The organism is Pseudomonadota bacterium (genome assembly GCA_039193195.1).
Lineage (GTDB): Bacteria > Pseudomonadota > Gammaproteobacteria > Steroidobacterales > JBCBZW01 > JBCBZW01.
The window spans coordinates 1-57671 of the sequence record JBCCWS010000035.1; the positions used below are offsets into that span (position 1 = coordinate 1).

Genomic DNA, 57671 nt, shown 5'->3' on the forward strand with positions numbered 1-57671 from the left:
ATCCTCGACAAGGTTCGGGACAACCCGCGCCGGGTGGTGTTTGCCGAGGGCGAGGAGGACCGCATGATCCGGGCCGCCAACTCGTACGCCTCCGCCGGTCTGGGTTGCGCCTCCTCCCGTGGGACCTGCCACGCTCGTCCTCGCGCCGCGCTCAGGGACAACAACTCGCGTGCGAGTTCATCAACGAACTTCCAACTCAGGACACTAGAGTTTCCTAAGTCCTGCTGACGTCTGCCCCCCGACCCCCTGCTGACTCAGGCGTGCCTACGGTCCCAATCCCAGACTGGGGGTGCCCTGTCGCGTCGCCTTTGTGGCCTCAACGCATTGTCGGTGGCCGTTGCCTACGGTGATCACGCAATCCTGGGTCGTCTACGTGTAGTCGTAGGACTGGCGCTTTTCTCAGCGTTGTCTCGAGATATGCAAGCGGTTCTGTAGCCGCTCGTCCTTCCGTAGGGGAACTCGATTGACGGACTTGCGGCGGATTGCCACTCTCTTCCGCTAGCGAATAGTTATGTTTAGTTAATGGAATAATATGGCTTTTTTTTGATTTCACGCATGACCGGCTTTCGAAGGGGTGGTTTGATGAAGAGAAGAGTGTTCATTCTTTCGCTACTGCATTTGTTGGTGGTGACCTCAGTCTTCGGTGTGGCGCACGGCCAGCGTGGTGGCGGTCACGGTGATCAGAACCATTGATATCTTCAATTCTTTCCTACCGTCTTGCACCACAGTGCTGATTCCGGTCGTGACTAACTTCGGCAGCATCGATTCGTTTGAGTTCATTCTTCGGCCGGTTACCTTCTGTACTGGCACGCGCTCGCTTCTGGCGCAGAACCTCTGCCCTGACGCGTACGCTCTAGTGGATGCATTGGCTGGCGTGCAACGACGGTGCGGATTCAGCTTTGCAGCGAGCGCAGAACCAGGGTTTCTCGACACCGTGCTCGGGAATGTGCACCCTGATAAGGTCCGTGGCGCCATTACCGACATCAGGCGATCCGTCAGGCTTGGTCGCGCTGCTGCCGTGATAGCGACGACGGTCATCATTGCCGACGATCTTACGGTGATTGGTGTCGCCGATGACGTCGGTCTGATCGTCACGATAGGGGGATGGGGGCTCTCGACAGTAGCTGACGTAGCGCTTTCAGGTGCCTTGGCAGTTCTCGGTGAAGCCGAGGATGAGCAGATTCCTGATGTTGGGCCACCACCGTACACAGGAGAGGCATTCGAAACCATGGCCGGGGCATATGCGATCAACCCAGAGTGCGACCCGGTTTCCGACACCTTGGGCCACTAGTTAGCGAACGGTCGTACGCCTTCATCCTCACGGCTCGAGGATAATCTAAAGTTGACCGACTGTTGGTGTGATGGCGCCGAGGAGAATAACCTCCCAACGCAGGCGCACCACACTATGCCGAAGGGCGATGGCCAAGACCTCGTGCTGGCGGAGGAGTTGCGGGCGTGCGCGAGCAATCGACATGACATCGATGTCGATGATAGAGTCAACGGTACCTGCTTGCCGGACTCATCGACCACGGGGCAGGAGGGCAACTCGAGCGCGATTCCGCATCCTGGCAACAGCAGCTTGCTGCACGGCTCCGAAACCATGCAGCTGCTTCTGGATGCCTGCGATACGTTGTCAACGCCAGCGTTTCGCCAGTTTCTGCGCGATGTGGCGAGAGGGTACACTGAGGGAATACCTTTGGGGCCTTTCGTCTAGTTCCGGTTCCCCGTTACCACTCAGCGACGAGGCATCGACGTGGAAATTACTAGCGGCTTCGAGGACCTACCCAAATCACCACTCGGGTGGGATCCAGCTGCGCTGGTGGTAACGGTGGCGAACTTTTCGCTTGAGTGCCTGGAAGCGACCGCCCAGTACCTCACTGATGCGGTGGACTTAGTAGTAGAGGCGCATGCTGCCACTCCCACCCGGGCGTTCCCTATCCGGGTGCGTAGTGGCGGCGGTGAGCTGTCTGAGAGAATGTTCTGGCGTCTGCTGGGTGAGAGTTCTCGTCAGGCAGCCGGGCTCGTATCGCGGTACATCGCGCGAGTGTCAAAGGTTGAGCTTACGATCTACAGCTGGGACGACGCTGTTCTGGGTGTATGAATACCATGATGAGCTGGGAGACGGGCTGACGCCACGGCGTCACTTACCGGAGTCCACGCGGCGTCGGCTTGATTACTGCGCTTGCGTGGCCGACGCCCGCCTCCAGCGGCGCTCGACGTCCAGCCTGCTTACCACCGGGCTTCACGACTATGACATCGACGCGCGGGCGTGGGTGAAGCGGGGTGATTGGTAGGGTCTCTACGCAAGCGGGCGCACCGCGCGAGTGCAGGATCCTTTCCTAGCGTCGGGCCTCGTCACGCCACGCAAAGACGTGCGATTGCGCCTCCAGCGCCCCGGCGAGTTCGCCGAGTGTCGCATCCTCCCGATAGGATCGGTTGAGCACTTCCGTAATGCACTCGGCGGGAAGCGAGGGCATACGCACTCGCAACGCGCAGCTCAGTTCGGCCACGCGCACGAGGTCCAGGTCCAGATCGCTACGTAAATGCGTTTCCAAGGTCGGTCGGTCGTCTGCACTGACGCCGTGCCAGCGGTCGATAGCGGTGATCGCCGCGATGACAATCTCGATTTCACTCAACGTACTCATCAGACTCGCGCTCTCTACTGGCGCCCTGCGGATCGTAGTGTTCGTGCCCCGGGGACGGAGAATGGACAAGCGACTGATCGCACCGGGCCACTCCGGCTGAGACGTTGGTAGGTCATTTGGGATGAGTGAGCTCATGATGCTGTTGCACACGGTTGGATAGGGCGCTGCAGGGCGTCGCTCAGGCGCTTGCGCACGTAAACAACGGAGCAGCAACTCATAGGTGCTCTTTGCAGCGCCGATATCGCACGCGCCGGTGTCAGATCCGATCAATGGGCGCCGCCGCGACCTGCGCACAAAGGGCTGATCCCCTTTACGTGCCTGCTCGTGCTTACCTAGGGGCCGTACCGGTAGGCTAGGGGGTCGCCGGCGAGCGGGTCGCCCCGGGGGCCTCTTCTCAGCGTCTCACCGTTCCTGGATGGGCCAAAACGTACTCGGCGAGGGCACTATGGCCTGTACGTCGCGTGCCGAGCGTAGCAAATGGCTGATCTCATTCCACCAATCAACAGTTGGCTTCACCGGATGCAGGCCGGTGAGAGGCGTTTCGCCAAACGCCTGGTGGGCCGCTTGGTAGATAGGGTGACGCTCAGCGAGTAGCACGGGTGCCAGGGAGAAGCTCACGCGGGGGCTGGCGCAGGCCATCGCGTGATCCACGGCGTCGCAGGCTCTGGCAAGACGATGATCCTGGGGTATCGCTGCCGCCACCTTGCAAAGTTCCTGCGCAAACCTATCTTGGTGCTTTGCTACAACGTGGCGCTCGCTGCTCGCCTTCGCGCCCTCATCGATGAGCACGGCGTAAACGATCGGGTCAATATCTCCAGCATCCATCGCTGGGCAAACACTCCGCTCAGATCCTACAATTTCGCGCCCCGGCGCCGGTGGGAGATAACTTCGACGCAGCGATCGAGTTGCTTATCGAGCAGGTGAGCAAGGGGCGTATTCCCCGCGGCCAGTATGGCGCCATCCTCATCGACGAAGGACATGACTTCAACGCGATTGGCTTCGCCTAGTCGTCGACATGGTAGATCCCGACAGCAACTCCCTGCCGTTGCTTTGCGACGATACGCAATCCCTCTACAAGCGCACCGAAGGGCTCGGCTTCTCGCTCAAGGACGTCGGCATGGAGCGCTGCCCGCGGTACGCGTCTTTGACAGTTTCGAGGAGGAGGCCGCTTACATCGCTCGTATGTGGGGCAAGCTCCACGACGCACGAGGAACCCCTTGGGGCGACATGTGCGTGCACTACTGTCATGGGTGGATGGGGAAAGGGATCAGCGATGCGCTCACGCAAGCTGGCGTGCCTCACGAATGGCTCAAGGACTCTGCGAGCAAGCGCAAGCTGAGCGCGGGGGAACCGACGGTCAAGGTGCTGACCATGCACAGCAGCAAGGGGTTGGAGTTTCCCACTGTCGTGACGGCCGGGATCGGCGCGCTAGGGGGAGATGGAGCACGTCAACGGGAAGATGCTAAGTTGTTGTACGTGGCCATGACCAGAGCTACCGAGAACTTGCTGCTGACCAGCTCGAAAGCCTCGCCCTTTGCCGAGAAGTTGCAGCGAATGGCGGAGCTTCATCGGGAAGCGGTCGCTTAAGCTGACGTGTATCGACTCTTCGAGTCTGTCAGTGTGCCGCTATCCGTGTTGCGCCTTAGGCCCTTGCCCGATCGATGACTTGGATCGACACTTCTATTCTCCTCGCCTACCTGGTGATGCTGATTGCGCTGGGCATCTACGCGCTGCGCAAGCAAGAGACGGTGGAGGACTACTACCTGGCGGGGCGCCGTCTAGGGCCAGTCACCATCGCCTGTCTGTGGATGGCCTCTTGGGTGGGTGGGGCATCCATCGTCGGTTCGTCCTCGCGTGCTTTCGAACTCGGCATCACATCGGTGTGGTACATCGCCGCCATCGCCCTGGGTTGCCTGGTGTTCGGATTGACCATGGCGGCGCGCATTAAGCAGGAAAGCGACGAGCACGCTCACTTCACCTTCCCTGATTATCTCGAACACCGTTTTGATGCCAAGACACGCTTGGTCTCCACGATCGTGATGATGATCTCCTTCGTCGCCGTGTCAGCTGGGCAGTTGGTCGCAGCGGCGGCCATCCTGCAGGTGCTGTTGGGTTGGGAGTTCCATCTGGCGTTGATCGTGGCCGCCGCGGTGGTGGTGGGGTACACGGCAGTCGGCGGTTATCTCGCGGTGACCTACACCGACTGGATGCAGTTCACCTTGCTGCTCGTGGGTCTGGTGGTCGTGGGGATGCCCATCGCGATAGCGAAAACGGGCAGCTGGGCAGATCTGCGTGCAGCTCTCCCGGCCGCTCAGTTCGATCTCGGTGCTTCCGGATGGGGCAACATCGTCTCTCTCGTCGCCTCGATCGTGATGAGCTTCTACGTGAGTATGGACAGCTACACGCGGTGCTATGCCGCACGCGATCCGCAGGCAGCGCGCAACGGAGCGCTGTTGGCCGTGCTGTTCATCATCCCCATGGCCATCTCGGCCACTTGGCTCGGACTATCGGCAGCCGTCCTGTTCCCGGAGGCACAAGTCGCCGATGGGATCCTCACGGTCTTCGTGCTCGAGACCTTTCCCGTAGGGCTCAAGGGCTTGGTGCTGGTGGCCATCCTGGCCGCCATCATGTCGAGTGCCGACATCTGCATACTCTCCGCTTCCGCCAACTACTCGAAGGATCTCCATGCGCGGTTCATCAGCCCTGGTATGGAGGAGGGCGCCATTCTGCGCTTGGGGATAGGAGCCTCGGTGGTGATCGGCCTGTTGGCACTGCTGATGGCGTGGACACTGCAGGACATCATCGGCCTCCTACAGATTTCCTTCACTGTTTTGTCCGCGTCCTTGTTTATCCCCATCACCCTGGCCACCTTCCGCAAGCAGGTCAATCCGACAGCTACCTTCTGGAGCGTTTGCCTATCCTTGATAACGGTGATTGCGTGGCGAACAGCTCAGGGTTTTGGGGCTGCCGGCTGGTTCCAGATCGATCCCCTGTACCCGGGTTTGCTGATCTCTGGTGTAAGCCTTGCCCTGGTGTGCGCGCTGTCGGCAGATCAGCGGCCCACTGGCTCCGCACGAGGGCTCAGCGAGTTCCCGTGAGGCGCGACACCAGAGTGGAGTAGCGGATGATCGGTCGCCGCTGCACGGATACAAGCTCAAAGCCCCGTGCCACTAATGCGGCCTCTACCTCGGGCATGTGCAGCGCGCCCCAGGGAATGACGATGTGTGCGTAGTCCAGCAACGCGCTGTCGAGGGTCCTCAGCAGCTTCTCGTTCCGTAGCGTGAGGATGTCGTGTTCCAAGGTTGTCGGTGGTGCTTGCGAGAACAGCGCTAGCCAGTCTTCCAAGGTGCGGGTCTGCAGCGTCTCACCTACCTTGCTCAAGTAGGCGATCGTCGCCGCTGAGAACTCGCGCGCGTCTACATCAGCATGGCGAATGTGCGGCCAGGGTACGTCGTGTGAGGTGAACGGGGCGGTTGCCTCGCCGTCTGGCGCTGCGCGTTGTTGACCGGTCTCCTGCGCCGTTGATGCCACGCTATTCGCGAGTAATTCAGCGAGTGCCGGTTGCTGCGTGAGGCCGATCGACTGGGCTAAGCCCTGGTAGGACAGCCCAGCGCTGAGCACGGCGTCCACGTCGGTGACGCCCTCGGTGAGCACCACAGTGTCCCGATGGCTTAAGGCGGAGAACAGCGCTTCGTAGCTCGCCTGCTCGCCGAAGTGCACCATGCCGATCAGATCGACCGAGCTGTCTCCATCATGCGCTTGGAAGCGTCGCTGCTCCAGCATGACGGCGTGGCGTGAAAAGGTGATGTAACCTGCAGTCGCCTGAGTGATGCTTGAGAGGATTACAGACGGCGCCGCGAGCACCACCAGTACCACGCTGGCCACGGTGGCGAGCACCGCCAAGCCCGCTGCTCGCCAGAAGGTACTGCGCTTCTCGCCAAGGTCCGTCGGCTGTAGCCACCAGCGCCCCCCGCTGTGCCGACGCAGTCTCACGATCAGGGCAGCGGCCAGCAGTACCTGGGCCAAGGTTAGGGATTTGACCAGCACGTCCGGCGCTACCAGTAGCACCAGCGGCGGTGCCCCGAGCGTTGCCCAAGCGGTAAACGCGCCGATAGTGATGGCAATCGCGGCGGGTGCGCGCGGGCTGATGATCCAAACGATCAGCAGTAATTGGCCGGCGACGGTGGCGAGAAGCGCAGCCCAGTTTCGCGTACTCGCGAGCGTCGCGCACTGACTCGCGCAGGCGGTCAGCTCGTGGACGGCCGACAAGACGGCGTCGAGCGCGAACAGCCATACGGCAAGGTTGATTAGCAGAGTCACCAGGTGGGTGCAGCCAACGAGGGGGAGCCCGTTACGCTACACGAGTGACAGCTGACCTGCACTCGTGCCTGCGGCTGCACGGGGCTTCGCTGAAGTCAGCGCAAGCCCCGGTAAGCCTCGAGCACCGCTTGCTCGCTGATCACTACGGGATTGTTACCGAGGCGCATTAGGTTGATCTCCCTCGCCATGCGCTCCACTTGGCCATCGGAGATCGCAGGTGCGGGCAGTTTCGCCGGCATGCCGAGAGCACGGAGTAGGGCATGGAGCATCTCGGCGGCCTCGTTTGCGTCCCCACACCCGAGTAAGGACCAGAGTTTACGCAGGGTGATCTCCAGTTCCTCTTCCTCCAGTCCGCGCTGAAGCTGCCGTGACGTGCGGTCGGCGTTGATGCGCATGAAGTAGGGCAGGGTGAGCGCCGCGGCGTGGCCGTGAGCGAGGCCGGCGTGCACGGTCAGCGGGTAAGATAGCGCGTGCGCAGCGGTGGTGCGCGAAATGTCGATCGCGCGGCCCGCCAACCAGGCGCCGCGACTGAGAGGGGTGTAGGCCTGCTCAGTGCCCTGCTCCACGGCCTGCTGCAGGTGGGGCAGCAGTTCACGGATGGCCTCGGCAGCGTACTCGCGACTGGCGATCGTGCCGCCTACGGCCCAGTAGGACTCGATGGCCTGGCAGAGGGCGTCGAGGCCGGCGCAGGCCGCGAGTTGTGGCGGAGATGAGCACGCCAGGGACGGATCGACTAGGGCGGCATCGGGGAGCAGGCAGGGATGGTCGAGCGAGTGCTTGATGCCGTCTATGTACAGCGCCGCAAAGCGCGTGACCTCAGCGCCTGTGCCGGCAGTGGTGGGCACGGCGATCAGCGGCAAAGCGGCTCGCTGCGGCATGGTCCCGCTGAGCAGTGCCTCCCTTGGGGACTGGGGCAGCGTGCAAAGCGTGTTGATCGCCTTGGCCATGTCCAGGACGCTACCGCCGCCGATCGCCAGCAGAACATCCGCCTGCCCTTCCCGCAACCAGCTGATCCCTCGCTGCACGTCATCCACGGTGGGGTTGCGCTGAAATTGGCTGAAGTGCCTGACCGTCACATCGGCGCGCAGCATGTCCCTAAGGCGCGCCTTGGCGCCGCAGCCCTCGAAGGATGCTTGGCCGCGGACTAGCGCCACGTGGCGCGCTCCTCCCAGCAGCTCAGGCAGGCGATCGAAGGATCTGCGCCCGACGTGCGTTGGCAGTTCAGTCAGCACCGAGGGCACGCATCAGTTTGCACTTTTGCATCTGGGGCGAATGCGTAGGGCGCCCGAGATCCGCCCGCCATCCTCGGCCGATGCGCGCATCGATAAGACACGGACCTGGCCGGGCTTGGCCAGCGCTTACGGCGCGGGATAGGGTTTCGACGCTCTCCGTGCGTTGCGCATGGCGGTAGCCCAGCGCGGCAGCGACGCTCACCAGATCGATGTCCTGTGCCACCGTCGGCTGGCCACCCACCGAGTCGTGCACGCCGTTGTTCAATACCACGTGCACCAGGTTTGGCGGCGCCAAGCTCGCTAGCGTCGCCAAGCCCCCGAGGTGCATCAAGGCCGCGCCGTCGCCGTCCAGGCAAAGCACCTGCCGTCCGGGCTGGCGCACCGCGATCGCGAGGGCGATCTGCGAGGCATGGCCCATGCCGCCGACGCTGTAGAAGTCCCGTCCATGGTCCTGACCGTGGCGCGTGCGCAGCTCGAACAGTTCGCGACCCGCCATACCTGTGCTGGCCACCATGATCGTCTCGTCAGCGCTGGCCCCCAGCACCGCGTCGATCGCCGCCTCCCGTGTCGGCAGAGCGGATGTTGCCTTCGGTGGCGAATGTTTTTCAAAGGTGCCCGCAGGCACGATCATGGCCGCCGGGCCCTGTCGGTGCTGGGCGGTCTCAAGGAGCTGGGTGAACTGGGCGCGCCAGCGCTCACCGGGCGTATCCAGCACTCCGTGCGCCACGCAGCACGCTTCCAACAAGTGGCGAAGCACGCGCCCTTGCGGCAAGTGCTGCGGTTCGTCCGACCTCCCAGGCTCGCCGCGCCAGCCTATCAGCAGCAGCATGGGAATGCCGTATACCTCCGGCGATGCCAGGGAGAGCAGGGGGTTGATGGCGTTGCCGATGCCGGAGCTTTGCAGGTACACGAGGGGCACACGGGCGCTGGCTAGGTAGTCTCCAAGGGCGAGGCCAATGGCGCCGCCCTCGTTGGCGGCGATCACGTGTTCGCCGGGCGCCAAGGTGTCGAGCTGAGTGCAGAAGGTGGCCAGCACCGAGTCCGGCACGCCGGTGAAATACCCTACGCCCTGCTCGCGCAAGTGAGTGAGCACGGCATGCGGGTCGAGCGGCGGGCTCACGCGCCCGAGTCCTTTGGGCCATCGACGATGGCGAGCGCATCCTTGACAGTCATGCAGTGCTGCTCCGCCTCGTGGGCGCGCCCGTGGGTCAGAATAGACTGCGCTACCGTTTGCATGGCTGGGAAGGCCGCGCGCATCAAATGGTTGGCGTAAAGCACCACGTTGACGCCGGCCGCTTGGAGCTCATGTTCGTAGGCAGTGCCGTAGCTCGAGGGGGCCACCACCAAGGGCAAGCCCACCCCACGCTCCGCGTAGCGACGGCAGAAGGTCGCGATCTCAGAGAGATCCTTGCATACGCTGTGCATCATGATGCCGTCCGCACCGGCCGCTGCGAAGGCCTCGCAACGGGCGAGGGCGTCGTCCATTCCCTGGCCGAGCACCAAGCTCTCGATGCGGGCAATGAGCATAAAGTCGTCGCTGACCTGCGCTTGCTTGCCGGCGTGGATCTTGGCGCTAAAACCCTCGATCGTATCCTGCTGTTGCGCCACGGCGGTGCCGTATAGGGAGTTGCGCTTGAGGCCCACCTTGTCTTCGATCACCACCGCCGAGACGCCGTAGCGCTCGAGCGTACGCACGGTGTAGGCGAAGTGCTCCAGCTTGCCGCCCGTGTCCGCATCGTAGAGAAGCGGTTTGGTGGTGACCTCGAGCACTTCGTCCACGGTGCGCAGGCGCGCGCTCACGTCCACCGCTTCGATGTCCGGCTTTCCGCGTGCGGTTGAGTCCGTAAAGCTCGATAGCCACATGGCGTCGAACTCGCGCTGAACGCCGTCGTGCTCGACGCCAAGGGACTCCACCAGCAAGCCGGACATTCCGTTGTGTACTTCCATCGCCCTGCAGAGGGGCTTGGCGGCCAGCAGGCGCCGCAGGCGGGCGCGGCGCACATCGGGGGTGGTGCCGATGCTCTTGAGCTCCTGGTGGAAGCGCGTGGAGGAGATTCCTTCCGTGTACGGCACTTCGATAAGCTCCGCATTCCACTCGCGAAGCGTATCGATGACTTGCTGGCGGGTGGAGGCTTGCACCCCCGTGCGCCAGTCGTCGCCGTGGACCACAAGGTCGGGGCGCAGCTCGCGCAGGTTGGGGCCGTAGTCGAGGGTGCGCTGTGGGATTACGCGAGTGACGAAGTGCATGCTCTCGATCACGCGCAGGCGCTGGGCGTAGGTGAGGTAGGGCACGCGCTTGTACGAGGCGATGGCCTCATCCGTGAGCAGGCCCACGGTGACCTCACCAAGCTGGGCCGCCCGCTCCAACACGTTGATGTGCCCCGGGTGGATGATGTCCGCGCTCATGCCGACATAAACGGTCTTCATCGGTGTTCTGATCTCCCTTGTTGGCTAGGGCGCTCTGCAGAGGAAGTGGTGCTTGACCGCGGTGGCTGCCGACCCGAATGTCCGACGAGGTATGATGAGCGTGTCTACCCTCATTGATATCCCAGACCTTGTGTGCACGTCCACGTTGAACCGATAGCAGGCCACCATGGATGACCGCCCCCTAGCGCCTCGCGGGTTGCGCCAGAGCGAGAGTGGCAACGTGGTGTCACTGCACCGTCCGCGTTGCCAGCAGCTGTTCATGTTGTACGCGGGGCGCGCGGGCTTCCCAGGTGTGCCGCTCCTGCGCCTGCTGCGGGAGACCGCCTTGGGCGACCGCAACCTAACGCTGCTCAAAGACCCTCACGATCAAAGCTACCTCCACGGCATTGGTGAGGACGCCCCAGACTTCGAGTCTCTGATCGCTTGGCATCATCAACACCTGCGTGAGCGCCCCCACGTTAGCGAGGTCTACGGCATGGGCAACTCAGCCGGTGCCATGGGCGCGATGATGTTCGGCGCCGCCCTGTGTGCGCGCGAGGTGTGGGCCTTCTCGCCGCGCCCAGCGCGCTTCGACAACTTCGACGGCGCGTTGGAGCAGACCATCGAGCTGGTGTCACGCAGCTCACCTGACAGCGCCTACCACGTCCACTACTGCCCCGAAGACGAGGTCGACCGAGAGGTCGCTGAGCGGCTTGCCACCTGCTCCACTGTCACGCTGCACCCTTGGGCCATGGAGGCAAACCACCATCGCCTGATCAACCACCTGATCGATCGAGGCGAGTTGCGCAAACTCTTCCCCGCTTTCTCCGGCTATTAGCGCGTCACCGGTGCGCCAGGGAGGCGTGTGGTCGCTGGGGCCGCTGGCGTGGGGTGCGCGTGTGCGAACCTGGCGAGCACGGCGTCGACCAAAATCGCTAGCGATTGATCAGGCTCCTGAGCCTGCGTGTCCAACACCAACTCCGGCCGGGTCTCACCTGCCCAAGGTTCGTAGGGGTGGGTCACGCCGATGAAGCAGTCGTACTCGCCGCGTGCCGCCCGTGCGTAGTGCCCTTTGCGATCGCGCGCAGCGCAGACCTGCGCCGGGCAATCGAGGTAGACCTCCATGAAGGGCACCAGGTGTTGCCGCGCAAAGGAGCGCATGTCTCGCGTGTGAGAGATGGTAGCCACCACGGCGAGGCGGCGGTCGGCGGTTACGCGGGCAGCCTCATCGACGAGGTGTCTGAGCACCGATTCACGATCTGTCAGCGAGTGGCCGTATCGATCGTCGAGGCGTGCGCGCATATACTCCCCATCGATGAGCAGGGGATCGGCTGCCTGTATTCGGAGTAGACGTTCGCAGAGCCCGCTCGCCAGCGTGCTCTTGCCCGAAGCCGAGAGTCCGCTGATCCACACGGTGCCTACGCCAATACCGCTCATCGCGCTCTCCTTCGCACCAGGCTGCTGCTCGATGCTCGCTACCGCGGCGCTAGCTGCGCCATCCACATTCGTGTGGTGTAGGGCACGGTGATCTGATCCGCAGCGTCTTGCGCGACGATCCGGCCGATACCCTCGACGATCTGAGTAAAGCGCTCGCCCGCCTGGCGTTGCAAGGTGGCGTGCGAGTACCACGCCTCCATCCACGCGTCCACGCCGACCGTGTGCATGACCGGAGCTTCAATGCGCCGCACCTCACCGAACAGGCCGCTCGCGTCTATCTGAGCGCCCTGGTCTTCGCGTCGGCTGCCGTAGCGATAGTCGTCGATGGAACCCTGGATGAAGGCTTCGATGCGCGCCTGCAAGGGATCGTCCAGTTGGCGATGATTCCACATGCAGGCGAACCAGCCGCTCGGGCGTAGGAGTCGCGCTGACTCTCGTAAGGTCATCTGCGGATCGGCGACGCCGAAGCAACTGCCGTAACTAGTGAGTGCGAAGCGCTGGTCGCCGAGGCCCGTGTCCTGCATCAAGGCATCGATCCAGCTGACGTTGCTCGTCCGTTGCGTGCGACGCTCACCGTGGTAGCGCATGCGGTCATTAGGCTCGACGGCGGTTACCTGCAGCTCGCGCGAGGCGAGTTCCACCGTTAGATGCCCGGTGCCGGCGCCAAGGTCGACAACGGGCATGCCCGGCACGAGGGATGCTGTGTTGACGAGCGCATCGATCGCCTCGGCTGCGTAAGCGGGACGGTGGACATAAGCATCCGCCAGGCGGGTGTAATCCCAATCGAGCGCAGTCTTCATGGAGGCTTGCCGATCAACTGCCTTCTTCGTATGTTCTTAGGCGACGGTAGCACAGAAGTTCGATCATGGAAGCACGAAACTGGGTCGAACGATTGTTGATACAACGGGCGGGCGATCCCGAGATCGGTTGCAATACGCTAGGCGACGAGTTGGAACGCGTGCCCTACGCGGCGCTGCCGGAGCAGGTGCAGCTCATCGGCGACAGGTTGGTCGCCGGTGGCATGGGCGAGCGTGAACACGTCGCCCTCGAGTGCGAGAATTCCCTGCCCACGCTGCTGACGCTGCTGACGCTGCTAGCACAAGGGCGCAGCGTCGTGCTGCTGCCCAGGGGGGTGCAGGCGCCAACGCCTCCCTTTTGCCGCGTGCGAGTCCTCGCCCAAGCGTCGAGCGGGCCAGGGGCGGATGTGTCAGTCGCGACCAACAGTTCGTGGTGCGGGGCGGAGGCCGTGGAGTCACGCCTGTACGTCCGCACGTCGGGAACCACCGGTGCTGCCAAGCTCGCCGTGCACACGCTGCAAGCCCTCGAGCAGAACGCACGGAACTGCGTTGAGCGATTTGCCCTTGGACCTGAGGACCGGGTGGTCATGCCCGTCGCGCAGGCACACATGTTCGGATTGGGTGCGGGGCTCCTGCCGGCCCTGTTGGCAGGCGCCAGCATCGAGCTGCAGGCAAAGGCCAATGTGCTCACTTACTTCGCGCGGGAGCGAGCCTTCGAGCCCACCGTGGCGTACCTCACGCCCGCCTTCTGCCAGGCGCTGCTTCGGGCGCGGCGAGGCCAGCACTCCTATCGGCTGACTGTGACTGCTGGCGATCGAATCGCCGAAGATGTGTTCCGCGAGTACGAGCGCGTCCACGGCTCGCTGGTGTGCTTGTACGGCAGTACGGAGCTCGGGGCTATCGCCGCATCGAGTCCAACCCTGTCCCTGGACGCTCGCGCGGTGAGCGTGGGTCACGCCATGACCGGCGTTACCCTGCGCGTGCTCGGCGAGGAGGGCGAGGTGGGGGAGTTGGCAGTGGAGCACCCCTGTGGGTTCTCTGGCTATGCGAACGCACAGGGCGAGCCGGAACGGCCTAGTGGGGGTTCAGCGCATCGCACGGCGGATCTGGGCCGGCGTCTCGCCGATGGCCGTCTCCAGGTGTTGGGGCGCCTCGATCATCGCGTCAAGCGCGATGGCAAGATGGTCGCCTACAGCGATGTGGAGGCGGCCCTAGAGTCGCTGCCCGCTTTGCATAGGGTCGTGGCCTTCGCAGACCATAGCGCCGTGCCGGGCCCCAGAGGGAGCCTGCTGGTGGCCTGCTACAGTGCCGAGCAGGCGCTCGATTCCAAGGTGCTGCGGCGGGCCAGTTTGAACGTACTCGAGCGACACGCGATGCCAGATCGTTTTGTGCACATCGCCGAGTGGCCCACGCTCCCAAGTGGCAAGATCGATCGGCAGGCCCTAGTCGAGCAGCACCAGCGGTTGCAAGACCACTAAGTAGAACTATAGGGAACGCTTCCATGGACGCTGAAGCCCATCCGAGTACGCTCGACACGCTGCGCACGTTGATTGCGAGTGAACTCGCCCTCCCTGTCGATGCCCAAGGGATCAGCAGCAGTACCAAGCTGTTTGACGGTGGTCTCGGTCTCGACTCCTTCGCCGTCGTAGAGCTCATCACCCTGATCGAGGAACGTTTCGCTTTTCAGTTCGCCGAGGCAGATCTGCGTCCAGAGCGTTTCGAGGACCTGGGTACGTTGGCCTCCTTGGTTGACGAGCGAACCCAGCACATCAGTTAGGCGAGACGGCACCATGGCATCTCTTGGCCCCAAACGGATTCTCTACGCATCGCCCGTCGAACCCTCTGGCGCCTCATGGCTGCTGAATTGCTTCTTGGAGTTGGATATTCAGGTCAACCACAAGCCGGTGGTCGATAAGGTTTGGCGCAACGTGACGCCGCGACCACCCACCGATCGCATGTGGCTCGACCCCGGCGACGACCGAACTCGCCAGCTCGATCCCAAGGCCAACGAGATCCGTAAGTGGCTACCTGCTATCGGTCGCCGCGAGCGCTTCGAGTTTCGCGACGATGTGATCGTCGAGTACGTGCAGGACATGGCCACTCGTGAGCATCAGGCGCAACCCGCGCTGTTCTTCGTCCGTGATCCGCGCGATGCGATCTACTCTATGTTCAAACGTCGCCCGCGGGAGCAGTCGCTGGACACGTTTCTCGACTTTCCGCATCCGGCCACCCTGCTCGATCGCATCGATCAGTGGGCCCTGCACGCGTCGAGTTGGCTGACGCACCCCCACGTCCAGGTCTTTCGCTTCGAGGACTACAAGGCGGACGCCAAGGGTCTGCTCACGCGTATCCTCGCAGTGCTGCAGATCGGTGCTTCGGCGGTCGAGATTGAGCGCGTCGTAGCCCTATCTACCTTCGAGAAGGCTCGGGCTGGCGAGGCGAGGTACCGGGCGCGACATCCCGGTGATCAAGAGACTGCCAACCGTGCGGGCAAGGTGGGTGACTGGAAGGCTCAGGCGGAAGCGGCCGCACTTGCCGCGCGGGTGGCGGACCAAGCCGGCAGCGTCCTGAGGAGCCTTGGGTACGACGTCGATGCGCGCCAGTCCCGGCTGCGCGGCCTGGCGTCGATCTCGCGCCTCGATGCCTGTCGCAGCCTACCGGTAGCGCAGACCCTGTTGGCGGGTACGAGCGAGCATGCCGTCAAGCAGTCGCACCAGCGATTGGTCAGCTACGCGCAAGATCTCAACCGCGATGCGCTCGCTAACGCCGGCCTCGCCAGCCAGGAGCTACGCCAGCTCTTGGATACCTACGTTGAGTATCTGGGTGATCAACATCCTGACCTTGCCAACCGATTAGGTGAGATGCGCGCGAGCTTCGAGGATGGCGCCGACTACCAGTTCGAGCGCGTCAGGGCCTTGCTCGCCCACCGTCGGGCCACCAAAGACCTGCCGCTGCTGCAAGCGCCGCAGGCATTGATCGGTCACGGCGTCACCGCCAGTGGACTCGATCCTGAAGATGCGCACGGCCACCTGCAAGGCCTTGACCGCGAGGCCCTCGGCGCGCTTTGCGATGGCTTTGCTAGAACCCCTTTGCGCTTCAGCTTCTTTGGCCGAAAGCGCGTGGAGCAGGCGCTGATCGACGCCATCGCTAAGCAAGTACTACTGCGCCACCATCAGGCGAGGGCGCGAGCGCTTGAGAAGCTCGAGCTAGCACCGGCGATTGCGATCGTCGCGCCTTTCCGTAGCGGGACCACCTTACTGCAGCGCCTGCTGGCGCAGGATCCGGCGAATCGCTACACGCGCTCCTGGGAGGTGTTTCAGCCGCCGCCAGCAGCGCCCACGCTGCGCGGCGATGTGCGCTACTTCGCTGAGGACGCGCGGGTGGCCAGCACTCGCCGCTTCGTGGAGGGGCTGCACCGGCGCCACCCGCGACTTGCCGATCTTCACCCCACGGACGCCGTGACGGCGGAGGAGTGCTTTGGTCTGCTCGAGTCGAGCATGAAGTCGCACAGCTTCATGCTGCACGGGGCCGTGGACGGCTACCTCCCGTGGTTAGACGCTCTAGGCCCCGAACACTGGAGAGCGGCGTACGCCGACTATGCAGATCAACTACGCTTGCTCCAGTGGTGGTTTCCCGGCGATCGATGGGTGCTCAAGAGCCCCTTTCATCTGTGGCAGCTCGGCGCGCTGGTGAAGGCTGTGCAACCTCGCGTGGTGGTGCAAATCCACCGCCCAGCGGCGCTCTGCGTGGTGTCGTTTTGCGAGTTGCTGCAGGCTACCTTCGAGTCTCTGGGCGCGCCTGTGGATCCCAGGTGGATCGGGGGGATCGCACGCGAGGCAATGTGTCGCGCGGTGCAGCGCAACGGCGCCGATCGCGCGCGGCTTGCGCCTCGGCTCTTCTACGACGTGGATTATCGCGAGTTGGTGCAAGAGCCCATCGAGACCGTGCGCCGGCTCTACGCGCACGCAGGATTTACTCTCGATGACCCGACGGCGATGCGGATGCACCGCTGGCTGCGCGAAGGCGAGACCCAAGCGCGTCGCGGGCGCCGCGCGCAGCCCGCCGATTTCGGCCTCCAGGCAGATGCCCTCGAAGAGGAGTTTAGCTGCTACCGACAGTTCGCCCCTGCGTCCGGCTAACTTCGCGCCGCCCCCGGAAAAGGGGCAACCGACCGCCCGTCCTTCAGGTGTAGACTGGCCGCACAGTCATGTGAATGTCCGGTGGTCAGCCGCTATGGATCGGAAAGTCAAAGTCAAAGGTAAGGACCGTCTAAGCGATGGGTTCTTGAAGATCGACAAGGCGACCGTAGAGTACGAGACCTTCTCCGGCGGCACCCGCACGGCTCAGGTAGAGAGCCTCGAGCGTGGAGACTCCGTCGCGGCAGTGATTCTCGATCGCTCCTGCGATGAACTGATCTTCGTCGAGCAGTTCCGCTACCCCACGCTGGCCCACGGTCCCGGGTGGATTGAGGAGCTGGTGGCAGGCGGCGTCAAGGCCGGCGAGGAGCCTGGTAAGGCGCTCGAGCGCGAAGTGCTCGAGGAGATCGGCTTCGAGGTCGAATCGTTGGAGGGTATAGGCACCTTCTACGTGTCCCCGGGGGGCTCCTCCGAACGCATCATGCTCTACTTTGCAACGGTCTCCGCGCAAAGCCGTTGCAACGATGGCGGCGGCAGAGATGATGAAGGCGAGGACATTCGGTTGGTTCGCTTGCCTGCTAATGATCTCGCTAGTGCGCTCGAAGCGAAGCGTTTCGTCGATGCGAAGACTCTTATCGGGTTGATGTGGTTCCAGAACCGAAAGCCCTAGCTTTTGTTCGGCTTACGGGATGAGGAGGGGCAATGGCGAAGAAGAAGGCGGTCCCGTCTAAGCAGGCCTCGGCGAGAGGCAGACCATCTTCTCCAGTCAGCGCGGAGCCGGTGGCCGCTGGGGAGATAAACGCCGAGCTTGACGACGAACCCAAGCGGTCCCGCAGTTGCTTCGTGATTATGCCTTTCGGATCGAAGATCGTTGAGGGGAAATTTACGCGCAGCGCCCGCAGAAAGGGGGCAAAGGCTGCTCAAAGCGCTCACTTTTGGAGTCCGCCGGAAGACGAGGTCGTTAGTCGAAAGGAGTTCATGCTCGACTACAACAAGCTGTACAGGAACATCATCAAGAAAGCTGTTGAGGCGGTAGCAGACTTCCAGATCGAAGTGAAGCGATGCGACGAGATCCCCCGATCAGGTTGGATCCACGAGACGATGATTCGAGAGATCGCGACGGCAGACATCGCCATTGTAGATATCACTGGACTCAACCCGAACGTCTTTTTCGAGCTGGGCGTGCGGCACTCGCTAAAGAAGGGGCTCACCATCCTCGTTCAGCTCGATCAGGCAAATCAGCGTATCCCCTTCAATATTGCAGGGATGTCAGTCGTCAAGTATGCGGCTGATGATGACGCTGCAGCTATAGAGCAGATTCACCAAATGCTCAGCGCCAATCTGGCGCGCGAAGATCATGTCGACAGTTTGGTCTTCAAGACCTTGCCAGACCTGAGGGTTGAGCCTTTCCGCCCAAAGCAGGAAATGCAGCGAGTGTTTCATTCGTACGCCATGCCGACGGAGGAGGGAACATCAAAGGTGGGGCGCTCGCGTGCGCGCGCATCGGCGCCTGGCAAGCGCACAATTGGCGTGGTCACTGGTGATATCTCGCACGTTACCGATATCGATGTATGGGTGAGCTCGGAGAACACGGAGATGATGATGGCGCGATACCACGAGCGCGCCATCTCAGCGGTAATACGCTATTGGGGGGCCGAGCGTGACGAGTCGGGCCACGTGATTCAGGACCTCATCCAGGAGGAGCTCACGCGAAAGCTTCGCCAGCGCAACTCGGTGCCGGCAGGTCATGTCGTTGCGACCGGCGCCGGGGCGCTGCAGGAGTCTCACGGCGTGGGGTGGATCTTCCACGCAGCGTCGGTGATCGGGCAAGTGGGTGGGGGCTATAAGCCGATCGCGGATGTGAACGCGTGCATCGACAACGCGCTACGCCTCGCCGAGTGTGACGAGTCGTTAAAGCTGGATACTGTCAGCTCGTCGAGAAAGCCACCTACGTCAATACTGTTCCCAATCTTTGGAACAGGCCAAGCGAAGTCATCGCTCGATGATGCGATTTTGGGACTCGTGCGTACCGTGCGTCGCCACTTCGAAGTGTCTCCGGGCAGCCGAATTCAACAGGTCTACTTCATTAGCCCAACCGTGGAAGGCACGGAGGTGTGTAACCGAGTCTTCGAGCGACTCGAGTTCAAGCCGATAGGCACAAGCGGCAGTCTACCGAGACTCGGCTGAACGCAAGGAGATGCTGCAAGAATCTGCGCGTGCCGAGATCAGCGCTGGGCACTTCCCGGCGGCATTGGCTCGTAGCGTTTGGCGAACTCCTCCGCGCTGTTGTAGTACAGCTCGCCATCCTTATTCTGAAGCACCCAGGCCCCTACCGGTACCTCCGCTTCCATCTCCACGCGACCATCCACTTCGGTGACGATGCGCGTAGGCTCCTTCACCTGCATGGCGCGCACGGGAGTGACCTTGATGTAGTGGTGCGGTGCTTCTGGCAAGGGCTTGTGGGTAGTGAAGAAAACCTGTAGGTCAACGCCGTACTCAGGGCTCTCGGAGACGATCACCACGTGCGGGCCGTCGAACTCCTGGACTCCCCAGGAAAGCTCGTACCGGCGCGGTTCCCATCGCAAGCGCGCCTCCTTCGGCCTGGCCTTAGCAACGAAGTGCTTGCTGTTGGAGTCGTCTAGCTGTTGTACGATCTTAACGGACATTGGGTGCGGTCCGGAATGGCTCTCGAGAGGTTCAGCCTACCACGTGTCGAACGGCGGTCAGCGGGCGTTACTCGGTGAGGGTCGCGCTGTCGATAATCTGCACCTCCACGTTCCCCGCCTCTCGCGCGAGCTGCACCATCTGCGCGGTGCCGCCCGCTCCCGCTTCCTGCTTATCCCATAACACCAGCATGCCGGTGCGTGCGGAGCGCGACGCCAATGCCATGCTCATCACCCAACGGTTGCCTCGATCCCACGGGTCAGTATCCGATTCGGCTAGCCAGCGGGGTAGCCCTGGGCGATCGCTTAGCGCGCGCACTGACCGTGCATCGGACTCGGCGAGGCGGATAAAGCGGGTGCGCCACTGATCGAGTTCGCCGAACACTTGCCCTGCGTATGCGTTCGCCGGCATGGGTAGGCACATGGTGCTGCGGATGCCGAGTTCATCACAGATTTCGTGCGCCAGGATGTCCGCGCCCGGGGCACCGGATGCCAGAACGTGGATTTCGTGGGTGTCCCGAAGGCGCTTGTGAAGCGCGCTGATCTGGGCCTTGAGCAGCTGTCGCGCCTTACCCTCGGCCTGCGCGGGAAACCTCTGAGCATCTGGCCCCGAGTCTATCGTGTGCCCACCCACTACGAGTAGGTAGCTCTCCCTGTGCGCCGACGCATGCGCGGCAGGGGGTGGCGTTTGTGACGCATCGATCGCGGCTATGATCTTGGTGGCGAGCTCTGCCTTGATGCCCAGCCGCATGAACAGATCTAGCTGGCCTTTAGCAGCTCCCCAGGCGAATGGGTGATCTGGCGGAACCGCGTCCTCGTAGGCCGCGATGACTCGTTGGGTGCGTTCGGCGACCAGGAACTGAAGGTCTGCCTTGCTGATTTCGGGCCACGGCGCGGGTGTCGTGCCCTGCGCGATGTCCGCGTCGATCGCTTCTGGGACGAGGTGCTCCAGTGTGGTGAGCTCGCGGGCGAGCTGCTGCTTGTAGCTGTCCGCCTCGTCATCCGTGTCGAAGGCGTTGTACCACTCCTGAGACTCACTCAGTTCGCGCAGCACGCTTCCCATCTGCAGCGCCGTCAGACCTGGATAGAACGCGTTTAGGTCCCGTAGGTAAGCCTGCCGGTAGCCCTTGTAGGCGTTTATCAGTTCTCGGTTCATCGCCGCCGCCCGGCTGCTCGCAAGATCCGGCGCTGCCTCCACCCTTTGGCGCCAGCGGGACTTCAGGTTGCGAGCGCGCAGGGCCTCTGCCTCGGCCCGTAGGGACTTGGCGAGATCGGTCCGCGCCAGCACCCTCTCGATCGCTTGATCAGACTTGATCAGCGTGTCGGACTGATGGTCTTGGCGGAAGAGACGCTCGTAGATGTTGCCGAGCGCGAGGTTGGCGTCGATGTCGTCGGGATCGTTGGTGACGATTTGCGTGTAGTTGTCGCGTGCGCCATCCCAATCCTCCAGCGCCCACTGCGCTTCGGCAATCAGCTTCAGTCCCGGCCACTCGAAGCGTCGCCCACGTACTTCATCGGCGAGCAGCGCCAGCCATCCCACCGCCTTGGCCGCCTTGGCTCGTGCGACCTCCTCCGCGAAGTCTGCGGGGGCACCGGTGACGTGGCTAGGGTCGGCTTCTGCAAGGCCCTCCATCATGGCGAACACCGGGCTGTCCGTTTCCCGGTCGCTGTTCATCGCGGCGTGCAGCACTCGGGTCAGGCTCTCCACGCTGGCGGCGGGGGATGCAGGGTCGTAGGGTTGGTATCGATCTGTGAGGAGATCGAAGGGTGTGGCGTCCGCAAAGCCCTCGCCGCGAATCATCACCGTGCGCTTTTTGCGCAGCGCGTGGCGAATCCCGAGCTCATAAAAGACATTGGCGTTGTGCACCGTGATGTCGGCGATCACCAGGTCCGCTTCAAGGATCAGCTTGAACATGTCCTCACGGATACTCCCGGGTTCGACGATCCGCCCAGTCGTGCCGCCCTCGAGTCCTGCAGCGTCCAGCGCAGGTTGAATCAGGTCATCGTGAACGACTTCGAAATTGATCGCTTTCCCGTTGTTGTCCTTCTTCACGTTGAAGGGACGAATGACGAATGCTCTTGCCATCTGGATTCCTTCGGTGACTTGCGTCTCGCCGCCTGATGGGAGTTACCATGTGAGTGTGGAGTAGCGCGGCGTTATGGCACCCGTGCCTGCGCCGCATGCTGCGGCGAAGCAGAGCGCTTTAGCGCCTGTCGATACCGCCTACTTTACTCAAAGCGGCTACGCAGCCGCCCCTGAGATAAACGGCCGTATGCAGACACTACCTGACGATGGGGCGTGGGCGCATGGAGGGACCGGTCGCCGCGCTGCGTCTCAGCGAGGATGAATAAACACGGAGAGCTTAATCATGGCCGATCTGGATAGGACCTTATGGGGGCCTCTGGCGGAGCGATACTCCAAGCCCGGCCCGCGCAAGATGTTGTCCCTCGATGGAGGGGGGATCCGGGGCCTAATGACCGCCAAGGCGTTGGTTAGGCTGGAGAAGCTCCTGGCAGATCGCGTCGCCGAGGGCAGCGAGGGGTTTCGCCTCTGCGACTACTTCGACTACGTGGGGGGGACTAGCACCGGTGCCATCATGGCGGCCGCCATCGCCCGCGGAATGAGCGCCACCGAGTTGCTCAACTTCTACAGAGACTTCGGTAAGGAAGCGTTCACTAAGCGCAGCATCTTCTTGCGTTGGCGCTCTCTTTACGCCGACGGCAATTTGCAACGCAAGCTGCAAGAGGTATTCGGCGAGCGTACTACGCTCTTTCCGCAGGACCTCAAGACCCTCTTGCTCGTGGTCACGCGCAACGCGACGACGGATTCCGCTTGGCCGATCAGCAGCAATCCAGACGCCAAGTACAACGATCCGCGCAGCAGTCAGTGCAACCTGAAGTTTCCTCTTTATCAAATCGTCCGAGCTAGCACGGCAGCGCCCGTGTACTTTCCCCCTGAAGTGATTCAAGTCGATGAGCGCGGCAAGAGCTTTGTCTTTGTCGATGGGGGTACTACGCCCTACAACAATCCCGCGTTTCTCATGCATCGGATGGCGACCGACCCTGCCTACAATCTGAACTGGGAGGCGGGGGAGCAGAACCTGCTCGTGGTCTCCTTTGGCACCGGCTCGGCACCGGTACTCGGAGACTCGGCGGAGGAGCCGGGCACGAACCTCGCGGAGTCCTTGGCGAACACGCTGAAATCGGTGATGGCGCAGACCTTGGTGGAACAGGACATGAACTGCCGCACCATCGGGCGCTGTCAGTACGGTCGACCGTTGGATCGAGAGGTAAGCGATTTGATGCCGCGGGATGGACAGGGGCGCAAGATACCGCTCACGACAGACTTGGGTCGTCGCTTCCTCTACCTACGCTATGACGTGGAGTTGACGCGGGAAGGCTTGGACGAGCTGGGGCTGCCCAACGTTGATCCCTCAAAGGTGTCGAAGCTCGACTCCACCGAGGGTATGCCGGAGTTGGAGCAGATGGGCGAGAAGGTCGGTGAACTCATCGACTTGGAGGACTTCGGTCGCTTCGTATAGTGCCGCCATCGTCGTAAGTCACTGTTCGCGCGGCGCAATCGTGATGGGGGTTCTCGGGTTGCTCAGTGGTTGCTCAGCGCTAAGCCCAGCGCGCTTTCAAAGTGCGGGTCCGAGCACGCCGCAGAGTGAGCCGCTGTGGATGATCGTGCATCGGGTGAACTCGCCCCTGCGCGCGGCGTCCGTCAGGCGGCTGGCGAGTACACATCATGATCTTCGCCTCGAGGGGCGTGCGGTGCGGTGGGGCGCCGAGATGGATCTACAGGCGGTCGGCGGTGACGTACTAGTCACGCACGGCCGGTCGGCGCGCCATCCTGTGACCTTGGGGGACGTCGTGGCAGATCTGCCGCCGAGCGTGCTACTCGTACTCGAGCTAAAGCCGTCCATGTCGTCTGAAGGGGCGATCGCGTCGGTGCTCGAGCAAGTCGCAGGCTACTCACAGCCCATAGTCTTTGCGTCCTTCGATCATCGTCTCTTGGAGAGCATCTCCTTGGCGCAAGAATCAGCACGGACTGCGCTCATGACCTGGCAGCTCGGTCAGGGTGGTAGCAGGATCTTCCGCCTCGGCGAGGCACTGCTGCGACTCACCGGCGTGTGGCCAGCGTTCCCGACTGAGCCCCTATCGGTATCCACAGCGGCTTATCCGTGGACAAGTGCGACACCCGCGCTCGCCGGCGCACTTCGCGATAGGGGCGTGGATACGCTTTGCGGCACAGTTGACTCGCCCGAGGCGCTGGCTCACGTCGCCACGATTCCGGCGTTTGGGTTCTTCACCGATCAGCCCGAGCAACTCATTGAGTATCTCCGTCAACATCCCTGATCGTGTGGGCGCATGCCTGAAGTCCTTTACCTGAGTCTGCGAGATGTCTGATTTTCCAATGCCACGCGTGATGATCAGTAGCCCCGTAAAGGGGCTCGAGGGGGTCCGTGCACGTGCCCATGCCGTATGCGAGGCGCTCGGGCTTCCGATCGTTTCCATGGAGGAGAACAAGGCCGTTGCCCAATCGGCGCTCAAGTACTCCATCGACCTAGTCGAGTCATCGGATGTGTTTGTCGGGATCGCCGGGACGAGCGCTGGGTCGCGTCCCAGTGCTGATGAACACCATTACTCGCGCATGGAGTATGAGCGAGCAAAGCTCAGCCAGCTCCCTCGCCTCCTGTTTCTGCTCGAGGCGCCTGAATCGCCCGCCACCTCGGCCGTGGGCGAGGATATGCGCAAGCTACTGCTCAACGACAAGGACGCGGTCTCCTCCTTCTTTGAGGATGAGGACGAGTTTGAACGGAGCCTGCGCACCAGCTTGGAGGATTTCCTGAAGGTCTGGCGCGAGAACCGAGGTCTCACCCCCGGCCACGCCGAGCTCACCGTGGAGCGAAGCGTGGTGGAGCAGGGCGAATCGATCAACCTCGAGCTCAAGGCGCCCGACGTGCTGCGCGAGGCAATGAGTGTCCGCCTGGGGGCCCGAATTATCGAGCTGGACGACAGCGGAGTGGCCAGTATCGAGGTTAGGGACGTGGCGGAGCATACGCTCGAGCTGTTGTTTCAGCCTGGGGATGAGGACGAACCGAAGGTGATCCAGCAATCGACCATCACGGTCGTGCAGAAGTGGGGCAGCCTCCCGACTATCGCCTTGGGTGGCGCCTTCGTAGCGTTCGCTACGTGGCTGCTGCTTGGTTTCAGTCATCCGGTGGTGGTCGATGTGCCGATCGACTATCAGCCGTTGAACTTCAAGGATGATTGGCTTGGGCATGTTTTGACTTCTGGAGCCCTAGTTTGCGCCCTCGTGCTCGGCGTGGTGTCGGGTCGCGCGCGACGTGAGCTGGGACGGGTGGCGCAGCACGCCGATCAGGTATGGGGGAGCCTTCGGCTATGGGTAGTCCTAGGGCTGATGGCAGTGCTGGGGCTGGCCGCCTACTTGAATGCGCGCTTCGTTATCGAGCATGAAGATCGCATTTGGTGGAGCGAGGAGCTGGGTGAGTGGGCGGTCTGGACCATCTCGCTGGTTTTCTTTCTGCTCGCCCTCGGGCCAATGCTGGCTTTGATCGCCCGTCTCGGGTTGTCGGTAATCGCCGGGATGCGCAGCGCCCAAGCGGTGCTTACCTACGACCCGTGCGACAGCGACGGTCACTTCGGCCTCGCGTGGTTGGGGAACACGCTGCTGTCGTTTCTCGCCATCGCGAGCGTGCCCTTGGGTGTCGCTATCGCGATTCAGTTCCACCTGCACGACAAGGCGGGCCTCGGCGTGCCCATTGCGGTGATCCTAGGGTTTCTCACGATAGGCGCAGTCGTATACCCGATGGCGCAGGCGTATACCAATCTATCGCAGGCAAGATTCGGCGCGAAAAGTGCCGAGCAGCGTAGGCTCGAGAAGTTGCGTGCGCAGCCGGAGTCAGCGCTTCTCGAGAGTGAACGCCAGGAGCGGCGAGCTCAGATCGAACGGATCGAGAGCCGCGTCGAGGCGATCGAGAGGGCGAGCGCAATCGTCGCCGGATGGAAGGGGGCGGTGGCAGTCGCCATTACCGGCTTCTGCTTACTCTTGCCCTTCGCTCTTTTCGTGTTCGTACTGTGAGGCTGCAGGCTCAAGCGCAAGGTCCGGCGTTCGGTGCGTGCGCGTGCACGCTGCCCAAGGTCAGTCGGAACGGGCCGTCGCGCTTGTCGTAGATCATCAGGCCCATGCCACGGATTCGCGAGGTGTCAAGGGCAGGTCCGCGCAAGCGAGCGCCTCGAAACTGCGGCACGAACGCGGTGAAGGGGATATGCACCGTGGTCCATTCCTCATCGGCAGTGTCGAAGTCGGCCCAGTAGCCGACGGGTTGGCCGTAGACCCGTGCATCGGTGCTCAGTCGCCACGTATAGCGGCGCCCATCCCCCCGCACGCGCAAGCAGATGCCATCGTAAGCGGACAAATCGAGGGTCAGGGCGGCAGTGCGGATGGAGCTGAAACCCCCGCCGTTCGTGTTGGTGGCGCCAGTGAACAGCAAGGAGCTGGCGCCGGAGGAGAAATCTCCCTTGCTACGTCCGCCCATCACGCTGTCATTGACCACATACCAGGCGAGATCAGCGCTATCGGGGCTGAAATCTGTGATCAGGTAGTCGTCGGCCATGGCGTTCCCGTAGGCGAGGAGTGTAAGCAGTATTGACGCGGACAGCCCCCAAGGTGATCGTGGCGAGGAGGCGCTGCGACCGCGAAGTGATGGGAGGAGATCGCTCATCGGTCCATTATCGTCGAGAATGGGGGTGTCCGGTACGGGTCTGTGTCGTGCCGTCGGCCTTGCGGACCGACACGCTGGAGCAGTCGCTTGCGTAGGGCACCGGGGCGATGGCCGCGACACCCTCCACCCACAGCACTAGCGGGCCTCTCAGCGCCGGGCATGCTCACTCTTCGCCGGCGCGGTGCGTGCGGCCCACGGCGGCGAACACGCGGTCGGCGAAGATGAGGCTCACGACTGCGTGCTTTGCATGGTTCACTCGCCTACAAGCATCGAGAGGCACCGCAAGCCTTGGCTCAGCCACTTCTCGGCGTGCGGGTTCTACGGCAAGGCAGCCGCCTGCACTTCGATGGTGATGGTGACGCTGTGTGAGTAGCCATCAGTGCCAGGTACGGCGCTCTCCGTCCCAGTTCGTTCGGTGATGAGCAGGTAGCGACCTGCTGCGGCTGTGGTCAACTCGCAGGCGCCCTCGCCGTTGGTGACGCACTGAACTGCAGCTTCATCGTGGGCGGAGCCATCCTCAGAGTACAAGAGCACTGCCTGTTGTGATACTGGCTCGCCGGAGGCGAGAACCGTAACGTCGAAGGCGGTCTTGGCGCGCAGTGCGGTGGGGTCGACCGAAAACACGATCTCCAGGGGATCTCCGGTCGGGGCGAGCGCCATCGTGGATGGCGCCCCGAGCGTCACGTAGCTTGCGGCCTTGTTGAAGTAGACGGTCGAGCGGACGACCGCGGCCTGCGGGAAATCCTGACGTGTGCCCGGTTGCCAGGTCTGCTTGCCCTCGATGCTCAAGAGCGTCCATGGCATCGAGGCCTCTTCACCTTCAAGGCGGTAGGTACCCGGTGTCTCGAGCTCCACCTCGCCAACGGTGCGGGTCTTGCCAAGGAACAGCGCAGGCACCGATCGGCGCAGGCCGTCACTGCCCACGAACCACCAGCGGTAGTAGCTGCTCGGGCCGGACCCTGGACGAAAGCGCCGGTCGCCAAAGGTGTGATCGAAGCTCACCCACGCTGGCGCCTCTGGCACCTGAAACACGTTTGGGACAAGCCACTGCTGATGGGCGCCTATCTCGGGGGCGTACACGCTCACCGCGGCGCCGATTGCGGCGATGGCATTGCTGCCTGCGGATGGTCTACGAGTTCTCATATTGAGTTACCTGGCTGCCTAAAGGGGCTAGCGACAAGCCGAGCGTCTCTGTGCCGAGACCCGTACCGGCGCGCGCTCGAGCATGCCATACGCATAGGCGAAGCGCCCAGAACCTGAAGCTCGCCACCCACGCTCGCCGAGGGCTGGTGCGTGAACCCTTCAACCGGCGAGGCGAGCTATGCGCGACGAGCTGTGATCGGCGCGGGCGCCTTTCGTCCCTACTCTGCGAGCGTCAGGTGAGCCGGCCTGCTTTCATCTCCCGGACGGCGTAGTCGACGGCTCTTACCGTGAGCGCCATCATGGTGAGGGAAGGGTTCTGCGTAGCGATCGAGCAGAACGTGGCGCCGTCGGTGCAAAACAGGTTGTCGATTCCGTGGGCCTGGTTCCAGCGGTTGAAGGCCGAGTGGGCGGGATCCTCGCCCATGCGAGCGGTGCCGGTCTCGTGCACGCCCGTGCCGAGGGGATTGCTGGCAATATGCGTCTTGACGTCCTCGTAGCCCGAGGCGCGCATCAGCGCCGCGCCGGTCCGCGTGGCATGCTCCATCATCGCGTGCTCGTTGCTGGACCAATCGCAGCTGATGTGAAGCTGTGGGACTCCCCACCTATCTTTACGTGTGCCGTGCAGGGTCACCTGGTTCTCCGGCCGCGGCAGCGTCTCCCCTTGGCTGTATAGCTGCATGCGCCAGGCGCCCGGTTGACCGAGGCGAGACTTGAAGGCCTCACCGAAGCCCGCCTCTTGCCCCCGCGCCTGCCATCCTTCGCGATAGCTCCCGCCCGTGAGTAGGTACCCGCGGGCGAAGCCTTGTGCGTAGCGCTTCGGCTCGTAGTGGATGTTCGGAAGCACGATGCCTGCGGGGCGGCGTCCGGCGTAGTACTCGTCTTCGTAGCCTGGAATGCGTGCGCTCATGGAGGCGTTGTAGTTGTGGTCCATCAGGTACCGACCGACCACGCCCGAGCGATTGGCCAGGCCTTGGGGGTAGTGGCGATCGGCAGAGTTGAGCAGGACTTGGGTGGAGCCGAGGGTGGAGGCGCAGAGGAAGACTAGGCGCCCGTGGTACTCGCGCTCGCTCAGCGTTTGCTCGTCGATCACGCGCACCCCTCGTACGCGTCGTCGGGCGTGGTCGTAGATCAGGCTGTGCACCACGCTGTGCGGGGCGATGCGCAAGCGCGACGTGGCCAGCGCCGCGGGCAAGGTCGCACTCTGCGTGGAGAAGTAGGCGCCAAAGGAGCATCCGTGGCCGCACTCGTCGCGCGCCTGGCATGCCGTGCGACCGAGCGCTAGCTGCGCTCGCGTGGGGCGGGTGAGGTTGGCTACGCGACTCATGATCACGCGCCGGTCGGGGAAGCGCGCCTCGATCCGACTTCTGAACGCGAGCTCCGGCTTGGTCATCTCAAAGGGCGGTTGGCAAACGCTGTCCGGCATCTGCTCCAGCCCGTCTGCGGCGCCGCTGATGCCGATGAAGCGCTCAACGTAAGCGTACCACGGCGCAATGTCCTGGTACGTAATTGGCCAGGCAGCTCCGTGCCCATCGTTTGCATTAGCTGAGAAATCGTGCGCGGACCAGCGATAGCATTGACGCGCCCACATGAGGGATTTGCCACCGAGCTGATTGCCGCGAATCCACAGGAACTTCCTATCCGCTGGTGTGCTATAGGGCAATTCGCGATCGTTGCCGTAGAAGTGTCGGGTGGTGGCGGTGAAGGCATAGTTCTGGCTCTGGATGGCGTAGTCGCGATCGATGACCGCGCGCCTGACCTTGCCGCGCTCGTCCAGGGTCCACGGCGGCACGCCCTCGCCGGGGTAGTCGCGCCGGTGCTCGACTAGGCGGCCCCGCTCCACCAGCAGCGTGTTGAGGCCGCGCTCGCACAACTCCTTCGCTGCCCAACCGCCGGTGATGCCCGAGCCGATAACGATGGCGTCGAAGACCTCCTGGCTCTCGCCGACGACCGCGTCGCGCAGCTTCATTTGAACCACCCCTTGCCCATGGCAGCATAGGGCATGGAGCCCCGGTAGGTGCCGGGCAGGGGATCGTAGGCGAGGAGCTGGGTGGCCCCGGGTTCAGAGGTGCAGTAGGCGAACACGAGCAATGACTTCAGAAAGTGCCAGGCGTCGCGGTGCGTGGCGCCAAAGGGGGGATCGGCCCTTTCTAGGCGCTGTAGTAGCTCGAGCTGTGCGGCGGGAGATAGTTGGCGCAGGGAGTCTTCGCCATGGATTTCCTTGGCCGCCCCCCTTAGCTGCTGCAGTAGGCGGATCACTTGCTGCTGACGCACGCGCGGTTGGCATCGTGCCAGCAGGCGATCGACCACCCCATGGGCGTCGACGTCGGCGGCGCCCGGGGTGTCGGTGGTGGGGATCAGCTGAGCGGCGATGGCACCAAGATCCCCTAGCGTTTCGCCCTGCAGCAGCTCGCCGGCTGCGCTGGGTCCAGCGATGGATGCTGGCTGTGTCAGCGCCAAGGCAAGCGCGGCCTCGCTTCCGAGGGTCGTGAGTGACAGGCCGGCAGCGGCGCTCGCGGCCGCGAGAAGCGATCGTCGATCGGGGTTCACGGCAGCCTCACGTCGGAGGAAGACGCGGGCGTGTGCCGCAGGGTGATGCGGCCGAAGACATCCGCATCGATATAGGCGCGGTTGCGATCACCGTTTACCGGCTCGATCTCGACGTCGCCCATGAAGTGCTGGCGGCCGCTCGCGTCATCCGCGTCGCAGTAGGCCACCGAGAAGCCGATCTCTTTGCCAGCCGTCAGCGTGGCGGGCGACAGCGCGTCAGGCGCGTCGGGTGTGTATCGGTGCAGGCGCAGCTGCACTTCCCAATAGAGGCGGTAGGGGGCGGCGTGGCTTCGCTGCCAGCGCGCGGTGAGGTGCGAGGGGAGGGAGACGACCACCGGCTCGCCGCGCTGGCGCTCTCGTTGGGTGCGGAAGGGGCCGATGTCCACGACCTGGTTGTCGAGGCCGATGTGGTAGGCAAATGCGCTGTGGTCGAACTGGTGGATGCCTCCGCTCGCGTCTTCGTCGACGAAGATCTCGAGCGTGTCGTCGTTCCAGTAGCTCTCGAAGGGGCTGGGATGGGCGTCGATGAGAACGTCGTCGGTGACTTCCGCTAGCAGGTAGAGATAATCAGCATCCCACACGAGTCGATAGCGGGCATTGAAGTCCTCGGGCTCGGGGACCGTGCCGAGGATGCTGAAGTCGAGCTCGTACCACGGGGTTGAGGCCCAGGCCTCGTCGTTGGGAACGCCATCGATGACTGGCGGCGTGTCCGCAAACGTCGCGAAGCGTTCAGCGAAGGCGGGTGTGGCGACGCTCAAGGCTGCCACCAGGCAGGCGAACTTCATCATGTCGGGTCACCTTGCGTCAGGTGCTGGAGGGCGTGCAGGCTGGCCGCGGCCTGCGAGTCGGTGGACAGGGCAGGATCGATCGGAATCACATCTGGTTCATCGTCCGTGCCTTGAAAGGCCTGAAACTGGCTGCGCAGCAGGGTCGAGGCCATGAAGTGGCCGCGACGTTTGTGCAGGCGAGCGCGCAGCACTTCGAAGCTGCCGTCGAGCAGGATGAACGCGCTTGAGAGGCCTTGCGTACGCAGCGCTGCGCGATGGTGCCGGCGCAGCCCGCTGTGCGCGAGCACGAGGGACTCACGCGCCTGCGCGGCGGCACTCAGGCGCTCGCAGACGGCGTGCATCCAGGGTGCGCGGTCCGCGTCGGTCAAAGGGATCCCGGCCGCCATCTTGCGCCGGTTGTCCGCGGGATGCAGATCGTCGGCATCCACTACGGGGCGGTTCAAACGTTTGCCTAGGGCGTTGGCGAGCGTCGTCTTGCCGGCCCCACTCACGCCGATGACGACGATTAGCTGTGGTAACTCACCCATGGGCAGGTGGCAGCTTGACCTGTACCTGGTGGCGGTGCCCGGGGCGCACGCGAAGCAAGCTCTCGCTCGGCAGGATGCCTTCCTCGGTAATGATCTCGGGATGGGTGACCTCGTCGTGACGTTGGTAGTGAACGATCACGGTGGCGCCGCGGAAGGGCCGCTCGATGCGCGCTTGTTGCCACGTCTTGGGAAGCGAGGGCGCGATACGCAGGCCGCCCGCACAGCCGCGCAGGCCGAATAGATCTTCGATGAGGATGCGGTAGAGCCAGCTTGCGGCGCCCGTGTGAAAGAGCTGACTCGAGCGACCCGCCGTGCGCGGGTGTTGCTCGACCGCGCCGCGGTAGTAGTTGGGGACGAACACGGGCAGCTGTTGGCGCTGGCTGGCGTCGCCGGTGCTAGGCAGCATCTTCAGCAGCTCGCCGTAGGCAAGATCGCTCCGGCCGATCCTGAACAACGCTCGAATGAAGAAGGCCGCCGCATGGTTGTAGATGCTTCCGTTCTCCGCCGTGCCTGGGTGCTTCTGCGTGACTCGGCCGATGTCCTCGTGCATCCGTGTGTAGGCAGGTGCGAGCATCATCATGCCGAACGGCGTGGAGAGCTCACGGCGCGTGGCCTCGATGATCTGTGCAGCTTGGCTCGCCGTGGCAATGTCGGCGAGGATTGCCCAGCTCTGGGCGTTGAGAAAAATGCGACCTTCCTCGTCTTGCGCGGTGCCGAAGGTGCGGCCCTGGTCGGTGATACCTCGGGCGAACCACTCACCGTCCCAGAGGTACTTCTGCACCGCCCTGGCCGTGCGGTCTGCGTGGTTGCGTAGGGATCTGGCGAGCGCATCATCGCCCTGCTCAACGGCGACCTGACCCCATTCGCGTAACGCCGCAACGGTAGCCATCGAAAGCCAGCCGGACACGCCTATCCCACGCGGGCCGACCATGTTCATCGGATCACACCAGTCCCCCTGGGCGATCAGGCTGAGGTCTCGATGGTCGCAATTGTCGACCAGCCACCGCATGGCCATAGTGACGCGATCGAACACGGTCGCCGATCTGCCGCTGCTATCTTCGATCGACGTGCTGAGCAACTCCGTGTCGCCACTCTCGTCCAAGTAGGCACGCAGGGTGAATGGCAGCCAGACGCAGTAGTCTGTATGTGGCACACGGTTGATGTACTTCAGCTCAGCGTTGCGGCTCATCGTGATGCCCGCGGGTAGGTTGCCGTCCGCAAGTTGCTGGGACAGGGTACGCTTGATCGCCTCCGCCGCCTGGCGTGGCGCGAGGAAACTCATACCCATCGCGTCCTGTAGGTAGTTGCGAGTCTGCGGGTCTGTGGTGAAGCGGTGCATCTCACCGTGGTAGCGCACCTGGCGGGCGAGCCAGTGATTGACGAAGTTGTCGAGCTCGCCGTGTGGGGTATCGAGGCGCACGCCACGTTGCGCGGTGGCCGGAGCGGTCGGCGAGGGTGGGCGCGCTCGCCCCAAATGGCGTTGGCCGAGGGTTCGCGCCTCGGCCGCATCGGCCACCGGGCCGAAAAGAAAGCGCAGTGTCAGTGTCTCCCCTGGCGCCAGCGTACGTTGATACTGTAAGACGGCGATCGGCGATTCGTACACGGCATCGCCGTTGACCAGGCGGTCCGCCTGGACCCCGTCGGGAGCCCCGATGCCGCCCTCACCCTCGAAGGCCTCGCGCGAGGCCTCCCAGGCATCGGGGGCGGTGTCGTGCAGCAAGACCGTCATGTCTTTGAGCTGGCGGATTCGAGCGTAGTCTTCGAGCTGCTGGTACGGGGTTACCGACCGCGCGAGGATGCCGCCTAAGGCCCGGTCGTAGGCAGCCGCTTGGCTCATCCAGCTCATGTAACCGATCGAGAACATTGGGTAGAGCTGGATCCGGCGTACGCGAGGGCCTGCGTTACGCACGTCGAGTTGCCATAGCTCCACGGCGTCTTGTGGTGGGAGGCGTACGCGCCACTGCGTGATGAGGCCACGCTCACGGTTTTCCCACCAGGCCTCCGAGTCACTGGCCGAGAAGCAGAACGACTCTGTCGGTCGGCGTACGGGTTCGTGAGGGATGGAATACAGCCCGCGATCCAGCTCATCCTTGATGTAGACGAAGCGGCCCGGATGGTGCGCGTAGTAGGGCAGCTCCGGCTGCATGAAGGTCCTCGCCTCCAGCGCCGGCCCGTGGGAGTACTTGCTAGGCTCCGGCTGGGCGTGCTGCGCTGTCACGAACCCGCGGCAGTTGAGCTGCAGGATCAGCTGGCGATTCCACAGGAAGGTCGTCGCCCGCGGCATGGCGCTGGGCGAGTGCAGGCTGACTCGCCCCGTGATCGGGTCATGCGTGATCAAGCTGAGCGTCTCGCTGTTCGAGGTCGCCCTGGATCTGGGCAAGTGTCGCGCCGCTAAGACCGTAGCAGGCCGTCACCGCCACGGCCACCAGGGCGAACAGTCCTGGGATGGCGGTCTGCAGGAGGGCGATGCCCGCGCGTGATGCGTCGTCTTGGGCTGTGTTGGCGGCGTAGCCGATGGCGGCGAGCATCCAAAGCATGCCGGCGGAACCTAGCGATCCTCCTAACTTTTGGGCAAAGGTGGCGGCGGAGAAGGTCATCGCTGTGGCGCGCCGGCCCTTCTTCCATTCGTTGTAGTCGGCGGTGTCCGCGTACATGGACCAGGTGAGCGGCGACTTCGGTCCCAGGGCCAGACTTATTGCGATGTTGAAGGAAAACACCAGCCACAGCATGTCAGGCGGTACGAAGTAGAAGGCGATCGAGAGCGCGCCGACCAACAGCATGAGCCCCATGAGGAGCTTTGCCTTGTCTACGTAGCGAGCCATGACCGGGGCCGCCAGCGCGCCGCAGGCGTAGGCGATCATCTGCCACAGGAGGTAGTCGGGGAGTAGGTCCGGGCGCTCTAGGTAGTAGTGGAAATAGTAGTAAGCCGAGCCCCCACGCATCGTGATCGTCATCATGATGATCATGGCGAGGGCGAAGAGGATCAGCCACGGGCCGTTGTCCAGCAGGTCGAGAACGTCTTGCCGCGCACTGGCGTGCTGTGCTGTGGGCGGGGTGATGCGCTCACGGGTGCTGAGAAATGTGAGGGCGAAGATCACCGCCGCTACCGTGCCGTAGAGCATCATCGTGCGCTGCCAGCCGAGTGTCGCATCGCCCGCGCCAAGGGTGTCCACTAGTGGCAGAGTGTACTTGTTCACTAGGGCCCCGCCCGTAAAGGCGAAGAGAAAGCGCACGCTGAGAAGCGTGGTGCGCTCTTCGCTGCGCGCGGTCATCACGCCGGAGAGGGCCGAGTACGGTGTGCTCAGCACCGTGTAGGTCAGCATCATCACCGTGTAGGTGGCGTAGGCCCAGAGCAGTTTGCCGGTGTCGTCGAGGGCGGGGGTGGTGAAGGTGAGCACCGCGGCGCCCGCCATGGGGATGGCAGCGAACAGGAGGTAGGGGCGGAACTTGCCCCAACGCGAGCGCGTGCGGTCGGCGATCGCGCCCATGAGGGGATCGGTGAATGCGTCGACGATGCGGGTGACGAACAGCATGGTGCCCGCTGCGGCGGCGCTGATGCCGAACACGTCGGTGTAGAACGCAGCGAGGAACGAGGCGATCGTGGTCCAGTAGAGGTTGAAGCCGAGATCGCCAAGGCCGTAGCCGAGCTTCTCGCGCCAGGGGAGGGTCACCTGGCGCGAGGGGGCGCCGGCCGCGGTGCTCACGGCTGCGGTCCGTCCTCGGCGGGGGCGGGTCCCGTGGACTCGCGCACGACGATTTGCGAGTCCATCGTGCGCTGAAAGTCTTCTGGCTCGCCGCCTCGCAGGCGTCGGATCAACAGCTCCCCGGCCAGGCAGGCCATCTCTTGCAGCGGCTGGCGCACGGTGGTCAGCGAGGGATAGAGCTGACTTGCGAGGGGGATGTCATCGAAGCCTGCCAGGGAGATGTCGTTCGGGATCGACAGCCCCGCTTCATGGGCGGCGCGCATCACGCCCGACGCCATGTGGTCGTTGGCACAGAAGATAGCCGTGGGCCGGCGCTTGCGGCCGAGTAGCTTGCGACCGCACTCGAGCCCCGACGCCGCCGTGTTGTCACCGCGTAGCACGAGGCGCGAGTCGACGCGTAGGTCGCAGTTGCGCAGCCCGTCTAGGAAGCCGTCGTAGCGGCTCGCCATCGCCAGATGGTCTGGGTGAGCCTGCACGAAGGCGATGCGTTCATGGCCGAGGTCCGCCAGGTGCTTGATCACGCCGGCACTCACTTCCCGATCGTTGGTGCCGACGGTCCAACCGGACGCCGTAGGCGAGGCCGGGGAGATGACGACGTTAGGAGCGTCGATCTCGTCCATCAACCCCATCACAGCGGGCAGGTCGGAGATGGGCGGGATCAACAGCAGGCCATCGACGCGAGGCGACTCGATCAGATAGCGCAGCTCGCCCATCAGGGCCGGGTCCGTGTAAGCACAGGGATGGATCAGCAAATCGTAGTGTTCGCTGCGGCAGGCCTTGAGCGCGCCGTTTTGGATGCTCGTGATGTAGCTGGAGTTGGCGTTGTAGATCAGGCCGAGGAGGTAGGTCTTGCGACCGGCCAGCATGCGGCCCGGGGAGTTGGGCCGATACTGTAGCAAGGTCATCGCCTCGCGGATGCGGTCCCGCGTTTCCGTACGCACGGTGGTTTCGCCGTTGAGCACACGCGAGACGGTCTTCGTCGACACTCCGGCGAGTGAAGCGACATCGGTAATCGTCGCCTTACGAGGGCGCTTACGTTCACCGTTTTGACGACCTTCCACGTCCATCTCCGATCAAAAAATGACAGCGCACGACACTATGCCAGAGTCCCCTAGCCTCCGCGAGAAGGCAGCGCCTGAGGGATCGGCGTCGACTCGCCAATCGGCGAGTTGCGAGCGCTGTGGCGATCGCGCTTGTGAGCGCATCGCCTTACCAAAACACCGCGTACAGCCCAGTGAGTATCGAGATCACGAGAGCGGAACCCACCGCGTAAGCGGGTGCTGTCGCGAAGGTGACGCCGCTAAGGTCGATGGCGCCCACATCTTTTCTCTCGCGCCGATCACCGAGCACCACCATGATCGCCATGCAGGCCACAAACACGTAGAGCACGCGGTCCATGAACGGCACCTCGGGCAGCCAGATCTTGCCCAGCAGTGACAGCACTAGCGACGATACGGCGCCAGCGAGGGCGCCCGTGCTGGTGGCCCGGGGCCAGAACATGCCGAGCAGGAAGATGGCGCAGATACCAGGTGTGAAGAATCCCGTGAACTCCTGGATGTACTGGAATGCTTGCGGAAAGTTCCCAAGCAGCGGTTGTGCGACCAGGAGCGCAATTAGCAAGGCCGTAAGGCTAGCGCCGCGGCCGACGCGGACTAAAGTGCCCTCGGATACCTCGTGGCGCCGCAGGGCGCGGAAGATGTCGAGGGTGAAGATCGTTGCGATCGAGTTCATCATCGATCCCAGAGATGACACGATAGCCGCCACTAGCGCGGCGAAGAGCAACCCGCGAATCCCGCTCGGCGCCAGCCCCATCAGCGTGGGGTAAGCAGCGTCAGGTCGCGTTACTTGCCAGGCACCGTTGGGGTCTTGGGCAAGCACGAACATCGCGATGCCGGGCACCACGATGATCAGCGGCATGAGCAGTTTCAGGAATGCGGCGAACACGATGCCCCGCTGCGCTTCGCGCAGGTCTTTAGCGGCCAGAGCACGCTGGATGATGTACTGGTTGAAGCCCCAGTAGGAGATGTTCATCATCCACATGCCGCCGATGAGTACGCCGAGCCCCGGGAGGTTCATGTACTCGGGGTTGTCGCGGCTGAGGATCATGTCGAACTTCTCAGGCGCAGCCTCGCCGAGGCGGGTGAGCCCCGACCACCATCCCGCGCCGTCAGACACCTCGTTCAGCGCCAGGTAGGTGAGCAGCAAGCCGCCTGCGACGAGCAGCACTACCTGCACGATGTCCGTGAGCGCCACCGCCTTGAGACCGCCGTAGAGCGAGTAGGCGACGGCGAGTAGCGCCAACAGCACGAGCCCCAGCGCAGGCGCGGTGCCTGTGAGGGTGGAGACGGCTGTCGCCCCGAGCCACAGGACCGAGGTGAGGTTTACGAAGGTGTACAGGCCCAGCCAGAAGATGGACATGACGAACTTCAGGCGGGCGTCAAAGCGCTGCTCGAGGAACTGGGGCATCGTGTGAATGCCCCGGGCAAGGAAAATCGGCAGCACGTACTTGCCGACCAGCAGCAGTGTCGCCGCAGCCATCCACTCGTAGGAAGAGATCGCCAGGCCCACCACGTAGCCCGAGCCGGACATGCCGATGATCTGCTCGGCGGAGATGTTGGCGGCGATCAGCGAGGCGCCGACGGCCCACCAAGGCAGGGCGCGACCGGCGAGGAAGTAGTCCTCGCTGCTCTTGCGCTCACCGGACGGTTGCCGTGACACGAAGGTGGCGAGCGCGATCAACCCTGATACGTACAGGGCGACCACGGCGAGGTCGAGGGTGCTGAGTACCATCCTCGAGCCTACCGCTGCCCGGTCGTGTTGGCTGCGATGCTCATGGGCGGACACTCGAGAACGCCTTCGATGGGGGCCAGGGCCACTTCGTGAAGCCCAAGGTCCATGGCGCCACCGGCGCGAATCTCCAGCGGCGATCTCACCTCCTGCGCCTGCTCATCGGCGAGGTCGAAGCAGCGCAGGGGCACGAGTAGGGTGGTCCAACCGTCGCGTACCGGCGGCAGCAATGCACTTAGCGCCAGCGCCTTGCCGCACGTTTGTGCGCAGCGAATGGCAAGCGTGGCATCAGCCGGCACCTGTGGCGTGTCGAGCACCAGCTTGAGGGCCATGTCCCCGTTGATGGCACGGCGCAGGTCTAAGGTGGTGCCTTCCAGGCGCGCGATCGCGCCACCGTCTCGGCCGGTCCAGGTGAGCTGTACGGCGTCTTCCTGGGCGAGATGGTCCCGTCTGCGCAGGCGCAGCGCATCGTCCGGCGACTGGACGCGGTGACCGATCGCCGTGGTGCTGCCGCTGGCGTCGTAGAGTTCGAGGTACCACGGTGCCACCGCCGTGCCGCGCACCAGGAACTCGCGCCCGGCATCCAGCTGTTCAATGCGGGCTCCATCGGCCTCGTCCAACGGGGGCACGGTGACCGCATCGTCGAGGCTGAGGCCGTAGCCGAAGGCGAACAGGGGCTCGTAGGGCGTGTCGCCGCGGTTGACCGTGGTTTGCCAGGGCGTGGCGGGCCAGGAGAAGGACAGCCTGCCCGTGAAGTCGAGGGTCCGTGCGCCAGCGACGGGCGCCAGCAGCAGTTCGGCGATTGCGCCTCCCTCCGTACCCGGGAGCCACGCCGCTACGAAGGCATCGCTCGCGTTCAGATGCGGGTTGACCCACAGTGGGCGTCCGGACAGGAACACGCTGACCGTGGGGATTCCCGAGGCTTTTAAATTCGTTAGGTTTGTGTGTATCTGGTGGTGATCTACGAACGCGACGTGACGTCGGTCTCCTTGGAACTCTGCATAGGGCGCCTCGCCGTACACCACGATGGCGACGTCGGGTTGGCCCTCGTAGGTGCCATCACGACTGAGCTGGGCGGTGCCGCCGGCAGCACGTACTGCGTCGGCGATGCCTTCCCAGATGGTCTGCCCGTTGGGAAAGTGCTCGCGGGTGTTGCCGGTGCCTTGCCAGGAGAGGGTCCAGCCGCCAGTCTGCTGCTGCATGTCGTCTGCACCCGGCCCCAGCACCAGCACGTGTGAACCCGCGGAGATCGGCAACACCTGCTGGTTGTTCTTCAGCAAAACGGCGGAGCGCTGTACCGCCTCGCGCGCGATCGCCCGGTGTGCGGGGTGACCGAGCAGGTCGCTGGCGCCCGCGAACGGGCGCGCCGAGGGTTTGGGCGCTTCGAAAAGGCCGGCGCGCAGCTTGACGCGCAGGATACGGCGCACCGCATCCTCCAGGCGCTCCTCAGTGATCTCGCCGTCGCGCACGTTGCGCAGCGTGCTGTGGTAGAGGGTCCGCCAGCTGTTGGGCGCCATGAACATGTCGATGCCCGCCATGATCGCGTGGGGGCACTCCTGGGGGCTGCAGCCGGCGACCTGCGCGTGGGCGTTCCAATCGCCGACCAAGAAGCCATCGAAGCCCATGCGCTCTTTGAGCACGCTCGTCAGCAGGTAGCGCGACCCATGCACCTTGCACCCTTGCCAGCTGGAGAAGGAGGCCATGATGACCTCCGCGCCCGCCGCCAGCGCGCGCGGGTAGCCGGCGCCATGAATTAGCGCGAGCTCGCGCTCCGTGGCAATCGCGTTGCCTTGGTCGATGCCCTCGTGGGTGCCACCGTCGCCGATGAAGTGCTTTGCTGTGGCAAGGACGCGCCCACGGCGCAAGCGGTTTGGGTCGCTGAGCGCGCCTTGAAGGCCTTCGATCATAGCCTCGGCGTAGGCGGCGACGATCGATGGATCCTCCGAATAACTTTCATAGGTACGTCCCCAGCGATCATCACGTGCGACTGCCAGCGTGGGCGCGAAGCTCCACTCTTGGCCCGTGACGACGATCTCCAGCGCCGTCGCCTCCCCGATGCGTCGAATCAGCGTTGGTGCTCGTGCCGCGCCGAGGCCGATGTTGTGCGGGAACACGGTGGCGCCGACCACGTTGTTGTGGCCGTGGACAGCGTCGGTGCCCCACAGGAGCGGGATGACCGGCCGGCCGTCCTCGCGCGAGTTGGTGGCAGCGAAGAACTGGTCGGCGAGCGCCAGCCACTGTGCCGGTGATGCCCGCACATCGTCGTTCGGCGCCGAGTTGCCGCCGTTCAGGATGGCGCCGAGGCGATACTCGCGTAGATCCTCCGGTTCGATCGAGCCGATGTCGGCCTGAATCAGCTGTCCCACCCTGTCCTCCACGGACATCTCGGCGAGCAGCGCATCCACGCGAGCCTCTAGCGCAGGGTCGAGCGAGCGGTGGTGAGTCGGCGCGGGCCACTGCTCGATGTCTCGGACAAGGGAGTCCCTCTCGGGCAGAGCGGGGTCGCAAGCGAGCATCGAGGTAGCCGCGAGCAGCGGCAGCAAGGAGGTAGCCATCGGCCCGGTGATTCCCTGTTTGTGTTCTTGAACCGCGCTGGCGCAGCCTTGCCAGCGCAGGCAGAGCGTCCCAGATAGGTGTCGACCTTGTCAATCATGTCAGCGTTGGACAATTGTCTTGGAATTGTTCTTAATAAAGCGCTAGTAAAATCCTGAGTATCTTCTGTATTTGGTTTGTATATCCATATATTTCAGTAATTTATGTTCTCGCGGCTCTGCTTTCTCTTGGTTGCAGTGCAAGATGACAGCGTAAGTCTTTTTTGGTCACCATGCGCTCGAGCTGGCGAATTCGCTGGCGCCGGACAGTCACTTACGGGGAGCGGTGAGTCGCGTCCTTTGGGCGCGCTTTCCAACCGACAGGGATGGGAGACAAATGACCAGGAACACATGCGTGATAGGCGCGCTGATGGTGGCGGCGAGCACCCTGTCGCCAGCCTTTGCTCAGCAGGCAGGCACCGCCGAGTCGTCGATCGAGGAGGTGATCGTCACCGTCGAGCGGCGCGAGCAGACCTTGCAGGAATACGCGGGCACAGCCCAGGCGTTTTCCGGCGAGGATCTGCTCCGTGATGGTGTTGGCAACGAGCTGCAGAACCTAGCCAACGTGGTGCCGGGCCTGAGCATCGCCAATCAGGAAGGCAACATCGAGATCTACATCCGCGGCGTCGGCTCGGCCAACAACACCGAGCTGGGTGATCCGGCCGTGGCGCCGCACATCAACGGCGTGTACGTGCCTCGGCCGCGCGGTCTAGGCGTGCAGTTCTATGATGTGCAGCGGGTCGAGGTGAACAAGGGGCCTCAGGGCACGCTGCGCGGCCGCAACTCCACCGGCGGCACGATCAACATCATCACCAACAAGGCGCAGCTCGGGGAGCTCTCAGCCAATTTCCGCGGTGAGATCGGGACCTTCGACCAGCGGGCGCTCGTGGGCGTGGTCAATGCCCCGATCGGTGAGCGGGCTGCCGTGCGCTTTGCCGCCTTCTCCGAAGAGCGCGAATCGAACTACGAAAACGTGGGCCTGGACACCTCACTCGATCCCGCCGGCATCGAAGATGAGTTCGCGGGCCGCTTTAGCCTGCACGTGGAGCCCATTCCCAACCTATCGCTCGACTTCATCGCCGACTTCACCACTGAGGGCGGCACGGGTTACCCGGGCACCAACATCTTCCAGGCCAATCTGGCGGGGTTCAGCGTCGAGGACATCAATCCACGCGAGATTGTGAACCGCGCCGTGCAGGGAGAGCTCGACAGCGAGCAATGGGGCTTCACGGCCCTGCTGAACTACGACTTCGCCTGGGGCTCGCTCGAGTACACGGGGAGCTTCCGCGAGCTGGACTTCGCCCAGACCAACGCGGCGGGCAACATCCCGCTCTTCCCCGGACGCGACATCTCGGAAGCGGGCTTCGACTACGAGAACTTCTCCAACGTCTATTGGCAGCAAACCTCCGACGCGGTGGTGCAGGAGATTCGCTTGGCGTCGTCCGCCGACAGCCGCTTGCGCTGGAGCTTGGGTGGCTTCTACCTCGATGAGGATCAGACCGTCGGCTTCCTGTCCGCCAACGACAACGGCCTGTTCTTCTCCGGCGTCGAGTTCACTATGCCGGACGTGGACGTGAGCTCCGTTGCCGGCTACTTCGACGCCACCTTCGACGTTACCGACGCCTTCCGTGTGAAGGGCGGTCTTCGCTACACAGTGGAAGACAAGCGACGCTTCGGTATCGGCGGCAACTGGACCCTAGGTCTTGGCTCCCTCGACTTCAATTGCTGCTTTACCACGCGCCTGGGCACGCCCGGCTTCGCACCTACCTTCCAAGGCCGGCCAACCTTCACGGCTCCGACGGATAACGCCAGCGCCGCCCAGTTCCTGGTGGACGGTGCCACCTTCGGCGCCGATGACACGCTGGTGCAGCAGCTCGCCGGCGTCGCCGACGGCAGCTCACCGAACGGCACCTGCATCGATACACCGAACACCAACCGCGACGGCTCCCAAACCTGCCCCGACGATGGTCAGCACAGCTTCTTTGTCGTCGGTGCACCGGTGCAGCAGGTCGGCTCCTATGAAGACGAGTTCCTGGACTTCCGCCTTGGCATGGAGTTCGACGTCGGTGAAGACAACTTGCTCTACGCCATCGTGTCGACGGCGCACAAGTCCGGCGGCTTCAACGATAACTTGGGAGAGATCGCGCCGGAGTTCGATCCAGAAAAGCTCACGGCCTACGAGATCGGTTCCAAGAACGCCTTCTACTTTGGCGATCGCCGCGTGATCTTCAACGCCAGTGCCTTCTACTACGACTACGAAGATCAGGTGTTCCAGTCGCTGATTCAGTTCGGTGGCACCGGCGATGACGGTGGGCTCTCGCTGCTCAACGAAAACGTCGCTGACACGCGCATTTTCGGGGCCGAGCTCTTCACGTCCGTGCCCCTCGGCGGCGGCTTCAGCTTCGACGCCACGGCCCTGCTGCTGGATGCGGAAGCGCAAGATGGTGAGCTCGCCGATGTGCGCGGCCAGGACTTTGGTCAGTCGCCCTCCGCGGTCAATATCGATCTCGCCGGTAACACGCTTCCTAACGTGTCCGACGTGACGCTGATCGGGCGCCTGCAGCACGCGTTCGATGCCTTCGGCGGACAGCTTGCCTGGCAGGTGCTGGCCAATTATCGGTCCGACTACTTCCTCACGATCTTCAACGAAGACGACATCGTGCGCCCGGAAGGATCCAACATCTGCGACGGCAGCAACGATGCGGTCGCCTGCGGGTTCGAAGCGCGTCAGGAGGGTTTTGTCACGCTCAATGCGGGTGTTAATTACCGCTCACGCAACGATCGGTGGATTCTGGAAGTCTACGGTTCGAACCTGCTGGACGTCGACGCCTCCGTAAAGGCGCTCGTGGGCAACGGCAATAACCTGCGCTTTTTGAATAACCCGCGTCAGATCGGCTTGCGGTTTACCGTCAATCTCTAGTCCCCCCAAGCGCAGAGGTTGATGGCACACGGCGCGGCGGCTCTCACCGCCGCGCCGGCCGCAACCATCAGAAGTCGAAAACCTCATCTAGGGCATCTTGCCAGGCGTCGGGGTAGTCATCGAGGCGACCCAGGGACTGCGTGTTCAGACGCGGGAAGATGAACCATTCCGGACCGTTCCCGAAGTCCAGCACCGCGTACTCTAGGATCACCGCGCGGCCTCCCGGCGTGTAGCTCAACACCTCCCAATCACGTTCGCGGAAGAACGAGCCCAGTTGGGTGCGCACGATGCGGGTGCCGTCGACGGTCCAGGACCAGTCGATATCCTGGGTGTAGCACGCATCGTTTGGGTCGTCGAGGCACTGCGGATAGAGGCTCGTGAAGACTCGCGTGTTGATGCTATCCCCGCGGAACAGGTAGCCGAATATCTGGCTGAATTCGAGCCGACCCATCTCGTCGAGGTTGCGCGCGTCGGGCAGGGCGAACCCCGCCTGCCAGTACGTGGGCGGCTCCTGCACTAGGTCATCGATGAACAGCTCCGCGCCGCCAAGAGCGATTGCCCCCCACAGGGACTGGCGTACGAGGGGCTGGTCGGCCCGCTCCATGTCCACCATGTACAGCTGCAGATCGTCGACGGCGCTGATCACCCGGTAGCGATAGGTGTCTTGGTCGTTCGACAGGACCAGCTGGTCGCCGTCGATGATCCAGTTGTACACGGCCTGACCCAGCATGCCCGGTGTGGTCTGACCGGACTCGAGCAGGGTGAAGAGGTCGGAACCGTAGCCGGTGGCTGCGGCGCCGACCACGCGCGGATGCTGCGCCGTGAGCACGATGGGCAGCAGCACCGAATCGCCGGCGCCCGCAAGCGCGGAGACGCTGGAGTTGCCGGCGTTGCCGGAGCGGATGTTGAAATCGAATTCCGAGCTGTTGTCCCCGCGGGGAAGCTCACCGGGCCAGCCCAGCGCCGTCAGCAGGGGATCGATTGAGTAGGTGGCGGTCTCGAAGCGACGGACCAAGGTCTGCACCGTGGACAGCAGCAGGATCTTGGAGCGTTGCTCGATGACGGTCGAGATCACCTCTTGTTGAGAGGGGAAGTAGCGCCCATCTTCCTCGGCCTCACGGAGAAACTCACCTACGGACTCGTCGAAGCCCCAGCTCTCTACAACCGATACGGAGTCGATGAAGACAAAGAAGGAGGTGGCGTTGTCTTCGTAGCTCAGCACCAGATCACCTTGCTCGTCGATGATCCAGGTGAAGGGCTCCGTGTCGATGACGTACTCCTCGCCTTCGGGGACGAAGTCGCCGCCGAGTGAAACTGCTTCATAGGTGCGACCGGTGCCGTCGGCTTCGAGGTCGTAGACGCTGCCGCTGACGGGGACCCAACCGGGCACCAGGGGGGCTGACCATACGGTGGAGCCCAGCAGGGCGCCCTCGGTGAAGGCGATGCTGAGGGCGTCGTCTTCGAGTGTGTCCTCCACCGCGGCGTCGATGCGCGCGCGCACCTCGGCAAGCAGTTCACCGGCACTGTCGGTGAGCCCGTTGGCGGCGAGCAGTGCACCCAATGTCGCCATGCTGGTGGCGCCCGACTCTGGGGAGCTGAGCACGCTCAGGGTCGTGGCGTCCTCGGGGATGGGCACGAGCGCCTCTTCGACGATGAGCTTGATGATGCCTGCGACCTCCAGCAGCTCATCGGCCGGGATCGCCGCCTCGGCGTCCTCTAGTTCCGCCGCAGTGCTCGGCACGATGCCTTCGTTGGCATCGGTGGCGAGCAGGTAGCGAGCGGTGCTCAAGTGGCTGACGGTCAGGCGATCCTCCTCTTGCGAGCCCAAGCTGCCGTCATCTGCGGCGGCGGCCAGCATGTCACCGACCGTCCCGACCATGCTGATGAGCTCCACTGTGGACTGGGCATCGATACCTTGGCCCGTGATCTGCACCAAGGCGTCCGAGTCGATCTCATCGGTGAGCATGCGAATCGAGACGCTGTAGTTGCCAGCACCGTCAGCCTGCGCCTCGAAACTCTCGACACCGATGCCCACGGTGACCCTGGCATTGGGGATCGGATCGTCTGTGACGACACCGCTCAGGGTCAGCGCGGTCACGTCCAAAACGGTGATGTCGAAGGGGGCGAGCTCGGCGTCGGTGGTGCCGTCGGAAACACTGATGGTGATGCCAGCGTAGGTGCCTGCGTCGGAGGTGCTCGGGGTGCCGGTGAGCGCCCCGGTGGCGGCGTCGAAGGTCGCCCAAGCTGGGGCGTTGCTGATCGAGAAGGTCAGCGTATCGCCGTCCGCGTCACTGGCCGTGGGGGTGAAGGCGAAACTGTCGCCCTCCGGGACACCCGTTGCCGTGGGCGCTCCGGCGATCTGCGGGGCGTTGTTGGTGGCGCCTGGTGGCGCGATCAGATTGGCCTCCTCGTTATCTGATGATCCGCTGCACCCCGTTAGCAGCACCAACACGACCGCAACTGCAAGCGCGCCGAGTGTGGGCAGAGTGTTCTGACGAACAGGCATGATCTCTCTCCTCGTAGTAGTTGATCACGCACCGTTCCTGGTGCGCGGGCAGCGCTCACTGCCGTGAGGAAAGTGTGTCTGGCTTGGAAAAGCTCTCAGTGGTGGCGGCGCGTGCGCGCTCAGGGAGATGGCGTGAGAAAGCCGCCCACAGCTTGAACGGGCCGTTGAGAGGTGCGCGTGGAGACCCATGCCACAAGCGCCATTTGCTCGGTCGGCCGATCGGCCGTGGGCACCGCCGTCGTGGCGACGTAGCGGCTACCCTCACGGGTCATCGCACGGGTGCCCTGGCCCATCAACACGAACTCATGGGCGAGGGCTCGGCCACGATTCTCGCCGGCGCGCACACGCGTCTCGAAGCCCATGCCGAGCACTGCGACGTTCAGCACCAGCTGTTCGTTTCGGTGGCTGGTCGCGTCAAAGCGCGCCATCACGGTGTCACCGTCTCGGCTCACCACAAGGTTGCCGGGTGATGAGTGGCGCGCGACGATGCGTCCATCGGTGCGCCAGTCCGCCCAGGCGCGACCGTTGCGGAACACGCCCGGCGTGTACACCGTGCGCGCGCCTTCTTCCGCGGCGTAGCGTCGCTGACGCTTGGCGTGGGCCGGGTCGGCGAAGGGGTCTTTCCAGCCTAGGTAGTCCCAGTAGTCGACATGTAGGGCAATGGGGATGAAGCTGTTCCACAGGCCAGGGTCGGCCTTCAAGTCATTGAGCCAACGTTCGGCCGGGGGACAGCTGCTGCAGCCCTCGGAGGTGAACAGTTCGATAAGCGTGACCTGGGCGTCGCCGCTCGCGAACTTCATGGAGCCCTCGCCAGCCCCGCTGTGATGAGCGGCGAGCAGCAGCAGGAAGCACCCTAGCCATCGGTTCTCGATCATCATCTGAGCGTCCTCTAGCGGCCCTGTGGATAGGCAGTGGTAAACGGCGGGATGAGCGATACCTCGCCTTGTGACAGGCGAAGCTCAGGCGCTGCAGCGTGCCACGAAGTTATCACGGGGTCATCACTTGCCGCGCCCGTCCCCGCGTTGGCGACGGGGATGCGCGGCGCGTGCTACGGACCGCCGCGGCCGGCGACGTGACGCCACCGATCGAGCGAGGCGCCAGGCGCTACGCGTCAGTCGTTCGCGCGGGGGCGTGGGCCCGCGCAAGCCGCGAGATATCCCAGCCCAAGCGACACCAGCCTGCCGCTAGGCCGATGGCGCCTACCACCTGACCCATGATCGGCGCAGCTACGGCTAGCAGCGGCAGCGCCAGCACGCTCGCCAAGACGAGCGACGGGCCTGTGCGGCCAACTACCCGTGCGCTCAGCATGTAGGCGCAGAAGGCCGACCACCCTAGCGTGAGCCCCCCGAGCGCGATGGCAGCCTCCGCGTCGAACAGATTCGGTCTGTTCACGTTTTCCATCAGGTTCAGGGCTTGCGGTGCCGTAAGGGCGATATGGTGGATATAGAAGATCTGTGCCCACTCGTGGGCAAAGGCGGCGGCGCTGCCTAGGAGGGCTAGTAGGAAACTGATAGCACCAAGTACTTTCATTCGTTTCACGTGCACGATGCACAGGCCAATGCAGCCGACGACGAGGCAGAGGGTAACGACCGTGGCCAGGCTCATGCGCACTCGAAACACGGTCGAGGAAGCCAGCTCGGCGAAGGCGCTGCCGTGGGGCAGGAGCGGCGTGAGCACGCCGTTGGTGATTGCCGCAAGCGCGCCGCCGCCCATCAGCGTTCGGCCGCTCCACTCAAGCGCCGTCGTCATGTCTCCAGCTTTCCTATCGCTTGACATCGCCAGAATACTACAGTGTAGTAATACTGAATACTACATTGAAGTAAAAGGATGCCGCCCAATGGCTATACGACTGCTAGGCGCGTTGTCGTTCACTGCTCTGTTCGCTTGCGCGGCCAGTGCGGCGACAGCTCCCTTCTCCATCGATAGCGACCATACGCATGTGGTCTGGCAGGTAGATCGCTTTGGGTTCACCAAGACTATCGGCACGTTTACCGACGTCTCTGGGGTCCTTCTGCTGGACGAGGCTGCGCCGCAGAACAGCCGGATTACCGCGACGATCGCGCTAGCCGGTCTGCGCTCCGATCACGCGGAACGTGAACGCATCGTCCGCGGCCCGCACTGGCTCGATGCGGTTTCACACCCGGCCATTCACTTTGCCTCGACGGCGGTGGCGCGCTCGTCCGAATGCCCACAAAACTGCTATCGCGTGACCGGTGAGATGACCATGCGGGGTGCTACTGCACCCTTGGCGCTAGAGGTTCGTCTGAACAAGCTCGGCACGGACCCGGTGACCCGCAAGCGGGCCGCCGGGTTCACTGCCACCGGTTCCTTCTCTCGCGAGGCCTTTGGTGTGACGACTGCCCTCGGCCCGATTGGAGCGGACGTGGACTTTCAGATCGAAGCACTGGCGATCGCCGAGACCGAGTAGGCGATGGGTGCGCCAAGCCCGCGCGCGTTGTGCAACGCCATCGGCTGGTGCTTGGCGCCATGCCATGGCTCCGGCAGGATGGGGAGATGAACGCCCCCAAGCCTCTAGGCGAATTCGAACTCACGGTGATGGCCGCGGTGCTGCACCTCGGCGACGGTGCTTACGGCGCTGCCATCAGTGAGGAGATCTGCACGCGCACGGGGCGCCGCCCCGCCGTCGGGGCGATCTACACGACCCTAGCGCGGATGCAAGGGAAGGCGCTCGTCAGCTCTCGGGTGGGTGAGCCCGAGGTCGCGCGCGGCGGCCGCCCCAGGCGTTACTTCCAGATTACGAGCGAGGGCGTGGCAGTGTTCCGCGCGTCAGTACGTTCCCTGAAACAGATGCTCGACGGGATCGCGCTGTGAGGTCGTCAAGGGGGCGGCGGGAGGCGAACCCGCCACGGCTCGCCGAGGGCATGGTCGCGTTGGTAGCTCCCGCATCCGTGCGAGAGGATGTCCTTGGCGATCTGCACGAGCAGCACCTCGAACGCGCCGACTCACCGCACGCTGCAGTCGCCTATTGGCGCGAAGCGCTGCGCTCCTTGCCCACCTTGGCGCAGTACCGCTTGCAGCAGTTCGACCTCGTAAGCCTCGGCTTCACCGTGCTCGCGTGCGTTTGCGCGTACGTAAGCCTCAGTTCTTGGGATGTCTCGGTCGCGCGGCGTCTGGTGGCCGCCTTGGCGGCGCACCCGGACGCGCCCGCTCTGCTCGCGATCCGAGCCCTGTACTTTCTCCTGCTCTTCCTCGGGGCGACCATCGCTGGCGCAGTCGCTGCAGCGATCGCATTTCGCCGCGGTCGCTCCTTTCGTCGCAACGCCCTGGTGACGCTCGGTCCCTTGGTCAGTGTGCTTGCGGCGCTCGTGGCGGTGAGCGCGCTTAGCAGCGCACAGGGAGCGCCTTACGCCTACCTGGCCTTGCGCCTGGTGGTGATCGTGGCCGCGCTGGTGACGGGTGCCTACGTCATGGCGCGTCGCACAGGGGCTTCGTAGGGCACGTGAACCCGACGCCCGGCAAATGGCATGTCGCGTGGTGCGATGCCTGTCGCTCGCGATTGGCTTGCTGCGTTTCGCCACCTTGGGCGTTGGCACCGCCCTGATCGCTGATGGCTCCTCGGTGCTCCTGGCACCTGTTCTGAACACCGCACTGCTGTGCGCCCCCAGCCGCGCCGGCGTCGTCCGTGGCCTACTCGGACTGTACGAGTAGGCTCAAGAACGTGACCTCGACCGGCACCGAAGCCCCCCGCAGCGTCGCGTAAACCGTGCCGAAGAGCTTGTCCCGCCCCTCGACCTTATCGTCTGCGCGGCCGGTGCCGATGAACGTGCAGATGGTGATCCGATCATCGACTTGTGTGCATTGCACGCCGAAGATGTTGCCCGACAACTCCATCTCTACGCCGGCGCCTGAGAAGGCAATGAACCCCTCAGTGCGGCGCTTGATGCCGCCAGCGATGCTCAACTCCTGTCCCGGCATCAGCGTGAACTTTAGCTGGGACTCGCCGGGGCGGTACACGTGCGGCGGTCCGTCTGGGAAGTCTGGTGGCAGCATTGCCATGAGTGTTGCTGGTAGTAGCACTAGTAGGCTGGCGGCGGCTGCAAGCAGCGTGCGAGTGTTGGTCATGAGGGGGATTCTCGGTTGGTTCTTACGGGATTTTCAGCGAAGTGAGAAGTGGGTCGCAATAGTCTTGTTAGGATAGAAAAATCGACTTAGCGATGGGTTCGGAATCGCTCTGGGCCGTGCCTTCACGTCATCCGGCGTACGCCCCGAGTCCACCGCAGTACAGGCTCGCGTAGTCGTGCCAGTCTGCGGACGCAGCGGAGCAGGGGGGGCGCGGCTGGGACGTGGGCTGCGATGGGTGGCCCCTCGGCCTCGCGTTGCGCACGTGGCGTGATTGGTTTGCAATGGTAGTGAAGTCCATCGGCGCCTTGCGCCTCGGGCGGCCACTGCGCCCATAAGCATTCCCGTGACAATCCCCGATCTGACTCGAAGGAGTTGCTAGTGAGCCTCACTGTACCGTTCGCTTTCGTGATCCCCGCAGAGGAAACAAAGAGTTGCAGACCAAGGGCTTACCGAGCGAGTGCGCTGACGCTGGTTCTGGTGAGCCTGTTGCTGCACCCTGTCTGGGCTCAAGTGACGGTATTCGAGGACCTTGCCTACGGCGACGCGCGCCCAGGGAACTTGCTCGATCTGTACGTGCCGATCGTGGACGACGTCCGCCCGGCGCCGCTGCTGATCTGGCATTCGGGATCCGCCTGGTTGGGTAACGAAGGGAAAGACGCCGACGACGCGGTGCAAGCTGCCCAACGCTTCAACGGCCGGGGCTACGCGGTCGCCACGCTCAGTATCCGCGCCAGCAGCGATGCTCCGTTCCCTGCCCAGGGCTACGATGTGCGTGCTGCCATCCGGTTCTTGCGCCGCAATGCCGGCCTCTACGGCATCGATCCCGTGCGCGTTGGCATCATGGGTAACTCCTCCGGCGGCTGGGCTGCCGCCTTCGCAGCCGCCACCAGCGATATCCCTGCCCTTCCAGGCGAGACGGGCATCGCTGGCACCTCCAGCGCCGTGCGTGTGGCGGTGGCCTTCTTTCCGCCCAGTGACTTTCTGTCGATGGATCAGTTTGCCCAAGACAACGATCTGCCCCAGGGGCCCGCTTATCCCCATGATTCCCCAAACTCACCGGAGGGGCGCTTGATTCTGTGCCCGAGCGAAGCCATCGACGACATTCGTGTGAGCATCCAGGAATGCCCGCAGGAGACCGAAGCGGCAGATCCCGCCAGCTATATCGAGGGGGTTGTCCCACCGCTTTGGGTGCTGCACGGCCTTGTCGATGACGTGCTGCCCTTCAACCAGAGCGAGCTGCTGTTTCAGGCGAGTGCTGCGTGGGACAACTTCGCGAAGTTCACGCTGGTACCTACGGCCGGGCACGCGGTGGAGGACATTATCGGCGCAGCGCAGGGGACCACCACGTTCAGCATTCGGGGCACTGAGTTCGTGCGCGAGACGGGCGGCCCAACCTGGGGTGGCGTCGACAGATTTCTCGCCACCTATCTGAAGCGCCCGTAGGCAAACCACGACGCGCCCTGAGTGAGGGCGCGTCGTGACCGCACTCAACCCTCGCTCAAGTCTGCTTCCACCACAGCGCTCGCGAAGCCGCCGTAGGCCTCCTCGAAGTGCTTGGCCATGTTATCCGGCCACGCGTGGAACGCTCCGCGCGCCAGGGCATCGACGATAGCCTCGGCAACCAGAGAGGGCGGTTCAGCGATCTCACTCAAACCCGCCGCATCACCCATGTCCGTCGCGATAGGGCCTGGATGCACGCTCACCACCGCCGTGTTCTGGTCGGCTAGCTGCTCGCGTAAGGCTTGGGTCAACGAGTAGGAGGCGGCCTTAGAGGCGGAATAGGTCGAGAAGGCCGGGAAGCTCTTCATAGAGGCGACCGAGTTCAGCTGCACGAAGGCACCACCGCCGTTGGCTTTCAGTACGGGAGCAAAGGCGCGCACCACGCGCAGCAAGCCGTAGACGTTGTTGTCTAGCTCGAACGTCAAGCTGTCGAAGGCATCGTCGGATAGGGCTTCGGCAGGTCGCAGAACGCCGGCGTTGTTGACCACCACGTCGACATCGCTCGCTACTTCGGCAGCAGCGTGGATGACCTGCTCATCCGTGAGGTCGAAGTGCACGGGGACAACGCGATCGCCGTAGCGCTCGACCAGCGGCGCTGCGCTCTGCGGACGCCGCACCGCCGCGTACACCTTGGCGACGCCTCGTTCGAGCAGGGTCTCAACGATGGCCTTGCCGATGCCCCGGTTGGCGCCGGTGACGAGTACGGTCTTACCGTTGATATTCACATTAGCCATTTGCTTATTCCTCAGTTTGCTGACGGCCGAGCGGAACGTGCTGTGCGGCCTGATGATGTGGTGGTTTCTTGCCGCGGCGAAACGTTACGGCAGGACGTGGGCAGCAGATCGCGCGCTAACACCAGTGAGCGGGAGGTCTGGTTGACCGGCAATGATTTCAAGTGGCGTTGGCACATGCATGGTGGGCCTCGCTGCGTCGCGGGCGGCTCGAGGCAGAGTATCGATCGCGCAAGCTGACAGCGCGCTATGCGTCACTTGCCTACGCTACCGGTTGATGACTACTTTGGCACGCCAGTGTGACCGGAGAACACGTGGCGATGGGTAAGCCTTCAGTCGACTGGCAAGTACTGCCGCAATCGGTGTTTGTTTCCCACGCGTACGACGATGAGGAGGTGGTCGAGTCCCTCGTCGCGATATTGCATGAAGCGGCGCCCCACGTGAGGCCGAAGATCTTCGCCCGCCTTGAGCCCGATCCGGATAGCGCCGTGAGTGACGGGATCGTTGGGGAGATCCTTGCCTGCGATGGTCTGATCTACCTCGAGCGCGGGGCCTCGGCCGATTCGCTCTGGGTCAACTTCGAGCGGGACTACGGGCGGCGCACGGCGCGTCGCGTGTTCGCTTACGATCCACAGGCAAAGGTGCTGCGCCCAGACCAGGGGCGCCCCGTATCGCTCAACGTGACCGTCATGACGAGCCCTCACACCGCATCGATCGCTGGCGCATTGCTCGACTGGCTTGCGAACGAGCGCGGATTTCAGCTTCGGCGCCGCAGCACCGTGGTCAACATGAAGGAGATCCCGGACCTGCTCGCGTCAGTGCTGTTCGACGGCGCGGTCACCCTCTGGCTCCTCGATGAGCGTCTTGGTGCCACAGCACACCTGTCTTTCGATCTGGAGGACGAGCTCCTTGAGGACGATCTCGACTGGCGGATTCAGAACCACGGTGCTGGGCGCTACGACTACGACCTTCGCGACTATCCCTCGTGGCTATTGCAACACTCCATGTTCGCTCGCGTGGACCCAAGCTTTACCTTGACCACCAGTGAGGATCCGCAGGTCCAGGCGTTCATTTCAAGTGAGTATTTCATCGAGCGGCAGTTCGCCGTCGGCTATGGGGTCGATCTAATTTCCACGGCCGAGGGGGATGTATTCGATTGGCGTCGGGCAGACGATCTCATCGTGCGCTTGACGCTGATGCTGCAGCGCTCCCGTCCCTTTCTGTACGAACACGACGACTAGGGACGCGGCGCCAATGAGAACACTTGAGGATTCTGCAGTCGTGCAACATCGCGACCGATCACAGCGATATGGTCAACCAGCGCATCAGCTGACGCTCAGCTAGCGGTTGGCGCGAAGTTCCACCGTCGCGGACGTGCCGCCGTGCAGGTCGTAAACGCGGTTTCGACCTGCACGCTTCGCTGCATACAAGGCGTGGTCGGCCCCGAGCAGCAGGCTCTCGAGGTCTGCCCGAGAGCGACTGAGCGTGCAGGCACCGAAGCTAGCGGTGGTGCGTAGGGTTCGTCGGTCCTTGCCAATCGCCAGCGATTCCACGGCGGCGCGCAAGCGTTCGGCCGTGGCCAGGGCGGCCGACCTATCGGTGTTGCCGAGAAGGCATGCGAACTCCTCGCCGCCGATCCTAGCGACCATATCCGTGCCGGCGCGCAGGGTATCTGCCAAGCACTTGGCCACGCTCACGATCACCTCATCGCCAACTGCGTGGCCGTAGGTGTCGTTGATGCGCTTGAAGTGATCGATGTCCACCATGAGCAGGCTGAGCGCTTCGTTCGTGCGGTGATGTCGGCTGACCTCTTGCTCGCCTCGTTCCAGAAAGGCGCGGCGATTTGCGACGCCGGTGAGCGGGTCCTTCTTCACCAGGATCTCTAGTTCTTGCTTGATCTGCTCGTGGGCGAGTACTTGCTCGCGCAGCTCAGCCGTGCGGGAGGCCACAGTGGCCTCGAGATTCGCTCGCTCCTGGGCCAAGGCGCGCACCGCTTTGCGCCGCTCACAGGCGCCTGCATGAATCACCAGACTGGTGCACATCACCACCATGCCGTAAAGCTGCAGGGTGAGGAACACCTCACCGGTCGCCGTGCCTGGGCGCATCAGGGCTTGGGCAAGTGCCAGGGTGATCGTGAGGGACAGGAGCACCATCGACCCGGTGGTATCCGCTCGAAATGCCAGCCAGGTGCAAAGAGGCATGGTGAGTAACACCAATGGGTAGGCGTTGGACTGCCCGGGGAACAGGCTAGCTGCGGCCACCAGCACGACGGACACGCTCGAAGACGCCAGCAGGGCCACGCGTCGGTCGTGCCTCGCGAATGCGCGCCTGACTGTCCGCGCGGGATGGTAGACGTGGGGTGCGAGTGCTACTGCGGCGGGCAACACCAGCACGACGCCGGTGAAGTCGGACAGGAACCAGCGCCACCACAGGGACCAGATCTCTGTCCCGGGCAGCCCCATGGAGAGACCGACCAGCCCCGCCCCGGCCATCGCGGCGAGGGTGCTATGGCCCGCCGCCAGCACCAGAATCACCAGCAGCACGGCGCGGACGTTCGAGAAGGGGGTAGTCGATCCGCCGAGGGTCCGGTAAGCCGCGATGGCGCAACAGATCGCAAGCGCGTTCCCCGCACTGGTCATCGCGTAGAGGCCGATGGGTCCCTCTGGCTGGAATATGAGGGAGTAGCACACGCCACTGAGCACGATCGGGATCAGCGCCCGCCAGCCGTAACGCAGGGCGGCGCAGGTGCCGATACCGGAGGCTGGCCAGACCGCGACCACCGCATTGGACGCGAATCCGATTTGAAACGACAGGGCGATGACAAGGAATAGGATGACACCGTAGGCGCCCAGCGCTAGCCAGGTCCCCGGGTGCGGCCGCCCGTCTTGCTGAGGTGTCGTGCTTTGCAATGCGCCCTGGCCTGACCACCTACGCACTCCCTGTGTCGGCCGGGCCCATCGAGACTTGCGCCGGATCTGTGGTACTGGTTCTCGTGGATGTTCGAGGTAGCCTGAAAGCGCCAAGTGGGCACCGCGATTACGTTACATAGGGCACAAAGGGGGCCTTGGCACCGAGCGCGAGAAGGGCGTTAGGGGTGTGTTGCATGAGCGCGTCTGGGATGCCTGTGGCGCTGCGCTCGACATGTCGGGGGGCTAGATCGTCTTCAGCCCGCGACGCGGGCGCTGCAGGGCGAGCGCTCGGCGCTGATGCGCCCCTCTTACCGCTTACCCACAAGCGCTAGGCGGCGGTCGCCATCTCCTGCGCTCTAGCCGCCCGATCGTCTGCGATGACGGCGATCACCAGGGAGATGCACATCAGTACCATCACCAAGGCGAAGGGCAGGGCGCCGATGATCATCGCATTGCGCAGGGCGTCGAAGGGGTTGGACTGCGCGCCGCTACTGCCCGCCACAATCAAGGCACCGATTACAAGCGTTAGGATCACACCCCACACGATGCGGTGCTTGATGTCCGTGTCGATGGAGCCGCCTGACATGATCGTGTTCATGACCAGGATGCCCGAGTCCGCCGAAGTCACCAGAAAGGTGAGAATGAGCAACACGCACATCGCGGTGACAGCGTAGAGGAAATCGCCCGAGAGCATATGGTTGAGCGCGGCGAAGAGCTTGTTGGTGGTGGTGGCGTTGATGATGGCGCCCTGGGCGAGGCCGGAGAGTTCGAGATCGATAGCCGTGCTGCCGAGAATCGTCATCCAGGCAAAGCACACGAGGGCGGGCACGAACACGCAGGCGATGATGAACTCGCGCACCGTACGGCCGCGAGAGATGCGCGCGAGGAACAGGCCAACGAACGGCGAGAAAGCGATCCACCACGCCCAGTAGAACGTGGTCCAGCCGGACTGCCAGTTGAACAGGCGTCCCTGGCGTGCCGCCTCGTAGGTTGCCACGGCAAGTTGATCGGCGCCATCTAGCGCAGTGAAAGCAGCTGGAAGTCCTTCCTTAAAGTCCGCAAGGGAACCGTATGCGTTCGTACTTGCCGCGTACACCGCCGCCAAGTCGTCCGCCGCAAGGGCGGCTACGGGTGCCGGCAGCGCCGTCTCGAGGTCTGCTTGAGAGAGGGGCGCAAAGGACTCGAAGGACAGCGGCAACAGGTTAGCGACGTAGTCTGCCAAGCTGCTCGCGTACTCCGACAGGGCGAAGGCGAAGGAGCCGAAGACTACGAACACGAGCAGCAGCAGGCTGGACAGGGCGAGGTTGAGGTTCGATAGGTGTTTGATGCCCCGGCCTACACCGGACACGGCGGACAACACAGATAGGGTCATGATCAAGAGCAGGGCGCTGATCAAACCCACGGTGCTGGGGCGGGGCGGCCCTTCTTGCTCGCCGGCGCTGCCTTGTACCAACCATGCCATGTCCGTAACGGAATAGATGCCTTCGACGAGCTGGCTGACGCCAAAGCCGATGGTCACCGAAACCCCGAGGATCGTGGCCACGACCCCGAGTATGTCGACCACGTGACCGATCGCACCGTTCGCTGCCTTGCCCAAGATGGGTGTCAGCGCGGAGCGAACCGTTAGCGGCATGCCGCGCGTGTATGCGTAGTAGGCTAGGCACAAGCCGCTCACCACGTAGATCGCCCAGGCGTTGAAACCGTAGTGAAGAAAGGTGTACCGCATCGCCGAACGCACAGCTTCCTGCGTATTAGGTTCAACATCCGTGGCTAACAGCACCGGATTCGCACCCCATAGACCGAGTGGCTCTGCCGTGGCGTACACCATCAGCCCTACGCCCAGTCCAGCGCCAAACATCATCGAGAACCACGAGATATTCGAGAATTCAGGTGTGTCCTCTGGACGCCCGAGCTTGCGCCGACCTGTGCTCGGCAGGAACGCAAGCACGAGGAGAAACAACAAAAAACCCCCGGCCACCGCCACATAGAACGCGTTGAAATACTGCAGTAGCGCAGCATTGACCAGGCCGAGGGCATTGTTGGCGTTGAGGGGGAATGCCAGGGCCCAGATCACCAACAGCGACATGATTGTCTTGCTGATCACCGCGATCGGGATGCTGTATCCCTTGTAGAAACCGGAGTCGGCCGTGCGGATGCGCAGCTTCGTGAAGCGTGCGGTGCGGCCGAAGAAGTCCTCGATAGCTGCTCTATCCATAGGCGTCGAAGTGTAACGCGCTGACCGTGGTTTTGCTGGGCAGGGGCACGCCAGGCGTGGAGGGACTACGGGCAGTTGTCGAAAATCGACCCTTCGTTGAATCGTCCGTGCCTGTTGCCGAAGGCGGCGGACGGGGCGCGGAAGCTGGTATTCTCCGCCCTCGTCAGCAAGTTGCACTTGCAACGCCAACCCTCTCTTCGCGGCTTCGGAGCACAGTCCATGAGCGAGCTAAAGACTATTCGTCACATTGTCGGCCTCGAGGATAAGGCGCCACCGATCAGCGATTCTGCGCTGGTGATTATCGATGCGCAGAATACCTATCGCGAAGGCGTCAT

51 protein-coding genes (1 of these 51 running past the window's edge) are annotated in these 57671 nt (G+C 63.5%); 23 read left to right on the forward strand and 28 right to left on the reverse strand.

What is annotated here, in order from left to right; translation table 11 throughout:
- From AAGA68_20595 to AAGA68_20610, 4 genes are all read left to right on the forward strand, one after another.
- On the forward strand, positions 1-228 hold a 228-nt coding region (locus AAGA68_20595; protein ID MEM9387466.1), incomplete at its 5' end, for a hypothetical protein.
- Between the two features lie 448 nt (positions 229-676).
- Positions 677-1291 (forward strand): hypothetical protein, encoded by a 615-nt coding sequence (locus tag AAGA68_20600; GenBank protein ID MEM9387467.1) that lies wholly within the window; start codon positions 677-679, stop codon positions 1289-1291.
- Between the two features lie 51 nt (positions 1292-1342).
- Positions 1343-1714 carry a hypothetical protein gene (locus AAGA68_20605; GenBank protein ID MEM9387468.1) on the forward strand — a complete coding sequence of 124 codons (372 nt, stop codon included), beginning with the start codon at positions 1343-1345 and terminating at the stop codon, positions 1712-1714.
- A 39-nt stretch (positions 1715-1753) separates the two neighbouring features.
- Positions 1754-2101, forward strand: coding sequence for a hypothetical protein (locus AAGA68_20610; protein MEM9387469.1), 348 nt, complete (start codon positions 1754-1756; stop codon positions 2099-2101).
- 238 nt (positions 2102-2339) lie between these two features.
- Here AAGA68_20610 and AAGA68_20615 read toward each other — a convergent pair whose 3' ends face one another.
- Complete coding sequence (locus AAGA68_20615; GenBank protein MEM9387470.1) at positions 2340-2645, reverse strand: hypothetical protein; 306 nt, start codon at positions 2643-2645, stop codon at positions 2340-2342.
- A 402-nt stretch (positions 2646-3047) separates the two neighbouring features.
- A complete protein-coding gene (locus tag AAGA68_20620) occupies positions 3048-3470 on the reverse strand; it encodes a hypothetical protein (GenBank protein MEM9387471.1) in 423 nt (140 codons plus the stop codon).
- Positions 3471-3520: 50 nt separating this feature from the next.
- Here AAGA68_20620 and AAGA68_20625 point away from each other — a divergent pair, with 50 nt between their 5' ends.
- The 3 genes from AAGA68_20625 (at position 3521) to AAGA68_20635 (ending at position 5743) form a co-directional block, all read left to right on the forward strand.
- Complete coding sequence (locus AAGA68_20625) at positions 3521-3652, forward strand: hypothetical protein (protein MEM9387472.1); 132 nt, start codon at positions 3521-3523, stop codon at positions 3650-3652.
- Between the two features lie 226 nt (positions 3653-3878).
- Positions 3879-4232 carry a 3'-5' exonuclease gene (locus AAGA68_20630; protein ID MEM9387473.1) on the forward strand — a complete coding sequence of 118 codons (354 nt, stop codon included), beginning with the start codon at positions 3879-3881 and terminating at the stop codon, positions 4230-4232.
- A gap of 74 nt (positions 4233-4306) precedes the next feature.
- The gene (locus tag AAGA68_20635) at positions 4307-5743 is read left to right on the forward strand and encodes a sodium:solute symporter family protein (protein MEM9387474.1); all 1437 of its coding nucleotides are present in this window, start codon (positions 4307-4309) and stop codon (positions 5741-5743) included.
- Here the strand turns inward: AAGA68_20635 and AAGA68_20640 are convergent.
- The 4 genes from AAGA68_20640 to aepX all read right to left on the reverse strand — a co-directional run bounded on the left by AAGA68_20640 (position 5727) and on the right by aepX (position 10624).
- Entirely contained in the window at positions 5727-6965 is a 1239-nt protein-coding gene (locus AAGA68_20640; GenBank protein MEM9387475.1) for a hypothetical protein, read from the reverse strand. The genes AAGA68_20635 and AAGA68_20640 overlap by 17 nt on opposite strands.
- Positions 6966-7060: 95 nt before the next feature.
- Positions 7061-8206, reverse strand: coding sequence for a phosphonoacetaldehyde reductase (locus tag AAGA68_20645; GenBank protein MEM9387476.1), 1146 nt, complete (start codon positions 8204-8206; stop codon positions 7061-7063).
- Positions 8187-9317 (reverse strand): phosphonopyruvate decarboxylase, encoded by a 1131-nt coding sequence (gene aepY, locus AAGA68_20650; protein ID MEM9387477.1) that lies wholly within the window; start codon positions 9315-9317, stop codon positions 8187-8189. The genes AAGA68_20645 and aepY overlap by 20 nt, the downstream gene beginning before the upstream one ends.
- Positions 9314-10624, reverse strand: a complete 1311-nt coding sequence (aepX, locus tag AAGA68_20655; GenBank protein ID MEM9387478.1) for a phosphoenolpyruvate mutase — start codon at positions 10622-10624, stop codon at positions 9314-9316. The genes aepY and aepX overlap by 4 nt, the downstream gene beginning before the upstream one ends.
- A gap of 166 nt (positions 10625-10790) precedes the next feature.
- On the opposite strand from aepX, the gene AAGA68_20660 reads away from it, so the two are divergent.
- Positions 10791-11441, forward strand: coding sequence for a hypothetical protein (locus tag AAGA68_20660; GenBank protein ID MEM9387479.1), 651 nt, complete (start codon positions 10791-10793; stop codon positions 11439-11441).
- Here the strand turns inward: AAGA68_20660 and AAGA68_20665 are convergent.
- Positions 11438-12040, reverse strand: a complete 603-nt coding sequence (locus tag AAGA68_20665) for an adenylyl-sulfate kinase (protein ID MEM9387480.1) — start codon at positions 12038-12040, stop codon at positions 11438-11440. The two genes, AAGA68_20660 and AAGA68_20665, sit on opposite strands and share 4 nt — an antisense overlap.
- Before the next feature lie 38 nt (positions 12041-12078).
- A complete protein-coding gene (locus tag AAGA68_20670; protein ID MEM9387481.1) occupies positions 12079-12840 on the reverse strand; it encodes a class I SAM-dependent methyltransferase in 762 nt (253 codons plus the stop codon).
- 65 nt (positions 12841-12905) lie between these two features.
- Here AAGA68_20670 and AAGA68_20675 point away from each other — a divergent pair, with 65 nt between their 5' ends.
- The 5 genes from AAGA68_20675 (at position 12906) to AAGA68_20695 (ending at position 19160) form a co-directional block, all read left to right on the forward strand.
- Positions 12906-14315, forward strand: a complete 1410-nt coding sequence (locus AAGA68_20675) for a fatty acid--CoA ligase family protein (protein MEM9387482.1) — start codon at positions 12906-12908, stop codon at positions 14313-14315.
- 23 nt (positions 14316-14338) lie between these two features.
- On the forward strand, positions 14339-14614 hold the full coding sequence (locus AAGA68_20680; GenBank protein MEM9387483.1) for a phosphopantetheine-binding protein: 276 nt from the start codon (positions 14339-14341) through the stop codon (positions 14612-14614).
- Between the two features lie 13 nt (positions 14615-14627).
- Positions 14628-16976 (forward strand): sulfotransferase, encoded by a 2349-nt coding sequence (locus tag AAGA68_20685; protein MEM9387484.1) that lies wholly within the window; start codon positions 14628-14630, stop codon positions 16974-16976.
- Between the two features lie 94 nt (positions 16977-17070).
- Entirely contained in the window at positions 17071-17643 is a 573-nt protein-coding gene (locus AAGA68_20690) for an NUDIX hydrolase (GenBank protein ID MEM9387485.1), read from the forward strand.
- Positions 17644-17951: 308 nt separating this feature from the next.
- Positions 17952-19160 (forward strand): macro domain-containing protein, encoded by a 1209-nt coding sequence (locus AAGA68_20695; GenBank protein MEM9387486.1) that lies wholly within the window; start codon positions 17952-17954, stop codon positions 19158-19160.
- Between the two features lie 38 nt (positions 19161-19198).
- On the opposite strand, the gene AAGA68_20700 is transcribed toward AAGA68_20695, so the two are convergent.
- Both AAGA68_20700 and AAGA68_20705 read right to left on the reverse strand, forming a co-directional pair.
- Positions 19199-19639, reverse strand: coding sequence for a hypothetical protein (locus AAGA68_20700; protein ID MEM9387487.1), 441 nt, complete (start codon positions 19637-19639; stop codon positions 19199-19201).
- A 67-nt stretch (positions 19640-19706) separates the two neighbouring features.
- The gene (locus AAGA68_20705) at positions 19707-21722 is read right to left on the reverse strand and encodes a hypothetical protein (protein ID MEM9387488.1); all 2016 of its coding nucleotides are present in this window, start codon (positions 21720-21722) and stop codon (positions 19707-19709) included.
- A 283-nt stretch (positions 21723-22005) separates the two neighbouring features.
- Between AAGA68_20705 and AAGA68_20710 the strand changes: the two genes are divergently transcribed.
- From AAGA68_20710 to AAGA68_20720, 3 genes are all read left to right on the forward strand, one after another.
- On the forward strand, positions 22006-23178 hold the full coding sequence (locus AAGA68_20710) for a patatin-like phospholipase family protein (GenBank protein MEM9387489.1): 1173 nt from the start codon (positions 22006-22008) through the stop codon (positions 23176-23178).
- A gap of 139 nt (positions 23179-23317) precedes the next feature.
- Positions 23318-23995, forward strand: a complete 678-nt coding sequence (locus AAGA68_20715) for a hypothetical protein (GenBank protein ID MEM9387490.1) — start codon at positions 23318-23320, stop codon at positions 23993-23995.
- 43 nt (positions 23996-24038) lie between these two features.
- Positions 24039-25742 carry a DUF4062 domain-containing protein gene (locus AAGA68_20720; GenBank protein MEM9387491.1) on the forward strand — a complete coding sequence of 568 codons (1704 nt, stop codon included), beginning with the start codon at positions 24039-24041 and terminating at the stop codon, positions 25740-25742.
- 10 nt (positions 25743-25752) lie between these two features.
- On the opposite strand, the gene AAGA68_20725 is transcribed toward AAGA68_20720, so the two are convergent.
- The 11 genes from AAGA68_20725 to AAGA68_20775 all read right to left on the reverse strand — a co-directional run bounded on the left by AAGA68_20725 (position 25753) and on the right by AAGA68_20775 (position 40436).
- A complete protein-coding gene (locus AAGA68_20725; protein ID MEM9387492.1) occupies positions 25753-26385 on the reverse strand; it encodes a CIA30 family protein in 633 nt (210 codons plus the stop codon).
- A 318-nt stretch (positions 26386-26703) separates the two neighbouring features.
- The gene (locus tag AAGA68_20730) at positions 26704-27528 is read right to left on the reverse strand and encodes a DUF4198 domain-containing protein (GenBank protein ID MEM9387493.1); all 825 of its coding nucleotides are present in this window, start codon (positions 27526-27528) and stop codon (positions 26704-26706) included.
- 232 nt (positions 27529-27760) lie between these two features.
- Positions 27761-29494 carry a GMC family oxidoreductase gene (locus AAGA68_20735; GenBank protein ID MEM9387494.1) on the reverse strand — a complete coding sequence of 578 codons (1734 nt, stop codon included), beginning with the start codon at positions 29492-29494 and terminating at the stop codon, positions 27761-27763.
- On the reverse strand, positions 29491-30075 hold the full coding sequence (locus AAGA68_20740) for a gluconate 2-dehydrogenase subunit 3 family protein (GenBank protein ID MEM9387495.1): 585 nt from the start codon (positions 30073-30075) through the stop codon (positions 29491-29493). The genes AAGA68_20735 and AAGA68_20740 overlap by 4 nt, the downstream gene beginning before the upstream one ends.
- Entirely contained in the window at positions 30072-30863 is a 792-nt protein-coding gene (locus tag AAGA68_20745; GenBank protein MEM9387496.1) for a sugar-binding protein, read from the reverse strand. The genes AAGA68_20740 and AAGA68_20745 overlap by 4 nt, the downstream gene beginning before the upstream one ends.
- Positions 30860-31390 (reverse strand): gluconokinase, GntK/IdnK-type, encoded by a 531-nt coding sequence (locus AAGA68_20750; GenBank protein ID MEM9387497.1) that lies wholly within the window; start codon positions 31388-31390, stop codon positions 30860-30862. Before AAGA68_20750 ends, AAGA68_20745 begins: the two co-directional genes overlap by 4 nt.
- The gene (locus AAGA68_20755; GenBank protein ID MEM9387498.1) at positions 31383-33728 is read right to left on the reverse strand and encodes a hypothetical protein; all 2346 of its coding nucleotides are present in this window, start codon (positions 33726-33728) and stop codon (positions 31383-31385) included. Before AAGA68_20755 ends, AAGA68_20750 begins: the two co-directional genes overlap by 8 nt.
- The gene (locus AAGA68_20760) at positions 33715-35094 is read right to left on the reverse strand and encodes a glycoside-pentoside-hexuronide (GPH):cation symporter (GenBank protein ID MEM9387499.1); all 1380 of its coding nucleotides are present in this window, start codon (positions 35092-35094) and stop codon (positions 33715-33717) included. Before AAGA68_20760 ends, AAGA68_20755 begins: the two co-directional genes overlap by 14 nt.
- A complete protein-coding gene (locus tag AAGA68_20765) occupies positions 35091-36155 on the reverse strand; it encodes a LacI family DNA-binding transcriptional regulator (protein ID MEM9387500.1) in 1065 nt (354 codons plus the stop codon). The genes AAGA68_20760 and AAGA68_20765 overlap by 4 nt, the downstream gene beginning before the upstream one ends.
- 148 nt (positions 36156-36303) lie before the next feature.
- Positions 36304-37884 carry a sodium/sugar symporter gene (locus AAGA68_20770; protein MEM9387501.1) on the reverse strand — a complete coding sequence of 527 codons (1581 nt, stop codon included), beginning with the start codon at positions 37882-37884 and terminating at the stop codon, positions 36304-36306.
- A gap of 8 nt (positions 37885-37892) precedes the next feature.
- Positions 37893-40436 carry a glycoside hydrolase family 3 N-terminal domain-containing protein gene (locus AAGA68_20775; protein ID MEM9387502.1) on the reverse strand — a complete coding sequence of 848 codons (2544 nt, stop codon included), beginning with the start codon at positions 40434-40436 and terminating at the stop codon, positions 37893-37895.
- Between the two features lie 373 nt (positions 40437-40809).
- Between AAGA68_20775 and AAGA68_20780 the strand changes: the two genes are divergently transcribed.
- Entirely contained in the window at positions 40810-43392 is a 2583-nt protein-coding gene (locus tag AAGA68_20780; protein ID MEM9387503.1) for a TonB-dependent receptor, read from the forward strand.
- A gap of 67 nt (positions 43393-43459) precedes the next feature.
- On the opposite strand, the gene AAGA68_20785 is transcribed toward AAGA68_20780, so the two are convergent.
- From AAGA68_20785 to AAGA68_20795, 3 genes are all read right to left on the reverse strand, one after another.
- Complete coding sequence (locus AAGA68_20785) at positions 43460-45898, reverse strand: putative Ig domain-containing protein (GenBank protein MEM9387504.1); 2439 nt, start codon at positions 45896-45898, stop codon at positions 43460-43462.
- 119 nt (positions 45899-46017) lie between these two features.
- Positions 46018-46776: a DUF1223 domain-containing protein gene (locus tag AAGA68_20790; GenBank protein MEM9387505.1), complete on the reverse strand. Its 759-nt coding sequence runs from the start codon at positions 46774-46776 to the stop codon at positions 46018-46020.
- A 226-nt stretch (positions 46777-47002) separates the two neighbouring features.
- Positions 47003-47647, reverse strand: coding sequence for a hypothetical protein (locus tag AAGA68_20795; protein MEM9387506.1), 645 nt, complete (start codon positions 47645-47647; stop codon positions 47003-47005).
- Positions 47648-47735: 88 nt separating this feature from the next.
- On the opposite strand from AAGA68_20795, the gene AAGA68_20800 reads away from it, so the two are divergent.
- The 3 genes from AAGA68_20800 (at position 47736) to AAGA68_20810 (ending at position 49353) form a co-directional block, all read left to right on the forward strand.
- Positions 47736-48326 (forward strand): YceI family protein, encoded by a 591-nt coding sequence (locus AAGA68_20800; GenBank protein ID MEM9387507.1) that lies wholly within the window; start codon positions 47736-47738, stop codon positions 48324-48326.
- 86 nt (positions 48327-48412) lie between these two features.
- On the forward strand, positions 48413-48730 hold the full coding sequence (locus AAGA68_20805; protein ID MEM9387508.1) for a helix-turn-helix transcriptional regulator: 318 nt from the start codon (positions 48413-48415) through the stop codon (positions 48728-48730).
- Positions 48727-49353 carry a hypothetical protein gene (locus tag AAGA68_20810; GenBank protein ID MEM9387509.1) on the forward strand — a complete coding sequence of 209 codons (627 nt, stop codon included), beginning with the start codon at positions 48727-48729 and terminating at the stop codon, positions 49351-49353. The genes AAGA68_20805 and AAGA68_20810 overlap by 4 nt, the downstream gene beginning before the upstream one ends.
- A 193-nt stretch (positions 49354-49546) precedes the next feature.
- Here the strand turns inward: AAGA68_20810 and AAGA68_20815 are convergent, their stop codons facing one another.
- Positions 49547-49981, reverse strand: coding sequence for a hypothetical protein (locus AAGA68_20815; protein MEM9387510.1), 435 nt, complete (start codon positions 49979-49981; stop codon positions 49547-49549).
- Between the two features lie 378 nt (positions 49982-50359).
- Between AAGA68_20815 and AAGA68_20820 the strand changes: the two genes are divergently transcribed.
- Complete coding sequence (locus tag AAGA68_20820; protein ID MEM9387511.1) at positions 50360-51424, forward strand: alpha/beta hydrolase fold domain-containing protein; 1065 nt, start codon at positions 50360-50362, stop codon at positions 51422-51424.
- 44 nt (positions 51425-51468) lie between these two features.
- Here the strand turns inward: AAGA68_20820 and AAGA68_20825 are convergent, their stop codons facing one another.
- On the reverse strand, positions 51469-52215 hold the full coding sequence (locus AAGA68_20825; GenBank protein ID MEM9387512.1) for an SDR family oxidoreductase: 747 nt from the start codon (positions 52213-52215) through the stop codon (positions 51469-51471).
- Positions 52216-52532: 317 nt separating this feature from the next.
- Here AAGA68_20825 and AAGA68_20830 point away from each other — a divergent pair, with 317 nt between their 5' ends.
- Entirely contained in the window at positions 52533-53453 is a 921-nt protein-coding gene (locus AAGA68_20830; protein MEM9387513.1) for a hypothetical protein, read from the forward strand.
- Positions 53454-53552: 99 nt separating this feature from the next.
- On the opposite strand, the gene AAGA68_20835 is transcribed toward AAGA68_20830, so the two are convergent.
- The gene (locus AAGA68_20835) at positions 53553-55121 is read right to left on the reverse strand and encodes a diguanylate cyclase (protein ID MEM9387514.1); all 1569 of its coding nucleotides are present in this window, start codon (positions 55119-55121) and stop codon (positions 53553-53555) included.
- A gap of 328 nt (positions 55122-55449) precedes the next feature.
- A complete protein-coding gene (locus AAGA68_20840) occupies positions 55450-57336 on the reverse strand; it encodes a BCCT family transporter (GenBank protein MEM9387515.1) in 1887 nt (628 codons plus the stop codon).
- Between the two features lie 219 nt (positions 57337-57555).
- Between AAGA68_20840 and AAGA68_20845 the strand changes: the two genes are divergently transcribed.
- Positions 57556-57671: the 5' portion of a cysteine hydrolase family protein gene (locus AAGA68_20845; GenBank protein MEM9387516.1), read on the forward strand. The gene runs 487 nt beyond the window's last position; only the first 116 of its 603 coding nucleotides appear in the window; the start codon lies at positions 57556-57558; its stop codon lies beyond the right edge, outside the window.

Excerpts from the sequence above, each read along its gene's own strand:
- AAGA68_20615 (MEM9387470.1), bottom strand. The coding sequence starts at position 2,645 with ATGAGTACGTTGAGTGAAATCGAGATTGTCATCGCGGCGATCACCGCT.
- AAGA68_20620 (MEM9387471.1), bottom strand. The coding sequence starts at position 3,470 with ATGGATGCTGGAGATATTGACCCGATCGTTTACGCCGTGCTCATCGAT.
- AAGA68_20635 (MEM9387474.1), top strand. The coding sequence starts at position 4,307 with ATGACTTGGATCGACACTTCTATTCTCCTCGCCTACCTGGTGATGCTG.
- aepX (MEM9387478.1), bottom strand. The coding sequence starts at position 10,624 with ATGAAGACCGTTTATGTCGGCATGAGCGCGGACATCATCCACCCGGGG.
- AAGA68_20660 (MEM9387479.1), top strand. The coding sequence starts at position 10,791 with ATGGATGACCGCCCCCTAGCGCCTCGCGGGTTGCGCCAGAGCGAGAGT.
- AAGA68_20665 (MEM9387480.1), bottom strand. The coding sequence starts at position 12,040 with ATGAGCGGTATTGGCGTAGGCACCGTGTGGATCAGCGGACTCTCGGCT.
- AAGA68_20670 (MEM9387481.1), bottom strand. The coding sequence starts at position 12,840 with ATGAAGACTGCGCTCGATTGGGATTACACCCGCCTGGCGGATGCTTAT.
- AAGA68_20675 (MEM9387482.1), top strand. The coding sequence starts at position 12,906 with ATGGAAGCACGAAACTGGGTCGAACGATTGTTGATACAACGGGCGGGC.
- AAGA68_20680 (MEM9387483.1), top strand. The coding sequence starts at position 14,339 with ATGGACGCTGAAGCCCATCCGAGTACGCTCGACACGCTGCGCACGTTG.
- AAGA68_20685 (MEM9387484.1), top strand. The coding sequence starts at position 14,628 with ATGGCATCTCTTGGCCCCAAACGGATTCTCTACGCATCGCCCGTCGAA.
- AAGA68_20690 (MEM9387485.1), top strand. The coding sequence starts at position 17,071 with ATGGATCGGAAAGTCAAAGTCAAAGGTAAGGACCGTCTAAGCGATGGG.
- AAGA68_20695 (MEM9387486.1), top strand. The coding sequence starts at position 17,952 with ATGCTCGACTACAACAAGCTGTACAGGAACATCATCAAGAAAGCTGTT.
- AAGA68_20700 (MEM9387487.1), bottom strand. The coding sequence starts at position 19,639 with ATGTCCGTTAAGATCGTACAACAGCTAGACGACTCCAACAGCAAGCAC.
- AAGA68_20705 (MEM9387488.1), bottom strand. The coding sequence starts at position 21,722 with ATGGCAAGAGCATTCGTCATTCGTCCCTTCAACGTGAAGAAGGACAAC.
- AAGA68_20710 (MEM9387489.1), top strand. The coding sequence starts at position 22,006 with ATGGCCGATCTGGATAGGACCTTATGGGGGCCTCTGGCGGAGCGATAC.
- AAGA68_20715 (MEM9387490.1), top strand. The coding sequence starts at position 23,318 with ATGATCGTGCATCGGGTGAACTCGCCCCTGCGCGCGGCGTCCGTCAGG.
- AAGA68_20720 (MEM9387491.1), top strand. The coding sequence starts at position 24,039 with ATGTCTGATTTTCCAATGCCACGCGTGATGATCAGTAGCCCCGTAAAG.
- AAGA68_20725 (MEM9387492.1), bottom strand. The coding sequence starts at position 26,385 with ATGAGCGATCTCCTCCCATCACTTCGCGGTCGCAGCGCCTCCTCGCCA.
- AAGA68_20730 (MEM9387493.1), bottom strand. The coding sequence starts at position 27,528 with ATGAGAACTCGTAGACCATCCGCAGGCAGCAATGCCATCGCCGCAATC.
- AAGA68_20735 (MEM9387494.1), bottom strand. The coding sequence starts at position 29,494 with ATGAAGCTGCGCGACGCGGTCGTCGGCGAGAGCCAGGAGGTCTTCGAC.
- AAGA68_20745 (MEM9387496.1), bottom strand. The coding sequence starts at position 30,863 with ATGATGAAGTTCGCCTGCCTGGTGGCAGCCTTGAGCGTCGCCACACCC.
- AAGA68_20750 (MEM9387497.1), bottom strand. The coding sequence starts at position 31,390 with ATGGGTGAGTTACCACAGCTAATCGTCGTCATCGGCGTGAGTGGGGCC.
- AAGA68_20770 (MEM9387501.1), bottom strand. The coding sequence starts at position 37,884 with ATGGTACTCAGCACCCTCGACCTCGCCGTGGTCGCCCTGTACGTATCA.
- AAGA68_20775 (MEM9387502.1), bottom strand. The coding sequence starts at position 40,436 with ATGGCTACCTCCTTGCTGCCGCTGCTCGCGGCTACCTCGATGCTCGCT.
- AAGA68_20780 (MEM9387503.1), top strand. The coding sequence starts at position 40,810 with ATGACCAGGAACACATGCGTGATAGGCGCGCTGATGGTGGCGGCGAGC.
- AAGA68_20785 (MEM9387504.1), bottom strand. The coding sequence starts at position 45,898 with ATGCCTGTTCGTCAGAACACTCTGCCCACACTCGGCGCGCTTGCAGTT.
- AAGA68_20790 (MEM9387505.1), bottom strand. The coding sequence starts at position 46,776 with ATGATGATCGAGAACCGATGGCTAGGGTGCTTCCTGCTGCTGCTCGCC.
- AAGA68_20795 (MEM9387506.1), bottom strand. The coding sequence starts at position 47,647 with ATGACGACGGCGCTTGAGTGGAGCGGCCGAACGCTGATGGGCGGCGGC.
- AAGA68_20800 (MEM9387507.1), top strand. The coding sequence starts at position 47,736 with ATGGCTATACGACTGCTAGGCGCGTTGTCGTTCACTGCTCTGTTCGCT.
- AAGA68_20805 (MEM9387508.1), top strand. The coding sequence starts at position 48,413 with ATGAACGCCCCCAAGCCTCTAGGCGAATTCGAACTCACGGTGATGGCC.
- AAGA68_20815 (MEM9387510.1), bottom strand. The coding sequence starts at position 49,981 with ATGACCAACACTCGCACGCTGCTTGCAGCCGCCGCCAGCCTACTAGTG.
- AAGA68_20825 (MEM9387512.1), bottom strand. The coding sequence starts at position 52,215 with ATGGCTAATGTGAATATCAACGGTAAGACCGTACTCGTCACCGGCGCC.
- AAGA68_20830 (MEM9387513.1), top strand. The coding sequence starts at position 52,533 with ATGGGTAAGCCTTCAGTCGACTGGCAAGTACTGCCGCAATCGGTGTTT.
- AAGA68_20840 (MEM9387515.1), bottom strand. The coding sequence starts at position 57,336 with ATGGATAGAGCAGCTATCGAGGACTTCTTCGGCCGCACCGCACGCTTC.